At 67.9% G+C, this 57,671-nt stretch carries 46 protein-coding genes (1 of these 46 only partly in view); 16 read left to right on the forward strand and 30 right to left on the reverse strand.

What is annotated here, in order from left to right:
• The 3 genes from ASE28_RS32790 to ASE28_RS03695 all read right to left on the reverse strand — a co-directional run.
• On the reverse strand, positions 1-2,004 hold a 2,004-nt coding region (locus ASE28_RS32790), incomplete at its 3' end, for a PAS domain-containing protein (RefSeq protein WP_235516038.1).
• Positions 2,005-2,183: 179 nt separating this feature from the next.
• Positions 2,184-5,084: an aconitate hydratase gene (locus ASE28_RS03690; protein ID WP_057264771.1), complete on the reverse strand. Its 2,901-nt coding sequence runs from the start codon at positions 5,082-5,084 to the stop codon at positions 2,184-2,186.
• Positions 5,085-5,255: 171 nt separating this feature from the next.
• On the reverse strand, positions 5,256-5,660 hold the full coding sequence (locus ASE28_RS03695; RefSeq protein WP_057264772.1) for a hypothetical protein: 405 nt from the start codon (positions 5,658-5,660) through the stop codon (positions 5,256-5,258).
• A 119-nt stretch (positions 5,661-5,779) separates the two neighbouring features.
• On the opposite strand from ASE28_RS03695, the gene ASE28_RS03700 reads away from it, so the two are divergent.
• Entirely contained in the window at positions 5,780-6,652 is an 873-nt protein-coding gene (locus tag ASE28_RS03700) for a helix-turn-helix domain-containing protein (protein ID WP_057264991.1), read from the forward strand.
• Between the two features lie 137 nt (positions 6,653-6,789).
• Here the strand turns inward: ASE28_RS03700 and ASE28_RS03705 are convergent, their stop codons facing one another.
• Positions 6,790-7,080 (reverse strand): H-NS family nucleoid-associated regulatory protein, encoded by a 291-nt coding sequence (locus ASE28_RS03705; RefSeq protein WP_057201395.1) that lies wholly within the window; start codon positions 7,078-7,080, stop codon positions 6,790-6,792.
• Positions 7,081-7,217: 137 nt separating this feature from the next.
• On the reverse strand, positions 7,218-8,522 hold the full coding sequence (locus ASE28_RS03710; RefSeq protein ID WP_057201396.1) for a hemolysin family protein: 1,305 nt from the start codon (positions 8,520-8,522) through the stop codon (positions 7,218-7,220).
• A gap of 21 nt (positions 8,523-8,543) precedes the next feature.
• Between ASE28_RS03710 and ASE28_RS03715 the strand changes: the two genes are divergently transcribed.
• Positions 8,544-9,386 (forward strand): symmetrical bis(5'-nucleosyl)-tetraphosphatase, encoded by an 843-nt coding sequence (locus ASE28_RS03715; RefSeq protein WP_057264774.1) that lies wholly within the window; start codon positions 8,544-8,546, stop codon positions 9,384-9,386.
• A gap of 20 nt (positions 9,387-9,406) precedes the next feature.
• Here the strand turns inward: ASE28_RS03715 and ASE28_RS03720 are convergent, their stop codons facing one another.
• From ASE28_RS03720 to ASE28_RS03730, 3 genes are all read right to left on the reverse strand, one after another.
• The gene (locus tag ASE28_RS03720; protein WP_057201398.1) at positions 9,407-10,927 is read right to left on the reverse strand and encodes a DEAD/DEAH box helicase; all 1,521 of its coding nucleotides are present in this window, start codon (positions 10,925-10,927) and stop codon (positions 9,407-9,409) included.
• A 160-nt stretch (positions 10,928-11,087) separates the two neighbouring features.
• Positions 11,088-13,262, reverse strand: coding sequence for a SulP family inorganic anion transporter (locus tag ASE28_RS03725; protein WP_057264776.1), 2,175 nt, complete (start codon positions 13,260-13,262; stop codon positions 11,088-11,090).
• A 75-nt stretch (positions 13,263-13,337) separates the two neighbouring features.
• Positions 13,338-14,228 carry a neutral zinc metallopeptidase gene (locus ASE28_RS03730; protein ID WP_057264778.1) on the reverse strand — a complete coding sequence of 297 codons (891 nt, stop codon included), beginning with the start codon at positions 14,226-14,228 and terminating at the stop codon, positions 13,338-13,340.
• Between the two features lie 138 nt (positions 14,229-14,366).
• Here ASE28_RS03730 and pcp point away from each other — a divergent pair, with 138 nt between their 5' ends.
• The 3 genes from pcp to ASE28_RS03745 are packed head-to-tail and all read left to right on the forward strand — an operon-like array spanning position 14,367 to position 17,810.
• Positions 14,367-15,038: a pyroglutamyl-peptidase I gene (gene pcp, locus ASE28_RS03735; protein WP_057264780.1), complete on the forward strand. Its 672-nt coding sequence runs from the start codon at positions 14,367-14,369 to the stop codon at positions 15,036-15,038.
• A 52-nt stretch (positions 15,039-15,090) separates the two neighbouring features.
• Entirely contained in the window at positions 15,091-16,095 is a 1,005-nt protein-coding gene (locus ASE28_RS03740; RefSeq protein ID WP_057264782.1) for a delta(1)-pyrroline-2-carboxylate reductase family protein, read from the forward strand.
• A complete protein-coding gene (locus ASE28_RS03745) occupies positions 16,092-17,810 on the forward strand; it encodes a diguanylate cyclase (protein WP_057264784.1) in 1,719 nt (572 codons plus the stop codon). The genes ASE28_RS03740 and ASE28_RS03745 overlap by 4 nt, the downstream gene beginning before the upstream one ends.
• Here the strand turns inward: ASE28_RS03745 and ASE28_RS03750 are convergent.
• The 16 genes from ASE28_RS03750 to ASE28_RS03825 form a co-directional block, all read right to left on the reverse strand.
• Positions 17,741-18,094 carry a hypothetical protein gene (locus ASE28_RS03750; RefSeq protein WP_057264786.1) on the reverse strand — a complete coding sequence of 118 codons (354 nt, stop codon included), beginning with the start codon at positions 18,092-18,094 and terminating at the stop codon, positions 17,741-17,743. The two genes, ASE28_RS03745 and ASE28_RS03750, sit on opposite strands and share 70 nt — an antisense overlap.
• Positions 18,095-18,236: 142 nt before the next feature.
• Positions 18,237-18,809, reverse strand: coding sequence for a dCTP deaminase (gene dcd, locus ASE28_RS03755; RefSeq protein ID WP_057201405.1), 573 nt, complete (start codon positions 18,807-18,809; stop codon positions 18,237-18,239).
• Positions 18,810-18,938: 129 nt separating this feature from the next.
• Positions 18,939-19,241, reverse strand: coding sequence for a hypothetical protein (locus tag ASE28_RS03760; protein ID WP_057264787.1), 303 nt, complete (start codon positions 19,239-19,241; stop codon positions 18,939-18,941).
• A 23-nt stretch (positions 19,242-19,264) separates the two neighbouring features.
• Positions 19,265-20,572: a guanine deaminase gene (guaD, locus tag ASE28_RS03765; RefSeq protein ID WP_057264789.1), complete on the reverse strand. Its 1,308-nt coding sequence runs from the start codon at positions 20,570-20,572 to the stop codon at positions 19,265-19,267.
• A gap of 80 nt (positions 20,573-20,652) precedes the next feature.
• Positions 20,653-21,786, reverse strand: a complete 1,134-nt coding sequence (locus ASE28_RS03770) for a BMP family ABC transporter substrate-binding protein (RefSeq protein WP_057264791.1) — start codon at positions 21,784-21,786, stop codon at positions 20,653-20,655.
• 115 nt (positions 21,787-21,901) lie between these two features.
• Positions 21,902-23,476, reverse strand: a complete 1,575-nt coding sequence (locus tag ASE28_RS03775; RefSeq protein WP_057201409.1) for a methyl-accepting chemotaxis protein — start codon at positions 23,474-23,476, stop codon at positions 21,902-21,904.
• Positions 23,477-23,729: 253 nt separating this feature from the next.
• Entirely contained in the window at positions 23,730-24,782 is a 1,053-nt protein-coding gene (locus ASE28_RS03780) for an adenosine deaminase (protein WP_057264793.1), read from the reverse strand.
• Positions 24,782-25,759: an aromatic ring-hydroxylating dioxygenase subunit alpha gene (locus ASE28_RS03785; RefSeq protein ID WP_057264795.1), complete on the reverse strand. Its 978-nt coding sequence runs from the start codon at positions 25,757-25,759 to the stop codon at positions 24,782-24,784. The genes ASE28_RS03780 and ASE28_RS03785 overlap by 1 nt, the downstream gene beginning before the upstream one ends.
• Before the next feature lie 134 nt (positions 25,760-25,893).
• Positions 25,894-27,063 (reverse strand): BMP family ABC transporter substrate-binding protein, encoded by a 1,170-nt coding sequence (locus tag ASE28_RS03790; RefSeq protein ID WP_057201412.1) that lies wholly within the window; start codon positions 27,061-27,063, stop codon positions 25,894-25,896.
• Between the two features lie 183 nt (positions 27,064-27,246).
• Positions 27,247-28,167 carry an ABC transporter permease gene (locus ASE28_RS03795; protein WP_057201413.1) on the reverse strand — a complete coding sequence of 307 codons (921 nt, stop codon included), beginning with the start codon at positions 28,165-28,167 and terminating at the stop codon, positions 27,247-27,249.
• Positions 28,168-28,218: 51 nt separating this feature from the next.
• Entirely contained in the window at positions 28,219-29,292 is a 1,074-nt protein-coding gene (locus ASE28_RS03800; RefSeq protein WP_057264993.1) for an ABC transporter permease, read from the reverse strand.
• Positions 29,285-30,874 carry an ABC transporter ATP-binding protein gene (locus tag ASE28_RS03805; RefSeq protein WP_057264797.1) on the reverse strand — a complete coding sequence of 530 codons (1,590 nt, stop codon included), beginning with the start codon at positions 30,872-30,874 and terminating at the stop codon, positions 29,285-29,287. Before ASE28_RS03805 ends, ASE28_RS03800 begins: the two co-directional genes overlap by 8 nt.
• Positions 30,875-30,954: 80 nt before the next feature.
• Positions 30,955-31,887, reverse strand: a complete 933-nt coding sequence (locus ASE28_RS03810; protein WP_082604104.1) for a LysR family transcriptional regulator — start codon at positions 31,885-31,887, stop codon at positions 30,955-30,957.
• A gap of 183 nt (positions 31,888-32,070) precedes the next feature.
• Positions 32,071-32,541: a nucleoside deaminase gene (locus tag ASE28_RS03815; RefSeq protein ID WP_057264799.1), complete on the reverse strand. Its 471-nt coding sequence runs from the start codon at positions 32,539-32,541 to the stop codon at positions 32,071-32,073.
• A 5-nt stretch (positions 32,542-32,546) separates the two neighbouring features.
• Positions 32,547-33,182: a flavin reductase family protein gene (locus ASE28_RS03820; protein ID WP_057264801.1), complete on the reverse strand. Its 636-nt coding sequence runs from the start codon at positions 33,180-33,182 to the stop codon at positions 32,547-32,549.
• Between the two features lie 91 nt (positions 33,183-33,273).
• Positions 33,274-33,945, reverse strand: coding sequence for a GntR family transcriptional regulator (locus ASE28_RS03825; RefSeq protein WP_057264804.1), 672 nt, complete (start codon positions 33,943-33,945; stop codon positions 33,274-33,276).
• 216 nt (positions 33,946-34,161) lie between these two features.
• Here ASE28_RS03825 and xdhA point away from each other — a divergent pair, with 216 nt between their 5' ends.
• Positions 34,162-35,661 (forward strand): xanthine dehydrogenase small subunit, encoded by a 1,500-nt coding sequence (xdhA, locus tag ASE28_RS03830; protein WP_057264995.1) that lies wholly within the window; start codon positions 34,162-34,164, stop codon positions 35,659-35,661.
• Entirely contained in the window at positions 35,658-38,084 is a 2,427-nt protein-coding gene (gene xdhB, locus ASE28_RS03835) for a xanthine dehydrogenase molybdopterin binding subunit (protein ID WP_057264806.1), read from the forward strand. Before xdhA ends, xdhB begins: the two co-directional genes overlap by 4 nt.
• 6 nt (positions 38,085-38,090) lie before the next feature.
• Here xdhB and ASE28_RS03840 read toward each other — a convergent pair whose 3' ends face one another.
• Positions 38,091-40,193 (reverse strand): diguanylate cyclase domain-containing protein, encoded by a 2,103-nt coding sequence (locus tag ASE28_RS03840; protein WP_057264808.1) that lies wholly within the window; start codon positions 40,191-40,193, stop codon positions 38,091-38,093.
• 324 nt (positions 40,194-40,517) lie between these two features.
• Positions 40,518-41,141 (reverse strand): Crp/Fnr family transcriptional regulator, encoded by a 624-nt coding sequence (locus ASE28_RS03845; RefSeq protein ID WP_057264997.1) that lies wholly within the window; start codon positions 41,139-41,141, stop codon positions 40,518-40,520.
• 246 nt (positions 41,142-41,387) lie between these two features.
• Here ASE28_RS03845 and ASE28_RS03850 point away from each other — a divergent pair, with 246 nt between their 5' ends.
• Entirely contained in the window at positions 41,388-42,425 is a 1,038-nt protein-coding gene (locus ASE28_RS03850; protein ID WP_057264810.1) for a porin, read from the forward strand.
• A 32-nt stretch (positions 42,426-42,457) separates the two neighbouring features.
• Here the strand turns inward: ASE28_RS03850 and ASE28_RS03855 are convergent, their stop codons facing one another.
• A complete protein-coding gene (locus ASE28_RS03855) occupies positions 42,458-43,801 on the reverse strand; it encodes a glycerate kinase (RefSeq protein ID WP_057264999.1) in 1,344 nt (447 codons plus the stop codon).
• 112 nt (positions 43,802-43,913) lie between these two features.
• On the opposite strand from ASE28_RS03855, the gene ASE28_RS03860 reads away from it, so the two are divergent.
• Positions 43,914-45,785 carry a phosphodiesterase gene (locus ASE28_RS03860; protein ID WP_057264812.1) on the forward strand — a complete coding sequence of 624 codons (1,872 nt, stop codon included), beginning with the start codon at positions 43,914-43,916 and terminating at the stop codon, positions 45,783-45,785.
• A gap of 13 nt (positions 45,786-45,798) precedes the next feature.
• On the opposite strand, the gene ASE28_RS03865 is transcribed toward ASE28_RS03860, so the two are convergent.
• Positions 45,799-47,094, reverse strand: coding sequence for a urate hydroxylase PuuD (locus ASE28_RS03865; protein ID WP_057201425.1), 1,296 nt, complete (start codon positions 47,092-47,094; stop codon positions 45,799-45,801).
• 218 nt (positions 47,095-47,312) lie between these two features.
• Positions 47,313-48,203 (reverse strand): xanthine dehydrogenase accessory protein XdhC, encoded by an 891-nt coding sequence (gene xdhC / locus ASE28_RS03870; protein WP_057264814.1) that lies wholly within the window; start codon positions 48,201-48,203, stop codon positions 47,313-47,315.
• On the opposite strand from xdhC, the gene ASE28_RS03875 reads away from it, so the two are divergent.
• On the forward strand, positions 48,202-48,753 hold the full coding sequence (locus tag ASE28_RS03875; protein WP_082604105.1) for an energy transducer TonB: 552 nt from the start codon (positions 48,202-48,204) through the stop codon (positions 48,751-48,753). The genes xdhC and ASE28_RS03875 overlap by 2 nt on opposite strands.
• On the opposite strand, the gene uraH is transcribed toward ASE28_RS03875, so the two are convergent.
• Positions 48,750-49,100 (reverse strand): hydroxyisourate hydrolase, encoded by a 351-nt coding sequence (gene uraH / locus ASE28_RS03880; protein ID WP_057201427.1) that lies wholly within the window; start codon positions 49,098-49,100, stop codon positions 48,750-48,752. The genes ASE28_RS03875 and uraH overlap by 4 nt on opposite strands.
• A gap of 90 nt (positions 49,101-49,190) precedes the next feature.
• Between uraH and ASE28_RS03885 the strand changes: the two genes are divergently transcribed.
• The 6 genes from ASE28_RS03885 to ASE28_RS03910 form a co-directional block, all read left to right on the forward strand.
• Entirely contained in the window at positions 49,191-49,880 is a 690-nt protein-coding gene (locus tag ASE28_RS03885; RefSeq protein ID WP_057201428.1) for a GntR family transcriptional regulator, read from the forward strand.
• A gap of 4 nt (positions 49,881-49,884) precedes the next feature.
• Positions 49,885-50,853: an allantoinase PuuE gene (gene puuE / locus ASE28_RS03890; protein ID WP_057264816.1), complete on the forward strand. Its 969-nt coding sequence runs from the start codon at positions 49,885-49,887 to the stop codon at positions 50,851-50,853.
• Between the two features lie 5 nt (positions 50,854-50,858).
• Positions 50,859-52,643, forward strand: a complete 1,785-nt coding sequence (gene uraD / locus ASE28_RS03895; RefSeq protein ID WP_057264818.1) for a 2-oxo-4-hydroxy-4-carboxy-5-ureidoimidazoline decarboxylase — start codon at positions 50,859-50,861, stop codon at positions 52,641-52,643.
• Positions 52,640-53,896 (forward strand): ArgE/DapE family deacylase, encoded by a 1,257-nt coding sequence (locus tag ASE28_RS03900; RefSeq protein WP_057264820.1) that lies wholly within the window; start codon positions 52,640-52,642, stop codon positions 53,894-53,896. The genes uraD and ASE28_RS03900 overlap by 4 nt, the downstream gene beginning before the upstream one ends.
• Before the next feature lie 173 nt (positions 53,897-54,069).
• Positions 54,070-55,863: a gamma-glutamyltransferase gene (gene ggt / locus ASE28_RS03905; protein WP_057201432.1), complete on the forward strand. Its 1,794-nt coding sequence runs from the start codon at positions 54,070-54,072 to the stop codon at positions 55,861-55,863.
• Between the two features lie 351 nt (positions 55,864-56,214).
• Positions 56,215-57,671: the 5' portion of a sensor domain-containing diguanylate cyclase gene (locus tag ASE28_RS03910; protein WP_057264822.1), read on the forward strand. It continues 226 nt past the right edge of the window; the window shows 1,457 of its 1,683 coding nt (coding positions 1-1,457); it begins with the start codon at positions 56,215-56,217; its stop codon lies beyond the right edge, outside the window.

Here is a 57,671-nt window from a genome sequence, read left to right on the forward strand (position 1 = left end):
GGTGAGGGCGTCGTAGAACGCCAGGCGCTCGATCTCCTGCTCTGCGCGCTTGCGGTCGGTGATGTCACGGCACACGCCCAGGATGCCCGTCACGCGGCCATGCAGGTCGCGGATGGGCGTCTTGATGGTCTCGAAATACCCCTGGTAACCGTCTTCCGCAAAGGTCAGCTGCTCTTCGTAGACCAGGGGCTGCCAGGCCTGCATGGCACGCCGGTCATACGCGCGGAACTCCTCGGCCGCCGATGCAGGGGACAGATCGTAGTCGGTGCAGCCGATGATCTCGCGCTCGGGCTTGCCCGCAAAGCGCTCGAACACCGGGTTGCAGGACAGGTAGACACCCTGCGCGTCCTTGAGGAAGACCATGTCGGGCATGGCGTTCACCACCCGGGCCAGGTGGGCCTTCTGCTGGGCCAGCTCGGTCTCGATGCGCTTGAGCTCGGTCAGGTCGTAGGCAAAGACCACCACGGCCACCACCCCCTGCTCCGTGATGGATTCGGGCACCAGGGTGGTGTGGCGGTACTGCGGGCCGTCCAGTGCGTCGATGCGGTTTTCAAAGACGGCCGTCTCTCCGGCAAATGCCTTGTGCAACTGGGGCTGCATGCGCGCCATGACCGCTGCGGGGATCACGTCCGGGAGCAGTTGCCCCTGCAACTGCTCGGGTGTGCGGTGCAGCCACCGGGCCTGTTGCTCGTTCACATAGAGCACGCGGTACTCGCGGTCCAGCCGTGCCACGCCGCCGGGCACCTGGCGCAGCATGTTGGCCATCTGCACCTCGTGCGCGTGGGCCGCCTGCTCGGCCTCGCGCTCGGCGGTGATGTCGCTTTGCACGCCATCCCAGATCACGCGCCCGCCATCCAGGGGTCGGGGCGAGGAACTCAGGTGTATCCAGCGCACCGCCCCCGAAGACACACGCATGCGAAAGGTGGCCTCCATGGGCCCCATGCTGCGCAGCGACTGGTCCCTGGCCTCCTCGAGCGCGGGGAGGTCTTCTGGGAGGATCTGCTGGTACAGCACGCCGGGATCACGCAGCACATCCTCAGGGCGCAGGCCGTTCAGGCGCTCGATGGCATCGCCGATGTGCACGAAGTGCATGCGGCCATCGGCCTCGCGCACCACCTGGTAGAGCACACTCAGCGGCAGGTTGCGGCCCAGCAGCTGCAGGCGCGTTTCGCTTTCACGCAACTGGGCTTCGGCCTCGTACAGCCGATCGAAGGGCTGGCGCATGCCCGCCACGAACACGGCTTGGTACAGCAGGGCATAGCCCACCACACGCACGCCAATGGCCAGCAGGCTGGCCCAGCCGACCTGCGCCACGCCGGAGAGCCCCACCATGAGTTCCGCGACCGCGAAAGTGGCAGCAGCCCATGCCAGCAGGCGTCCCCGCGTGCGGTTGTCGCCCTTCGCATCGCCGTGCAGCCGCACGGCAGCCCCTACCAGGCCTGCGCACAGCAATCCGGCCATCAACGCCGGCAACATGCCGCCCGAGGCCGCAGAAAACCACTGCGGCAGCGGCCCCGCAGCCGCCCACACCAGCACCAGCGAAAACGCACCCGCAGCCACGGCCCACACCTTGGCAGGCCCGGGCAGGGAGACGCGCAGTGCCGTGAGCACCAGCGCGGCGCACTCGGCCACGCGCACCCAGGAGCCAAGCCACAGCGCCATGTCCGCCGCCAGGGTCGAAGCTGGTTGCGGCGTGGCATGGGCCAGCACGCCATGCAGGAAATTGCAGACCGCTGCCACCCCGAAACCGGCGACCAGCACATTCGCATGGCCCTGGCCATGCGCGTCGAGCGTGTGCAGGGACACCGACACCACCAGCAACGCCAGCAGGATGGCCACCAGCTCCATGAAGGGCTCCAGCCCATGCTGCAGACCCACACCCTCTCCCAGGATGCCGCTCAGTGACACCATCACCAGCGCCAGCACCGCCACGGCCAGCACCACCGTGACGGCGGGAGCCTCCGAGACGAGCGTCCGCGGGGAACGGTGGACTGGGGAGTTCATAGGAGCTGTGGGGGGTAGGGCGTCCGCTGCACCTCACCAGTGTATCGGCCTGTAAGCGCCAGCGACGATTTCTGCCGCAACGCGCGGTATGCGCGCCACAACCGTGACCTGGCACCGGTCACACCCACCTGCTCCATGCCCGGGCGATGCGAACACCACCGCCCAGATGCCATCAGCCCTCAGCCTTCGAGCAGTTGGCGCAGCACGAACGGCAGAATGCCGCCCGCCTGGTAGTAGTCCACCTCGATGGGGGTGTCGATGCGCAGCGTGACCACCACCTCCTGGCTGCTGCCGTCAGCCCGGCGAATCACCAGGGTGGCGTCGCTCTGGGGCGTGAGCGCGGGGTCGGGCAGCACGTTGATGGTTTCGTTGCCGGTCAGGCCCAGCGACTCCCACGAATCCGTGCCCTTGAACTGCAGGGGCAGCACGCCCATGCCCACCAGGTTGGAGCGGTGGATGCGCTCGAAGCTGCGCGCCACCACGGCCTTGATGCCCAAGAGCTGCGTGCCCTTGGCGGCCCAGTCGCGGCTCGATCCGGTGCCGTATTCCTCGCCCGCGAAGATCACCGTGGGTGTCTTTTGCGCCATGTACTGCATGGCTGCGTCGAAGATGAACATCTTCTCGCCCTGCAGCGGCCCTTCGCTCTGGAACACGGTCACCCCGCCTTCCTCGCGCGAGCCATCGGCCGTGGGCGGGAGCATGAGGTTCTTGATGCGCACGTTGGCGAAGGTGCCGCGCATCATCACGTCGTGGTTGCCGCGGCGTGCGCCGTAGCTGTTGAAGTCGGCCTTCTGCACACCGTTGAGCTGCAGCCACTGGCCGGCGGGCGAGGTGGCCTTGATGGAGCCCGCAGGAGAGATGTGGTCGGTGGTGATGGAGTCGCCGAACAACGCCATGATGCGCGCGCCGTGCACAGCGGAGGCCGTCGCGGCACCCTGCTCGAGCGTGAATTGGGCGAAGAACGGCGGCTCGGCGATGTAGGTGCTGGCCGGCCAGGTGTACGAGTTTCCGCTCACGCCCTTGATCTTTTCCCAGAGCTTGCCGGGGTCTGTGGCAACCTTGGCGTAGTTCTCGCGGAAGGCCTTGCCGTTCATCGCGAACTTCATGAGCTTGTGCACTTCCTCGCTCGTCGGCCAGATGTCGCCCAGGTAGATGTCGCGGCCACCCTTGCCCTTGCCCACGGGCTCGGTCATCAGGTCCTTGAGCACCGTGCCGGCGATGGCATAGGCCACCACCAGCGGCGGGCTGGCCAGGAAGTTGGCCTTGAGGTTGGGGTGGATGCGCGCCTCGAAATTGCGGTTGCCCGAGAGCACGGCCGCACAGATGAGGTCGTTGCTGGTAATGGCTTCGTTGAGCTCGGGCGTGAGGTCGCCCGCATTGCCGATGCAGGTGGTGCAACCATAGCCCGCCAGCGCAAAGCCCAGCTTCTCCAGGTAGGGCAGCAGGCCGGTCTCGGTGAGGTAGTCGGTGACGATGCGCGAGCCGGGGGCCAGCGAGGTCTTGATGTGCGGCTGGACCTTGAGCCCCGCCTCCACCGCCTTCTTGGCCAGCAGGCCGGCGGCCAGCAGCACGCTGGGGTTGGAGGTGTTGGTGCAGCTGGTGATGGCGGCGATCAGCACGTCCCCATTGCCCACCGTGGGGTCGGCGCCCTTGGTGGGCATGGTGGCCGCTGCGTCGGCATGGGCCGTGGCCAGCGCGGGCTTGTTGCCCTCCATCTCGGCCAGGGAGCGCGGCGCGCCTGCGGGAGCAGGTTTGTCCTTGGGCGCCAGCTCTTGAACCATATCCTGCCCACGGTGGATGTGGTGGCGGGTGAGCAGCAGTTCGGCCGGGCGGTTGAAGCCGTTCTCGGCATTGGACTTGCTGAACAGGTCGGCGAACTGGCTGCTGACCTTGCCCAGCTCGATCCGGTCCTGCGGCCGCTTGGGGCCGGCCAGGCTGGGGGTCACGCTGCCCAGGTCGAGCTTGACGACCTGCGAGTAGTCGATCTCGCCGGCCAGCGGCACGCCGAACAGGCCCTGGGCCTTGAAGTAGGCCTCGAAGGCCTCGATCTCGGCCTTGGTGCGGCCCGTGCCCTGGAAGTAGTCGATGGTCTTCTCATCCACCGGGAAGAAGCCCATGGTGGCACCGTACTCGGGTGCCATGTTGCCGATGGTGGCCCGGTCGGGCAGCGCCAGGGTGCGCGTGCCCTCGCCGAAGAACTCGACGAACTTGCCCACCACCTTGTGCTGGCGCAGCAGCTCGGTCACGGTGAGCACCAGGTCGGTGGCGGTCACGCCCTCGCGCAGCTGGCCGGTCATCTCGAAGCCCACCACGTCGGGCGTGAGGAAGTACACGGGCTGGCCCAGCATGGCGGCCTCGGCCTCGATGCCGCCCACGCCCCAGCCGACCACGCCGATGCCGTTGATCATGGTGGTGTGGCTGTCGGTTCCCACCAGGGTGTCGGGGTAGTGGACGCCTGCCTTGGTCTTGTGCACGCCGCGCGCCAGGTACTCCAGGTTCACCTGGTGCACGATGCCGAAGCCCGGCGGCACCACGCCGAAGGTGCTGAAGGCCTGCATGCCCCACTTCATGAACTCGTAGCGCTCACGGTTGCGCTGGAACTCGAGCTTCATGTTGAGGTCGAGCGAATTCTTCTTGCCGTAATAGTCGACCATGATGGAGTGGTCCACCACCAGATCGACTGGCACCAGGGGTTCGATCTTCTTGGGGTTCTTGCCCAGCCTGGCAGCCACGCTGCGCATGGCGGCCAGGTCGGCCAGCAGCGGCACGCCGGTGAAGTCCTGCAGCACCACGCGCGATACGACGAAGGGGATCTCGTCCTTGCGCTCGGCCTTGGGCGCCCAGTGCGCGAGCTGGTGCACATGCTCGGCCGTGACCTTGCGGCCGTCGCAGTTGCGCAGCACCGATTCGAGCACGATGCGGATGGACACCGGCAGGCGGTTGATTTGCGGAAACTGTTTGGCCAGGGCTGGCAGGGAATAGAGCTGTCCGGTCTTGCCCGACGCGGTCTTGAAACTCTTGAGCGTGTTGGCAAACGCGTGGCGGGCGGGCTGGGGCGACGACTTGGTCGATGTGGCCATGGCTGACTCCTGTGTAAGCGACAAGGCCTATTCTGTCAGTCCCACGCGGCGGAGCCAACGTTGGGGGTATGCAGGGAGGCGGCAACTGCCGCCCATCGCCATGGAAAAGGGCCTCACAGGGCCCCTCCGGTACACGCGCAAGAGCGCCAAGTGCTATTTAATACAGAGCATTCAAGCCATTGCAGGCAACGGCAAACGGCGCATGCCAAACCATTGCAGCTCGGCCAGCAGGCCTACCGAAACCACATGCACGACCAGATAGGCCTGGCCCCACACGCTGGGCGCGATGGCCGATGACAGCAGCAGTGCCAGGCTGGCGAGGGCCCAGGCGGCATTGCCCACGATCAACAGCCACAGCAGGCTGCGGGGGGTGTTGCGCTGGCTTGCAATCGCCATGGCCAGAACCGCATAGGCAAGGAGCGCCAGGCCACTGGCCGAGACCAGCCCCACCGGCAGCCCGAGCCACTCGGCGAGCGTCTCGGTCAGCGCCAGGTGCAGGGCGCCGAGCAGCACGCCCGTGGCGGCATCGAACCAGACCACGGCACGCAGGAACGAGGGAGAGGACAGAACGGACATGGTGGACTCCTTGGGATCTTTTCGGGTTGAAGGAGCCTCCATGGTCGCGGCCGGGCTGCACCGCGTCGATGACATGCCAGGTAATGGCCGGCATGCCAACTGGCCCTAGGATGGAGGGCATGACCAGCACCCACCGCCCCCCACGCCCCACCCTGCCCCACCGGCCTGCGGCCGGGGGCCACCGCAGCCTTCCGGGGCCTGCCTCGTTCGGCGACCATCTGCGCACCTGGCGCCAGCAGCGCCACCTGAGTCAGCTGGAGCTGGCCGACGAGGCGGACATCTCCACCCGCCACGTGAGCTTCATGGAGACAGGCCGCACCAACCCCAGCCGCGAGATGGTGCTGCGGCTGTGCGAGCGCCTGGCCATCCCGCTGCGCGAGCGCAATGCCCTGCTGGTGGCGGCCGGCTATGCGCCCATGTACCGCGAGCGCGCGCTGGACGACCCGGCCCTGGCTGCCGCGCGCAAAGCGGTGGAACTGGTGCTCAAGGGCCACGAACCCTGCCCCGCGATTGCACTGGATCGCTGCTGGAACATCGTGGCCACCAACCGCGCTGCCCAGGCGCTGCTGGCCAACCACGTGAGCCCTGAACTGCTGAAGGGGCCGGTGAATGTGTTCCGCCTCAGCCTGCACCCCAAGGGCCTGGCACCGCACATCGCCAACCTGGCCCAGTGGCGGGCCCACCTGTTCGAGCGCCTGCGCCAGCAAATACAGGCCACGGCGGACCCCGTGCTCATCGCACTGCAGGCCGAGTTGCTGGAATACCCCGCGCCCGAGGAATCGAGCTCCCTGGTGCTCGACGGGGAATTGCTGGGTGTGGTAATGCCCTTCTGCTTTCAAAGCGCCCGGGGAACACTTTCGTTTATGAGCACCACCACCATATTTGGAACCCCGGTGGATGTGACCCTGCAGGAACTGGCCGTGGAATCATTCTTTCCGGCCGACGAATTCACGGCCCAGGTATTGCGCGAGATCGCTGCCGCCCCCATCTGATCAGGCGCCAGCCGCGGGCGCGCCCCCACACAGCCAGCCGGATCGCACGTTTATGGTGCGTACCACGCAAAAAGCCCGCAGATGCGGGCTTTTTTATGCAACGCGGCAACAGGCCGCTGTCCAATGGATTCAATCGATCAAATGGCGAACTTTTCGCGGTTCTCGTTTTGAATCCACTTGGGTGCCTTGCCACGGCCCGTCCAGGTCTGGCCTGTGGATGGATCGCGGTATTTAGGAGCCACCTTGGTGCCAGCGCTTGCGCTGCGTGCACGGCCACTGGGGAACACGTCCTGTGCGGTCAGGCCGAACTCCGCCACCAGCGCACGCACCTGCGATACGGCGTCCGACAACTCGCGCTTGCGGGCTTCACCGATTTGCTGTTCCAGGGCGTCGCGTTGCTTGAGGAGTTCTTTGTAGCTGGTTGTCATGGTATGTGTGGCTGCTAGGTGGACAAGGAAGGCCCCATTATAGGAATAATGGGCAAAATTTTCAGGGTTTGCGAAAAAATTCGTGACAAACCGTTGAAACCCCTCACCAGTGAAAATCATTTCACAGCCCCAGGTAATCAGCCGGACCGATCGGCCAGGTCCATTTGCGCCAATACACGGTCGATTCTCTTGCCCTCCAGGCCAAGCACCTCGAATATCCACCCGGCACAGGCAATGCGTTCGCCCACTGCCGGCAAATGGCCTGATTCAGCCATCAACAATCCCGCCAGTGTGTTGTAACGGCCGCGCTCCTCTCCCGGTAAATCGCGAATATCGAGCCGCGCCTTGAGTTCGCTGACGGGCATCAGGCCGTCGAGCAGCCACATGCCGTCCTCTTGCTGGGTGGCCCAGGCATCCGTCGCAGCCCCGGGCTGCAGTTCTCCGGTAATCGCCTCCAGCAGATCGCGTGGTGTCATGATGCCCTGCACCACGCCATATTCGTCCACCACGAAGACCATGCGGCCCGAGCGTGCGCGGAACTGCTCCAGCAGTTCCATGCCGCTCAGGGTTTCGGGCAGAAAGGCGGCCGGCAGGGCGTACTGCTCGATGGCGCCTGGGGCCTCCACGCCCAGCTCCAGCAGGCGCGCTACGCTGATCAGGCCCACCACCTCATCGAGCGAGCCCCTGCAGACGGGGTACCAGGAATGGGCACCATGGTCACCACCGGTGCCGGCCATGCGCAGGCCTTCGGCCACGGTGAGCCGGGCATCGAGCCACTGCATGTCCGTGCGGGGCACCATCAGCGAGGTCAGCGGCCGGTCGTCGAGGCGGAACACATTGCGCACCATCTGGTGCTCGTGGTGCTCGATCACCCCGGCATCGCGCCCTTCTTCCAGGCTGGCCACGATCTCTTCCTCCGTCACGGCGCGGCCCGCGTTGTTGTCGATGCGCAGCAGCCCCAGCACGCCCTGGGTGGACAGCGACAGCAGCCGCACGAAGGGCTTGGCCACCAGGGCCACCCAGGTCATGGGCCGAGCCACCAGGCGGGCCACGGTTTCGGGGTAGAGCTGGCCGATGCGCTTGGGCACCAGCTCACCGAAGACGATGGTGATGAAGGTGATCACCGTGACCACCAGCGCCGTGGCCGTGATGCCGGAGGCGCGCTCGGGCATGCCCAGCGCCAGCAGCCAGCGCGCCAGGTCATCGCTGAACGCGGCTTCGCCGATGATGCCGTTGAGCATGCCGATAGAGGTGATGCCCACCTGCACGGAGGACAGGAACTGGGTGGGGTTCTCCAGCAGCGTGAGCGAGGCCTGCGCCCCCTTGTCGCCGCCCTCGGCCATGGCGGCCAGGCGCGACTTGCGGCTCGATGCCAGCGCCAGCTCGGACATGGCAAATACGCCATTGAGCAGCGTGAGCAGCGCAATCAGCAGAAAATCCATGATTCAAGGCATAGGAACACGATGGCACTTTACTGTATTGGCGATATCCAGGGTTGCGACAGCGCGCTCGGGCGCCTTCTGGACGAGATCGGCTTTTCCGCGAGCCGCGACACGGTCTACCTGCTGGGCGACCTGGTGAACCGGGGCCCGGAGTCGGCTGCCGTGCTGCGCCGCTGCATGCAGCAGGGCGATGCGCTGCGCCCGCTGCTGGGCAACCACGATCTGCACCTGCTGGCCGCCGCCCATGGGGCACGCAAGCCCTCGCGCAAGGACACGCTGGAGCAGGTGCTCAAAGCCGATGACCGTGACGCCATGCTGGACTGGCTGCGCCGGCAGCCGCTGATGCGCACGCACCTGCATGCCGGCGAGCGGTTGGCGATGGTGCACGCCGGCCTGCTGCCCGCCTGGACGGTGGACGAGGCCCTGGCCCTGGCGAGCGAAGTGCAGCAGGTGCTGCGCGGCCCGGGGCTGTCGGACTTTCTGCATCAGATGTACGGCAACGGCCCGGACCGCTGGGACCCGGCGCTCACGGGCATGGACCGCCTGCGCACCATCGTCAACGCCATGACGCGGCTGCGCTTTTGCTCGGCCGATGGGGTGATGGATTTCGACAGCACCGAGAGTGCGCAAAAGCCCCCCGAAGGCCTGATGCCCTGGTTCGACGTGCCGGGCAGGCGGGCGGCAAGTACGCTGCTGGCCTTCGGGCACTGGTCCACGCTGGGTTTGCTGGACCGCCCGGACACCCTGGCGATGGACACGGGCTGCGTATGGGGCGGCTACCTGAGCGCCATGCGCTTTGGCGCCACGCTGGCCGACCGCGAACTGCTGCAGGTGCACTGCGAGCAGTCGCAGCAGCCGGGCTGATGGCGTGACCGGCCTTTGCTTCAGTCGGTGGTGACGGCCTGTGCCTGATCTTCAGTGGCAGGAGCTACCGCCTTGAACAGCGCCGCCACCTTGCGCTTGGGCTTGATATTGGCCGACACACTGCTGCGTGGCGCCGACTTGGCGGACTCCCAGGCGGGCGCGGCATCGGCCGCCGCGCTGGATTCGTAGGGCTTTTCGAAGAACGGGTCGCGCGATGCCACCGCAGGACGGAAGCCCCGGTGCTGTTCGCGCGGCTCGCGGGTTTCACGGCCCGGACGGTGCTCGCGCTCCCGTTCGCGGCGCGGAGCGGCGGAGGCAATGGCATCGCGCCCGTCACCGGTCTCGCCCGCTTCGCGCCAAGCACGGCGGCCGTCGTTGATGCGGCCGCGCGGCTGGTCTTCGTCGTACTCGACGGCTTCAAGCTCGATCTTTTTCTTGATGAGCTTTTCGATGTCGGCCACCAGGCGGGCATCGCTGCCCGACACCAGCGTGACCGCCAGACCCGACGCGCCAGCACGGCCCGTGCGGCCGATGCGGTGCACGTAGTCTTCGGCGTTGAAGGGCACGTCGAAGTTGAACACCGCCGGCACGTCCTTGATGTCGAGGCCGCGGGCGGCCACGTCGGTACACACCAGCAGGTCGACTTCGCCCTTCTTGAAGGCCTCCAGGGCTTTCAGGCGCTCGTCCTGGCTCTTGTCGCCGTGCAGCGCGGTGGTCTTGAGGCCTTCGCGCTCCAGGCTGCGCGCCAGGCGGGCGCAACCGAGCTTGCTGTTGACGAAGATGAAGGCCTGCTTGATGCCCCGGGTCTTGAGCACCTGGTGGATGGCACGGCGCTTGTCATCGTCGTTGGCGCTGTAGAAGCGCTGCTCCACCGTGGAGGCCGTCTCGTTCGGGCGGGCCACTTCGATGGTGATGGGGTTTTGCAGGTAGCTGCTGGCCAGGCGCTTGATCTCGGGCGAGAACGTGGCCGAGAACAGCAGCGTGGTGCGCTGCTTGGGCAGGTAGGACAGGATGCGCTGCAGGTCGGGCAGGAAACCGATGTCCAGCATGCGGTCGGCCTCGTCGAGCACCACGTACTCGACCTGGTTGAGCACCGCGTTCTTGGCTTCGATGTGGTCCAGCAGGCGGCCGGGGGTGGCCACCAGCACCTCGACACCCTTCTTGAGCTCAAGGGTCTGGGGCTTCATGTCCATGCCGCCGAAGACCACGGTGCTGCGCAGCTTGGTGTACTTGGCGTACAGCGCGATCTGCTGGGCGACCTGGTCGGCCAGTTCGCGCGTGGGCAGCAGCACCAGCGCACGCACGGGGTGGCGGGCCGGGGAGGTGGAGCTGCTCTCGTGCTTGAGCAGGCGCTGCAGCAGTGGCAGCGAGAACGCCGCCGTCTTGCCGGTGCCGGTCTGGGCTGCGCCCATCACGTCCTGGCCGGTTAGCACGACCGGAATGGCCTGCTCCTGGATAGGCGTCATGGACTCGTAGCCCATTTCGGCCACGGCGCGCGAGAGCGGCTCGGCCAGCGATAGATTGGAAAAAGAACTTGTCATTTAGCCCTCTATTGTCGCACCGGTGGCCCAAACACACCATGGGGGTGGTAAGCAAGGGTGTATTCACCGAGCCATGCCGCCAGAGGACTGGCTTTGATGCTTTTAATTCGATAGCACCAAAACAATAACCATCAATTCACAGATGGCAATTTTCAGGAATTCACTCCAGCACCGCGCGCAGCTGGCGCGTGGTCACCGCCAGGCGGCGGGCACCGATTTGGGCGATGTTGTTCATCACCGTGAGCGCCGCTTCGGGGTAGCGGTGCGCCCAGGCGTCGAAGTGCGCGCGCGACAGCCGCGCCAGTTGCGCAGGCCCCAATTCGGCCCCGGCGCTGGCCGTGCGGGCGGCGCCGTTGAGAAAAGCCATCTCCCCGAAGGCCATGCCCGGCCCCACGGTGGCCAGGCGCAGGCCGCGCTCGGGCGGCCACTGGGTCACGAGCGTGATGTGGCCCGACTGCACCACCAGCAGGTCGCGGTCGGTGTCCCCGGCGTTGAACACCACCCCATGGGCCGCCATGGGCAGTGGCTCCAGCAGGGCCTCCAGCGCCAGCCGGGCCTCGGCGTCCATGCCTTCACCGATCTCGCCGAGCACATCCTGCTCGGGATAAACAGGCCGCTCGTGCTCGGGCCGCTCGGCCAGGATGGCGGCTTCCGCCCATTCCAGGGCCCGGTCGCCATCGGCGAAGGTGCGAACGCCGGTGCCCGCGTGCTCGGCCGCCACGCGGTCGAGCGCCGCCACGGCGCAGGCCACGCCTTGCTGCGAGAGGTCGCGCACCAGCGCACGCAGCTGGGCCAGGGCCGTGCTGTCCCAGGCCGGCACGCGGCTGGCATCCAGCACCACCCAGCGGTGGCGCGGCTGCAGCATCAGGCGCACCTGCTCGGCCAGGTGCGCGGCGACGCCGAAGGACATGACGCCCTGCAGCTCGAACACCGCCACCTGGTTCATGCGCGGCGCCAGCCAGGTGTCGGAGCCCGCGCGGCGCAGGCGGCGCGAGCGCAACTGCCCATCGAGCCGCACATGGCGCAGCACCTTGGACGCCGAGTCGCGCAGCAGCACGAAGGTGGCCACCACCAGCCCCGCCACGAGGGCACCCACGCCGCCCAGCACGGCGAACACCAGCGCCACCAGCCAGCTTTGCGCCCAGGTCACGCTGGAGCGGCGCGCGTAGCCAGGCGACCACAGCAGCCCGGGCACCTGCATCAGCCCCGCCAGCACCAGTCCGCCGGCCAGGCAGGCCATGGGCACCCAGTGCAGCCACCAGGCACCCGTGAAGGCCACCACCAGCATGATGCCGGCATGCCAGCGCGGGGCGCTGGCCGAGGCACCGGCCTGCGCCAGCACGATGCGCGAGCGCGAGGCACTGGTGGACGCGGGGATCATGCCCACCAGGCCACACAGCACGCCCAGCAGGCTCTCGCGCCGCAGCGCCTGGTTGGGGTTGCCGCGCAGGCCGTGGTCGAGCTCCAGCTCCTGGTTGAAGACCAGGATCTCCAGGCTGTTGACCAGCGCCATCAGCAGGGCCAGCACCACCAGCGCAGAGCCGTGCCGGTGCGCCAGTTCCAGCCAGGGAATGCCCGTCCAGTCGGGCCACAGCGGCCCGGCAAAGGCACTCTGGCTGACGGCCGGTGCGAACACGTTGCCCATGCCTACACCCCACAGGCCCGCCACGGCCACGGCCAGTGCCACCAGCACCACGGCCGTGAGCAGGCCCGGCATGCGCGGCCAGCGCCGGCGCAGCAGCACCGCCAGGCCCACTACCGCGAGGGCGGCCACGGCGTGCCAAAAGGTACGCAGGTCCCAACCCCACCCGGCGCCCGCACCCAGGCCATTGCGCAGTTGCCCCACCACCATGGACAGGCCCACGCCCGCCGCAAAGCCATGGGTCACCGAAATCGGCAGGAAGCGCGCCACCGAGGCCAGGCGCAGCACCCCCAGCAGCCACTGAAAGCCAAACGCCAGCGCCACGGTGGCACCGCTGACGGCAAGCACCTGGCGCGCCGTCAGGCCCAGGGTGCCGGCTGCGCCGTAGGCGGTGGCCACCACGGCGGCGAACAGCAGGGCCACCACGGTGGTCGGCGCATAGACGACCCCCGGGCGTGGCGCCAGCACGGTGAGCAGCAATCCGGGCAAGGCGGCCGACCACAGGGCCAGGGCCGCCAGCGAGTAGCCGCCTGCCAGCGGCGCGAAGGCCAACAAGCCCAGGCCCACCGCATGGGGCACCGTGACAGCCGCAGCAGACCATGCCGCCACCGCGCCCGAGGGCGGGTGGCTGGCAGCGCCCGGTGAGGGCCCCTGCCCGGCTACAGGCGGATGGGACAGCGACTCGGGTGGCATGGCGTGCGCAAAAAGGAGGGAGGGACCGCGTTCAGCCCCCGCGAACCTCACCGCAGACCTGTGCAGCGATGTCCATCACAGATTGCGGGCGGCAAAGGTGTCGCAACCCTTGACGCTGCCGTTCTGCAGTCCGGCGTTGAACCAGCGCTGGCGCTGCGCGCTGCTGCCGTGGGTGAAGCTCTCAGGCACCACCCGGCCACCGCCGGCACCTTGCAGGGCGTCGTCGCCGATCTTGGCGGCCGCGTTCATGGCCTCTTCCACATCGCCCTGCTCCAGGATCTTGCGGGCAGCCTGCGCGTGGTGCGCCCACACGCCGGCAAAGCAGTCGGCCTGCAGCTCCAGCCGCACGGACATGGCGTTGTACTCGGTCTTGCTCACGCGGCCGCGCATCTGGTCCATCTTGCCGCTGATGCCCAGCAGGTTCTGCACGTGGTGGCCGACCTCGTGCGCGATCACGTAGGCCTGCGCGAAATCGCCGGGCGCGCCCAGGCGGTTCTTGAGGGTCTCGTAAAAACCCAGATCGATGTACACCTTCTGGTCGGCCGGACAGTAGAACGGCCCCATCGCCGCCTGGCCCGCGCCGCAGGCTGTGGGCGTGGAGCCGCGGAACAGCACCAGCCGGGGCTCCTGGTAGGTGCCGCCGCCCTGGCGGAACACGCCCTGCCAAACGTCCTCGGTATCGGCCAGCACGGTGGAGACGAAGCGCGCCATGGTGTCGTCGGCCGGGGGGCGGTGCGCCGGGCCCTGCTGTTGCTGCTGCACCTGCGCGGGCGGACCACCGCCGCTGAGCAGGCCCAGGATGGTCAGCGGGTTGATGCCCAGCACCCAACCGCCCACCAGGGCGATGACGATGGTCCCGATGCCGATGCTGCGCCCGCCAAAGATGGGCGAGCCGCCCCCACCGCCACCGCCCTCGTCCCGGCGGTCCTCTACGTTGTCGGACTCGCGATTGCCTTCCCATTTCATCGTTGTTCTCCAGCGCCCCCACCGGACGGGGGCATGGACAGCATGTTACGCGCGGCGCGCCCTCCTCGGGGGCCAGCACAAGTAGGAGAGCAGCGCGCTACCATGCAGTCTGTTTCTCGTACGTGAGCGCCCCACCCCATGCTGCACCACCCCCACAACCCCCACGGCGCAAGCAACCCCGTCATCATGCTGACGGGATTCGATCCCTTCGGTGGGGATGCCATCAACCCCAGCTGGCTGCTGGCCCAGGCACTGCAGGGCCAGCGCATCGGCGGGCACACCGTGGTGGCCGCGCAACTGCCCACCGTGTTCGGGCTGGCGCTGCAGCGGCTGACGGCACTGCACCGGCAGCTGCAGCCGGCGCTCACCGTATGCCTGGGGCAGGCGGGCGGACGGGCGGCCCTGTCGATCGAGCGCATCGGCATCAATGTGGACGATGCGCGCATCCCCGACAACCAGGGCGCGCAGCCCATCGACGCGGCCGTGGCCCCCGGTGGCCCGGCCGCCTACTTTGCCAGCCTGCCCGTCAAGGCCATGCTGCGCGCGGTGCAGCAGACCGGCGTGCCCTGCGAGGTATCACAGACGGCTGGCACCTTCGTCTGCAACCATGTGCTCTACGGGCTGATGCACCACCTGGCGCGCGAAGGCGTGGCCGGCATGCGCGGTGGCTTCGTGCACGTGCCCTGGCTACCGGGACAGGGCACGCCCCATCTGGCGCTGCGCGACATGGTGCGCGGCCTGCATGCCGCGCTGTGGGCGGCCGTCCTCGCCCGGCAAGACATCGTCCTCGGCGCGGGCGCCACCCACTGACCGCCGGGTACGCCCTGTGCCACCGGCCCCGCATGCTGTGTACAGTCCCGGTATGCGCCCCGCCCCGCTTTCTGAACCCTCTTCCACCCTGGGGCCCCAGGCCACCGCCGACCTGCTGGACTGGACAGCGCTGGCCGATGAAATAGCCGCCCTGCTGGTGGACGACGGCATCCAGGTGCCGCCCCGCAGCGTGCTGGCGCTGGCAGGCGGCGCCAGCCTGTTCGTGATGCCGGCCAGCGACCGCACGGTCGCCATGGCCAAGCTGATCACCCTCACCCCCGGCAATGCGGCGCGCGGCCAGCCCACCATCCAGGGCGATGTGGTGGTGTTCGACGTAGCCACCGGCCAGCGCCGCGTGGTGCTGGACGGCCCCACCGTCACGGCGCGCCGCACGGCCGCCGTCTCGCTGCTGGCGGCGCAGCGCCTGGCGCCGGTGCCGCAGGGCCCGCTGCTGGTGGTGGGTGCCGGCGTGCAAGGCCTGGCCCATGTGCAGGCCTTTGTGGAAGTGCTGGGTGTGCGCGAGGTCTGGGTGGCATCGCGCAGCGCGGCCAGTGCCGAGGCCCTGGCGCAGGCGGCCCGCGCCCTGGGCGCTCAGGCCCGGGTCGTGCAGGACGCCGACGCGGCCATGGCCCACTGCCCTCTGGTGGCCGCATGCACCCCGGGCACGGCCGTGGTCCTGAGCGCCCAGCCCCGGCCCGATGCCTTCATCGCGGCGGTCGGCGCCTACACCCCCACCATGGCAGAACTGTCGCCCGGGCTGTGCCGATGGATGGCGCAGCATGGCACGGTGGTGGTGGACACGGCCGATGCCGGGCACGAGGCCGGCGACCTGCTGCAGGCCGGGCTGGACGTGGCGCGCCTGCCTACGCTGCAGGACATGGTGCGGCAAGGCGCGCGCCCCCGCACCGGGCCCGTGCTGTTCAAGAGCTGCGGCTGGGCCGGCTGGGACCTGGCGGCTGCCCGCCTGGTGCTGCGCGCCACCCGCACCGCGCGTTCGGACATCGGCGCAAACACGGGATCAGGAGCACATTCCCAGCCGGGGAGCGGCAGCCCATGAGCCCCCCCACCCGTTTTCGCGGCCAGAGCCTGCGCACGCAGATCTCATTGGTGTTTGCGCTGCTGGTGATCGGGCTGGCCGTGCTGCTGTCCCTGGGTTTCGGCGAACTGCTCAAGCGACGCGTGCAAAGCGATGCCGGCCATGCCTTGCGCACCGTGGCCGATAACGCCAGCCGCCAGCTTGCCAACGGGTTACTGGAGCGCAGCCGGGCCGTGCAGGTACTGGCCGATGCACCCGGCATATGGCAAAAGGGGCTCGATTCGCCCGAAGTGCACCAACTGCTGGCGCGCACCCAGGCCATCGACCCTTACAGCCTGTGGATCGGCGTGGCAGATGCCCAGGGCGTGGTAAGGGCCGCCACGAAGGGACTTCTGGAGGGCCAGAGCGTGCGCGAGCGCCCCTGGTTCATCGCCGGCCTGCAGGAGCTGCACGTGGGCGACGTGCACCCGGCCAAGCTGCTGGAGCAGTTGCTGCCGCCCAACGCCTCGGGCGAGCCCTACCGCTTCGTGGACTTCGCTGCCCCCATCCACGCGGGGCGGGCCACCGTGGGCGTGCTGGGCATGCACGGCAGCTGGGAGTGGACGCGCGAGGTGCTGGAAAGCCTGGCCCCCATCGGTATCCAGGGTGCCTCGGTGGACCTGTTCGTCTTTGACCGCGCCGGCAAACTCATTTTCTCGCCCCAGGAATACCGCAGCCAGCTCGAAGCCGGCGGCCAGCATCTGCCCGTGCCACTGACCGTGGCCACGCGGGAATCAGGCGCCCTGTCTGCGACCGTGGTGCCCTGGGCCGATGGCAAGAACTACCTTACCGCCAGCGTGCGCATGGAAGCGCGCAACGCGGCAAGCGACCTGGGCTGGCACATCGTGGCCCGGGAACCGGTGGAAATCGCCTTTGCCGACGCGGACCGCGCGGTGCGCATGGCCCTGGCAATCGGCCTGCTGGCGGCGGTGCTGGCCGCAGCCATCGCCTGGATCGCGGCCCGCCGCCTGAGCGAAGACCTCTACGCGCTGGCCGATGCCGCCAGCCTCGTGGAATCGGGCAAGCCCGGCGCCACCATTCCCCTGGTCACCCACAACCGTGACGTGCACCAGCTGTCCGCCGCGCTCAGCAGCATGACGCAGCGCCTCATGGCGGCTCACGAAGCCATGGAGGACCAGGTGCGCCTGCGCACCCTGGAGCTGGAAGCCGCCAACCGCGCGCTGGACCTGCAGGCACGCACCGACGCACTTACCGGCCTGCTCAACCGGCGGGGCTTCGACAGCAAGATGGAGTTTGCGCTGGCGCTGGCGCGCCGCAGCGGCCGGCCCCTGAGCTTGGTCAGCGTCGATGTGGACCATTTCAAGCGCGTGAACGACAGCTTCGGGCACGACGCAGGCGACGAGGTGCTGCGCCGGCTGGCACAGACGCTGCAGCAGCGCCTGCGCGCGTCGGACGTGATTGCGCGGCTCGGTGGCGAGGAGTTTGCCGTGGTACTGCCCGACACCGCCGTGGAAGGCGCACGCGCGATCGCCCAGTCGATCGTGGACGGCATGGCGGCGCAGGAAGATCCTCTGGTGGGGCGGATCACGGTGAGCGCTGGCATATCCAGCCTGCGCGAGGGGCCCGACAATGCCCACGAGATGCTGCGCCGCAGCGACGCGGCGCTTTACGAAGCCAAGGGCCAGGGACGCAACAGGGTGTGCGTGGAGCCTGAGGCCGGGCAGGCGCTGAAATAGCCCCCCAGGCGGTCGGCAAGCCCATCGAGTTCGCCGTCATGGTGCTGGCGTGCGATGGCCAACTGCTCCTGCGCATAGGGCGGGTGGCCCAGCATCATGGCCGTGTTCACGCAGTGGCCACGCTTGGCCATGTGCAGGATGAACGCATCCAGCACTTCGCAAGGCCAGTAATGGATATCGGCCTCGCCCAGGTCTGCATGGCGGGCTTGTGCAAGATGGGGCAGGCTGGGCCGGTCGGCACCCGCCGTGGCGCGGGGTGCGGACGGTTCAACAAAATCGATCATGTTGGACTCCTTCACACGGACCCTGCGAACATCCGCAGGCATGCATCCATGCTATGGAACTTACCAACGCTTGCACTTCAGCCGAAGTGCCCTGCCCCTGTAGGACGGGACCACCGGGCGGTACGCCCGCCCTTGCAGGCGATCAGGCCTTGGGCAAGGTCACGCCCACTTGGCCCTGGTACTTGCCGCCCCGGTCCTTGTACGAGACTTCGCATACGTCGTCTGGATCGCTCTCGAAGAACAGCACCTGCGCACAGCCTTCGCCCGCGTAGATGCGCGCGGGCAGCGGCGTGGTGTTGGAGAACTCCAGCGTCACATAGCCTTCCCACTCGGGCTCGAACGGCGTGACATTGACAATGATGCCGCAGCGCGCATAGGTGCTCTTGCCCAGGCAGATGGTGAGCACGTTGCGCGGGATGCGAAAGTACTCCATGGTGCGCGCCAGCGCAAAGCTGTTGGGCGGGATGATGCAGCTGTCGCCGTGGAAATCGACAAAGCTCTTCTCGTCGAAGTTCTTCGGGTCCACCACCGTGCTGTGGATGTTGGTGAACACCTTGAATTCGGGCGCGCAGCGGATGTCGTAGCCATAGCTGCTGGTGCCATAGCTGATGATCTTGCGGCCCTCGGCCTCGCGCACCTGACCGGGCGCGAAAGGTTCGATCATGCCGTGCTCGGCCGCCATGCGGCGGATCCATTTGTCGCTTTTGATGCTCATTGGGTTAACTCCTGCGCCGTATTCTAGGCAGGACGCCCTTGCGGGCCCTGCACGTCACCCTGTGGACACGGCTTTTTTGCATGCTTCCTGCCAGGAAGCACACCCCCACTGCCCGGCGCGCCGGGCACTTCACCCCAGCTTTTTCTCGCGGATGTGGCGCGCCAGGCCGCAGTAGCCTTCCTTGAAGAGGATTTCGCTCTCCAGCCTGGCGGGCAGCAGCTTCTCCTTGAGGTCCGCTGCCGCCTGGTTGCCCTGCGAGCGGCGAATGAAACCGATGGCCTCCTCGAACTTCGACACCTCGGAGCGGCAGGCTTCCTGCGCCCGCTGTGCAGCGGTGCTGTCGCTCGCCAACTGGGCCCAGGCAGCTCCGCTGCCCAGCAGGCCCGCCGCCAGTACAAGAAAGGAAGCGGTGCAGGACAGGTTATGCAACATGGTCCCAGACGCCGGGCCGCCGATCAGGTACCTGCAGCCTGCACATCCGGCAACGACTGGCTGATCACCGTGCGCTCGACCAGCCGGTCATCGCCCAGCACGATCATCGCGAACAGCAGTTCGTCCAGATTGTTCGCCTGGGCCGTCTTGCGCGCCAGCAGCGGGGTGGCGGCGGGGTTGATGACCACGAAGTCGCCCTCGCAGCCCGGCTGCAGGTTGCCCACCACGCCAGCCAGGCCCAGCGCTGCCGCAGCGCCTGCGGTGTGCTGCCACCACAGCTGCTGGGGCGACAGGCTCAGGCCGGGCTTGGTCTGCCCTTCGCGGCCCACGTAGTAGGCGGCCAGCATGGTGCGAAACGGGCTGAAGCTGGTGCCCCCGCCCACATCGCTGGCCAGGCCGTAGCCAAAGCCGACGCGGTCGGCGCCTGCATAGTCGAAGAAGCCGCTGCCCAGGAACAGGTTGCTGGTGGGGCTGACGGCGGCCACCGTGCCGGTGTCGCGCATCAGCGCCCGGTCGTCGTCGTCGAAATGGATGCAGTGGGCATACACGGCGCGCTCGCGCATCAGCCCGTAGTCGCCGTACACCGCAAGGTAGCTGCGCGAGGCCGGGAACAGCTCGCGCGCCCAGCGCACCTCATCGAGGTTCTCGGCCACGTGCGACTGAATCCACACGTCGGGGTAGCGCGCCGCCAGCTCGCCCGCGCCCTGGAGCTGCTCGTGCGTACTGGTGGGCGCAAAGCGCGGCGTGATGGCATAGCCCAGCCGGTCCACACCATGCCAGCGCCGGATCAGCGCCTCGGTGTCGATCAGGCTTTGCTCCGTCAGGTCGCGCACGCCGTCGGGCGAGTGGCGGTCCTGCAGCACCTTGCCGGTGATCAGGCGCAGTTGCTGGCGCTGCGCCTCGGTGAACAGTGCGTCCACGCTGGCGGGGTGCGAGGTGGCGAAGGTCAGGGCGGTGGTCACGCCGTTGCGCAGCAGCTCTTCGACGAAGAAGCCTGCGACCTGCGCGCCATAGGCCGGGTCGATGAAGCGCGACTCGTGCGGAAAGGTGTAGTTCTCCAGCCAGGGCAGCAGCCCATCGGCCGGGGCGCCGATCACGTCGGTCTGGGGGAAGTGGATGTGCATGTCCACGAAGCCCGGCGCGATAATGCGGCCCGGCAGGTGCTCGACCGCGCCTTGCCCGTAGGTGGGCGCCAGCGCTGTCCAGGCACCCGCAGCCACGACGCGCTGGCGGCCTGCGCCGTCGGGGGCGATGGCCAGCAGGCCGTCCTCGTCATACAGGGCCGAGCCATCGTCGGCAAAACGCAAAAGGGCAGAACGGTAGACACGCATGGGCGCAAGCTTAGCGGCAGAGGGGGGCCGTTGCATATGCTGCCGCCTATAGTGGATATGCGCCCTCGGGCAAGGCGGGTTCAGTGGGCCAGCTTGCCCTGCACGCCTTCGACCAGCCAGTTCATCTTGAGGATCTGCGCATCGCCGAGCACCTGGCCGGCGGCGATCACCTCGTGGCCCTCGTTGTCGCGCACCGGCGCCTTGCCGGCACGGAAAGGGTGCAGCGTCCCCGCGCCCACGGCCTTCTGCGCGGCCAGCACCTCCTGCTGCACGGCGGCAGGCACCTTGGGGCCGAAGTCGCCCACGCGGATCATGCCCTCGCGCACGCCACCCCACACGGTGCCGCTCTTCCAGGTGCCGGCCTGCACGGCGCGCACGCGCTCGGTGTAGTACCGGCCCCACTGGTGGGTGACGGCGATGATCTGCGCGTCGGGCCCCGCGCCGCGCATGTCGGAATGGTAGGCCACGGCCATCTTGCCGCGCTCCTGCGCGGCGGCCATCACGGCGGTGGAGCCGGTGTGGAAGGCGATCACGTCCACATCCTGGTTGAACAGCACCATGGCTGCGTCGCGCTCCTTGGGCGGGTCGAACCAGACGTTGAGCCAGACCACCTTGACCGTGGCCTTGGGGTTCACCGAGCGCATGCCGAGCGTGAAGGCATTGATGCCCTGTAGCACCTCGGGAATGGGAAAGCCCGCCACATAGCCGGCCACGCCGGTCTTGCTCATGCGGCCCGCCGCGATGCCGGCCAGGTAGCGGCCCTCGTAGTAGCGCGCATTGGCCACCGCCACGTTGGCAGCGGTCTTGTAGCCGGTGATGGACTCGAACTTCACGTTCGGATAGTCCTGCGCGACCTTGAGCGTGGGCTCCATGTAGCCGAAGCTGGGCGTGAAGATGATCTGGTGGCCCGTGGCCGCCAGGTCGCGGATCACGCGCTCAGCGTCGGCCCCCTCGGCCACGTTCTCGACGAAAGTGGTCTTGACCTGGTTGCCCAGCGCGGCCTCCACCGCCTTGCGGCCATCGTCGTGCTGCTTCGTCCAGCCTGCTGCGGTGATGGGCGAGACATAGACGAAGCCGGCCTTGATCGGCTCGGTTTTGGGCGCTGCGGCCGCTGGCTGGCCAGGGGATTGAGAAAAGGCGGGGGAGATGGAAACGGCGCTGAAAAGCGCACTCACACAGACCGCACGCAATGCGGTGGCGAGGTTTTTGTACATGGTAGTCCTCTACATGGTCCCGATGACAGAAAAAGCAAAAGGCTGCCGGGACAGCAGCCTTTGCAAGGGCGGTATTGTAGCCAGCGGGCCGCGCCGGCGCTGGCGCGGCGCTTTCTCAGCGCAGTCGCAGCGCGCCCGATGGCGCACCCAGGCGGAAGGCGCCCACCACCTCGGCCAGGCGCGCGGCCTGGTCCTTGAGGCTCTCGGCGGCGGCGGTGGATTCCTCCACCAGCGCCGCGTTCTGCTGCGTCATCTGGTCGAGCTGGCTGACGGCCACGTTCACCTGGCTGATGCCCTGGCTCTGCTCCGATGCGGCGGCGCTGATCTCGCCGATGATGTCGGTCACGCGGCGCACGGAGCTCACGATCTCGCCCATGGTGCTGCCGGCGTTCTGCACCAGCGCAGCGCCCGACTCCACCTTCTCGACCGACTGGCCGATCAGGGTCTTGATCTCCTTGGCCGCTTCGGCACTGCGCTGGGCGAGGCTGCGCACTTCGCTGGCCACCACGGCAAAGCCACGGCCCTGCTCGCCGGCCCGGGCGGCTTCCACGGCGGCGTTGAGCGCCAGGATGTTGGTCTGGAAGGCGATGCCGTCGATGGTGCCGATGATGTCGGCGATCTTCTTGCTGCTGGCGTTGATCGCGTCCATGGTGCTCACCACCTGGGCCACGACCTCGCCGCCGCGCTGCGCCACCTGGGCAGCCGAGGCGGCCATCTGGTTGGCCTGCACGGCCGAGTCGGCGCTCTGGCGCACGGTGCTGGTGAGCTCTTCCATGGAGCTGGCCGTCTCCTCCAGGTTGGCGGCCGTCTGCTCGGTGCGCGCGCTCAGGTCCTGGTTGCCAATGGCGATCTGTGAGCTGGCGGTGGAGATGCTGTCCACCACGCCACGCACCTGCTGCAGCGAGCCGTTCAGCGCACTGCGCATGGCGTCCAGCGCGCGCAGCAGGTGGCCGGTCTCGTCATTGGCGTAGCCGGCCTGGGGTGCACCGGTCAGGTCCATGCCGGCGATGGATTCGGCTATGGCTTCGGCCTGGCGCAAGGGGCGAGTGATGCTGATGGCCAGCAGCCAGGCCAGCAAGGCGCCGAGCAGCAGCGAGATGGCGGTGCACACCTGCAGCAGCAGGGTGGTCTGCGCGCGCAGTCCCTCGGCGCGCTTGCCTGCGGCATCCAGTTGGGCGCGTTGCGCGTCCACCATCTGCTGCACGCCGGCCAGGTAGTCGCGTGAGGTGGGCTCGAAGCGCTCGGTGAACACCTTGTTGGCGTTCTCCGCATCGCCGGCCTGCTTGAACTTGCTCACCTCTTCACGCGCGGCCAGGTAGCTCTTGCGCAGCTCGCCCACTTTGGTGAAGAGCTGCTTTTCCTCGGCCGTGTCCATCTGCGCCTCGATGATCTTCTGAAGCTCGTTGGTCTCACGGATGGAGGTGGCCGTGGCCGGCGCGAAGTAGGGGATCAGCGCAGCATCGCTGCTCTTGGCGATGGCGGCGGCACGCTGCACACCCGAGGTGGTGTGGCGCAGCCAGTCGGCCCCGGCACGCTCGGTCTTGATGTTGTCGTTGACCATGGTGTCGATCTCGGTGCCAAGCTGGCCCAGACGGACGACGGCCACGATGGAGCTGAGCAGGAACAGCGCGAGGATCGCCCCAAGCACCAGCGCGAGGCGCTTGCCGATGGACAACTGATTGAGAAACATGGAGAGACTCCGTTATGGAAAGGCGCAGGGGGTAGGCACAAAAGAGATGCGGTCTCCCAAAGGCCGCATTCTGGGCAGTTGCCGACCCCGGAGGGGACCAACAAATGCTTACAAAAACCTGTAATTCTAGGGTTTACCCGAAATCCATGTGCAACTGATGCGCCAGACCCAACAGCAGCGTTGTTGTTCTGCACACAAACAGTGCACAGAAAATGCGCCCTGCGCTGCCTTGGATACCCCTGCCATTCCTGGATCAGTAGTCGTGTTCCATGAAGCGTTCGAAGCGCTCCTTGAGCTTGTGCTCCCACACGCGCTTGTCGGCGTTGCCCGCAAAACTGGCTTCGAAGCTGTTGAACGCCAACTGGTAGGCGTGGCGCACCGTCATGCCGGTGGCAGCGAACACCTGGGTGAAGTTGTCGTTGATGTAGCCGCCGAAGTAGGCCGGGTCGTCCGAGTTGACCGTGGCGGCCAGGCCAGCATCGAGCAGCTTCGCCAGGTTGTGGTCGGCCAGGTTGGGGAAGACGCACAGCTTCTGGTTGGACAGCGGGCACACGGTGAGCGCGATGCGGTCCTGGGCCAGGCGCTGCATCAGCGCGGCGTCGTGGACGGCCTGCACGCCGTGGTCGATGCGCTCGACCTTGAGCACGTCGAGCGCACTCCAGATGTAGGCCGGTGGCCCCTCCTCGCCGGCGTGGGCCACCAGGTGCAGGCCCAGCTCGCGGCAGCGGGCAAACACACGCGCGAATTTCTCGGGCGGGTTGCCCACCTCGCTGCTGTCCAGGCCCACGCCGACGATCTTGTCCAGAAACGGCTGGGCCTGCTCCAGCGTCTCGAAGGCCGATTCCTCGCTCAGGTGGCGCAGGAAGCACAGGATCAGCGTGGCGCTGATGCCCAGGTCCTTGCGCGCATCCACGCAGGCGCGGTGCAGGCCGTTGATCACCGTTTCCATCGCCACGCCGCGCTCGGTGTGCGTCTGCGGGTCGAAAAACAGCTCGGTGTGCAGCACGTTGTCGGCCGCGGCACGCACCAGGTAGGCGCGCGCCATGTCGTAAAAATCCTGCTCGTGCAGCAGCACGCTGGCGCCCGCGTAGTAGATGTCCAGAAAGCTCTGCAGGTTGGTGAAGGCATAGGCGCTGCGCAGTGCCTCCACATCGGCGTAGGGGAGCGACAGGCCATTGCGCTGCGCCAGCGCGAAGATCAGCTCGGGCTCCAGCGAGCCCTCGATGTGGATGTGCAGCTCGGCCTTGGGCATGGCGCGCAGCAGCTCGGGGATGCGCGCGGCGGGGATGGGGGGAACCTTGAACATCAGCAAACTCCAAAGGTGATGCCGCTCGCGCGCAGGTAGCGGCGGTAGGCGGATGATGCCTTGTCGGCGGCGGTATGCAACTCGGCACGCAGGTCCAGCGGCAGGCATTGCGGTGTCTGGGACTCCAGCACCGGCTGGTCCTGGGTGAAGATGGTGTGCTGGAAGGCCTGCAGCTTCTCGTCGGGCGATTCGAAATCGGCCACGGCCAGGCGGAACCACACGCGGCTGGTCTCGGGCGTGAGCGGGCACACGAACAGCGCGATGGACTCGCGCCAGCCGGCCACTGCGGTGGTACCGGCCTCGGGCACCTTGGTCAGCACTGCGGTGTAGGGGCCCGTGACCTCGTAGGTGTACTCCACCTGGGCTGGCGCCGTCGAGTGCAGGTTGGACTGCGGCTGCCAGGCCTTGCAGCCCGTGGCGCGCAGGCCCGTGGGCGTGGGCTCGACGCGGTAGTCGTCGATGGCCGTGGCCTCGCGCGTACCCAGCCAGCCGTCGTGCACGAAGCCAAAGTGCGCCATATCCAGGAAGTTCTCGACGATGCGCGGGGCGCTGGTGGCCACGTCGTAGGTGCCGCAGTTGAGCTTGCGCAGGCGGGCATCGCCCTCGGCCTCGAAGGCGGGCGGCACGGCATCGCCCGCTTCGAGCTGCACCCACACCAGGCCGTTGGCTTCGACCACGCCATGGCGCCGGGCGCAGTGCGTGGCGGGCGGGGTGAACTGCGGCAGCGCCGGCACGTGCACGCACTGCCCGCCAGCCGCGAACTGCCAGCCGTGGTAGGGGCACTCCAGGCGGCCACCCTGTACCCGGCCCAGGGACAGGCGCGCACCCCGGTGAGGACAGCGGTCCGTGAAGGCCTGAACCTGGCCCTGTCCATCGCGCCAGAGCACGAGGGCGTGCTGAAGCAACTGCACTGCCAGCGGAGCCTGCTCCACCGCGTGCGACAGGGCCACCGGGTGCCAGAGGGTGGTTTCGATCATGGGAATGGTTCTTGTTGTTCGAGGGCCCGCGTACAGCCCTTTTGGACATTCTGTACGGCCCCAACGAAAAAGGGAACGTGCCGCGCACGTTCCCTTTCCTGGACCAGGCCGCCAGGGCCTGGTGACGGGGCTGCTTACTTCTTGTCGCCGCCGGGGATCTTGCCTTCCACGCCCTTGACGTAGAAGTTCACGCCGCTCAGGAACTTGTCGTCGGCGACGGCGTCCTTGGCGACCACTTCCTTGCCATCCTGGCCCACGATGGGGCCCTTCCAGATCTGGAAGCTGCCGTCGGCCAGGCCCTTCTTGACCGCTTCGACCTTGGCCTTGGTGTCGGCAGGCACGTCTTCGGCGATGGAGACGATGTCGATCGCGCCTTCCTTCACGCCCCACCAGCTCTGGCCCGTGGCCCACTTGCCTTCCAGCGCGTCCTTGGTGGCCTTGATGTAGTACGGGCCCCAGTTGATCACGGCCGATGCCAGGTGGGCCTTGGGGCCGTAGGCGGTCATGTCGCTGTCCCAGCCGAAGGCGCGCTTGCCCTTTTCCTGGGCGGTCTTGAGCACGGCAGGCGAGTCGGTGTTCTGGAACAGCACGTCGGCGCCGCCATTGATCAGCGAGGTGGCGGCTTCGGTTTCCTTGGGTGGGCTGAACCATTCGTTCACCCACACCACCTTGGTCTTGACCTTGGGGTTGACCGACTGCGCACCCAGCGTGAAGCTGTTGATGTTGCGGATCACTTCGGGGATTGGCACCGAGCCCACCACACCCAGCGTGTTGGTCTTGGTCATGGCGCCGGCGATCACGCCGGCCATGTAGGCGCCTTCGTAGGTGCGGCTGTCGTAGGTGCGCACGTTGTCGGCGGTCTTGTAGCCGGTGGCGTGCTCGAACTTCACGTCCTTGAAGTCGGGGGCGATCTTCTGGATCGACTCCATGTAGCCGAAGGTGGTGCCGAAGATCAGCTTGTTGCCCTGGCCGGCCAGATCGCGCAGCACGCGCTCGGCATCGGCCGATTCGGGCACGCTCTCGACGAAGCTCGTGACCACCTTGTCGCCGAATTCCTTCTCGATGGCCTTGCGGCCGTTGTCATGGGCAAACGACCAGCCGCCGTCACCGACGGGGCCGACATAGGCGAACGCGATCTTCAGCGGCTCGGGCTTGGGCGCGGGCGCAGAGGCCACGGGCGCCGGGGCGGGCGCAGGCGCCGCAGCGGCCGGCTCTTCCTTCTTGCCACAGCCCACCAGTGCGGCAGCGGCTACAGCGGAGAGTGCAGCCACCTTGAGCAGGGAGCGTTTCTGCAGATCAGTCATGTCGGTTCCTTATAAGAAAGAAGGAGGGTTGCAAGGTTGGGGACGAAAACGGTGATTATGGGGTGATCTACCGAGCGGTAACCAAAGGTTTTTGGGGGAGACGCGGCCCGCAAGGCTCCAGCACCCGGCAGGATGCAAGATCCAAGCCGAGGCCGTGCGCCACGAGAAGGCATCCGCCCATCTTCACGAGCCAGGGTAGAAAGGTTTGCCCAGCGAGGCCGGCATGTTGATGCGGATCCACGCCGGGTTGCGCGAGATCAGGGCCAGCACCACGATGGTGGCCACGTAGGGCAGCATGCTCAGCAACTGGCTGGCCACCTGCACGCCCGTGGCCTGCAGGTGGAACTGCAGCATGGTCACGCCGCCGAACAGGTAGGCCCCGAGCAGCACGCGCGCCGGCCGCCAGGTGGCGAAGGTGGTGAGCGCCAGCGCGATCCAGCCGCGGCCCGCCACCATGCCCTCCACCCACAGGGGGGTGTAGACCGTGGAGATGTAGGCCCCCGACAGGCCGCACAGCGCGCCGCCGGCCACCACGGCCGCCAGGCGGATGCGGCGCACCGGGTAGCCCAGCGCATGGGCCGACTCGGGCGACTCGCCCACAGAGCGCAGCACCAGGCCGGCGCGCGAGCGGTACAGGAACCAGATGAGGGCTGCCACCAGCAGCATGGTGAGATAGACCACCGGGTGCTGCTGGAACAGCGCGGGCCCGAGCAACGGCACCTCGGACAGGCCGGGGATGGCGTACTTGGGCATCTCGGGCAGCTTGGCCTGTACGTAGCTGATGCCCAGGAAGGCCGAGAAGCCCACGCCGAACAGGCTCAGTGCCAGCCCCGTGGCGTACTGGTTGGTATTGAGCCAGATCACCAGCACGCCGAAGATGGCGGCCAGCACGGCACCGGCGGCCATGCCGGCCGCGAAGCCCAGCCAGCTGTTGCCGGTGTGCACCACGGTGGCGAAGCCGGCAATGGCGGCGCACAGCATCATGCCCTCGGCGCCGAGGTTGACGATGCCGGCCTTCTCGTTGATCAACAGGCCCAGCGCCGCGATGGCCAGGACGGTGCCCGCACTCAGCGTGGCGCCTATGAGCAGTGCATAGGATTCCATATCAAGCTTCCTTCCTGGCCGAGAGATTCACGCAGAGGCTGTGGTGGTGGTTCATGCCTTCACCCCTTTCGTACCGACCCAGCGCACGCGGTAGGCGATCAGCGTGTCGCAGGCCAGCAGCGTGAACAGCAGCAGGCCCTGGAACACGCCCGTGAGCGACTTGGGCAGGCCCAGGCGCGACTGCGCCAGCTCGCCGCCGATGTAGAACATGCTCATCAAAATCGCCGACAGGATCATGCCCACCGGGTGCAGCCGCCCGACGAAGGCGACGATGATGGCCGCGAAGCCGTAGCCCGCCGGTACATAGGGCGTGAGCTGGCCAATGGGGCCGGCCACCTCCAGCGCGCCGGCCAGGCCGGCAGCGCCACCCGAGATGAGGAGCGCCACCCACAGCGCACGGCGCGACGAGAAGCCCGCGTAGCGCGCCGCCGCCGGCGCCAGCCCGCCCACCTGCTGGGCAAAACCGGCGCGGGTGCGGAACAGGAACACCCACAGCGCGGCCGCACCGGCCAGGGCCAGCAGCAGGCCGATGGACATGCGCGAGCCCTGCATCAGGCGCGGTATCTGCGTCACGCGCTCGAAGGTCTTGGTCTGCGGGAAGTTGTAGCCCATGGGGTCCTTCCAGGGGCCGTAGACCAGGTAGCCCAGCACCAGCGTGGCCACGTAGACCAGCATCAGGCTGACCAGGATCTCGCTGGCGTTGAACTTGTCGCGCAGCAGTGCCGTGAGCCCGGCCCAGGCCATGCCGCCCAGCACACCGGCCAGCAAAATGGCCGGCACGATCCAGGGGCCGGTGGTCTTGTCGGCCAGCAGCGCCACGCCGCCGGCCGCCACGGCGCCGATGACGAACTGGCCCTCGGCGCCGATGTTCCAGACGTTGGAGCGAAAGCACACGGCCAGGCCGAGCGCGATGAGCAGCAGCGGCGTGGCCTTGACCATGAGTTCGCCGATGGCGTAGGGCGTCTTGATCGGCTCCCAGAAGAAGATCTGCAGCGCACGCACGGGGTCCTTGCCCAGTGCAGCGAAGAGGATGATGCCGATCAGCACGGTGAAGGCCAGCGCCAGCAGCGGCGAGCCGAAGGTCCACAGCCGCGAGGCCTGGGGGCGTGGTTCGAGCTTAAGCATGGTGGTGCTCCCCGCCAGCGGCCACTGCGGCCTGCGCCAGGTGGGACTGCACGTCGGCATGCCACAGCCCGCTCATCCATTCGCCGATGCGCTCCACGGTGGCTTCGGCGCGTGGCACCGAGGGCGATAGGTGGCCCTTGGCCACGACATGCAGGCGGTCGCAGATTTCAAACAATTCGTCCAGCTCCTCACTGACCACCAGCACGGCGCAACCGGCATCGCGCAGTGCCAGGATTTCGCCGCGGATCTGTGCGGCGGCGCCCACGTCCACGCCCCAGGTGGGTTGCGAGACGATGAGCAGCCGGGGCTTGGCGTCGATCTCGCGGCCCACGATGAATTTCTGCAGGTTGCCGCCCGACAGCGACTTGGCCGCCGCATGCGGGCCACCCGCCTTGACGTGGAAGCGCTCGATGATGGCGCGCGCATGCGATTCGAGTGCACCCACCTTGATCCAGCCGCTGCCCGCCACCGAATTGGTGCGCGTGAGCAGCAGGTTGTGCGCCAGGCCCATGGTGGGCACGGCACCGCGGCCCAGGCGCTCCTCGGGCACGAAGTGCAGGCCCAGCGCGCGGCGGCGGCTCGGGCCCATGCGGCCGGCGTTCTGGCCGGACACCTGGATGCTCGCCGGCTCGGCGCGCTGGTCTTCACCCGACAGCGCGTAGAGCAATTCCTTCTGGCCATTGCCGGAGACCCCGGCAATGCCGACCACCTCGCCGGCCTTCACCTCAAAGGCCAGGTCCACCAGGTCCACGCCGAACTGGTCGGCGCGTGGCAGCGACAGGCCCTGCACCTTGAGCACGGTGGCACCGGTCTGCACGGTGCGGTGCTCCAGCGCCGGCGGCTCGGCACCGATCATCAGGCGCGAGAGCGAGGCATTCGATTCCTCGGCCGGGTTGCACACGCCCGTGACCTTGCCGCCGCGCAACACGGTGCAGGCCGTGCACAGGGCACGGATCTCGTGCAGCTTGTGGCTGATGTAGAGGATGCTGCAGCCCTCGGCCGCGAGCTTGCGCAGCACCACGAAGAGCTTTTCCACCGCCTGGGGCGTGAGCACCGAGGTGGGCTCATCGAGGATCAGCACCTTGGGGTTGGTGAGCAGCGCGCGGATGATCTCCACACGCTGCATCTCGCCCACGCTCAGCGTGTGCACGGGGCGCAGGGGGTCGATGTCGAGGCCGTACTCGGCCGCCTTGGCGGTGATGCGCTGCGTGACCTCGGCCAGGTCCTGGCTCTTGTCCAGGCCCAGCCAGACGTTCTCGGCCACGGTCAGTGTATCGAACAGGCTGAAGTGCTGGAACACCATGGCGATGCCCAGGGCCCGCGCCTCCTGCGGGTTGCGCACCTGCACGGCCTGGCCGTTGAAATGCACGCTGCCCTCGTCGGGCTTGACCGAGCCGTAGATGATCTTCATCAGCGTGGACTTGCCCGCGCCGTTTTCGCCCAGCACCGCGTGGATCTCGCCCGGCTGCACCGTGAGGGAGACACCGCTGTTGGCCACCACGGCGGGATAGCGCTTGGTGATGCCCGTGAGCTGCAGCCGGGGCGCCAAGCCCGGGGCATTGGGAAGAGGTGGTGAACTCATGCGGTGGATTGTCTCTCAGTTTGGTGGGTCGTTATGGGGTTGAAACTGCCTGCCATCGCTTGTTCAGCATGACCTTAAAGCTATTCTTTTCGTAGCGATGCAGCCACCGCTTTCACGCAGTCGCGCAGCCACACGGCGGCTGCGGAATGGTGCGTGCGGGCATGCCATAGCTGGTAGTACATGAGGCGTGGAAACTCCACGGGGGCCGGCAAAATGGCCAGCGGCAGGTGGTCCACATAGCGCTCGCAGTACTGGCGCCCGGTGGTCAGCACAAGCAAGCTCGATGCCACGATGGGCGGTATGGCGCTGAAGTGCGCGCAGCGCGCCGTGATGTTGCGCGCCAGGCCCAGGCCATCGAGGTGCACGTCGATCACGCCGCGTGCGCCGGGGTGGGTGGGCGTGGGGGCGATGTGTTCGGCGGCCAGCCAGCTCTCGGCGTCCCAGCCGCGGCGCACCGCAGGGTGGTCGCGGCTGACCAGGCACACCACCTCGTCGCCGAACAGGCGGCCCATGTGCAGGTCGTCCGGGGGCTGGGGCCAGTTGCCGATGACCACGTCCACGTCGCCCTGCGCCAGGTGGGCGTGGTAGTGCGTGTCGCCCGAGAGCGGCAGGATCTCGATGGGGCACATCGGCGCCTCGACCTTGATGCGCGCCACGAGCTGGGGCAGGAACAGCGGGTCCAGGTAGTCGCTGGCGGCAACGCGGAAGGTGCGGGTGGCGGTGCGCGGATCGAAGCCGCGGGCATCGGAGAACAGCGCCTCGGCCGAGCGCAGGATGGCGCCCGCAGGCTCCACCATGCGCAGCGCCGCGTCGGTAGGCATCATGCTGGCGCCCGACCGCACCAGCAGCGGATCGCCCGCCAGGTCGCGCAGCCGCTTGAGCGCGGCCGACACCGCCGGCTGGTGCATGCCCAGGCGGACGGCGGCCCTCGATACGCTGCGTTCAGTCAACACGGTGTGCAAGACCCTTATGAGATGGAGGTCTATCTTGTCGAAAAGGGCGTGGTCTCGCATACAGGGGCCTGCATTCTTGTCATACGCCATCACGTATGCCGCTGCGCGCGTTGGATGCGCTGCGCTGCGCGGTGTGGGGAGTGGAGGCGTTGTGGGGTGGGCAAAAAGTGTCGGCGCACTGTACACCGCACAGCCCCTGCACCGTGCCCCTGGAAATCCCTGTGCGGCCGCGAGAGGCCCGGGTCAGGCCCCGCGCAATGCGGCCGCAGCTTCTTCGCGCAGCAGGCCGTGCTCCACCACGACTGGAGGACGCGCCTGTGCCAGCAATTGAGCACAAGGCGTTGCCAGTTGCGGCCCACCCAAGGCCTGGGCGATGTCGTCCTGGCTGGCCGCATAGACCACGCGCGCAATACCGGCCCAGAACATGGCACCGGCGCACATCGCACAGGGCTCGCCGCTCGCGAACACGGTCGCACCGCGCAGGACATCGGGGCCGAGCGCCGCAGAGGCCTCGCGCACCAGCACCATTTCGGCATGGCCGGTGCAGTCGCGCGTGGTGTTCTGGTTGTTGCGGGCAGTGAACAGCACCGCGCCCTCGGCCGACGCCAGCGTGGCGCCGAAGGGGTTGTCGCCCGCCGCAAGCGCAGCGCGCGAAGCCTCGATGGCCAGCCGCATGGCGGCGTGGTCCTGCGCGCTGAAGGCGGATGCATCCATGGCGCTCAGATCTCGTCGATGGCGGTGCTGCGCGCCTGCGCTGGCGTGTCCGCGCCGATGGCGAAGCGCTCGCCGGTCTTCACGTAGAAGCTCGCGCCAAAGCGCCCCACGGGATGGAAGTCCTGCAGGCGCACGCGCCAGCGTTCGGTGTCCACCAGGCCTTCGCGCACGCCCAGCCACAGCACGCGGCCGATGAAGACGTAGCGGCTGGCGGTCTCCAGGGTTTCGTGCAGCACGCACTCGAAGGCCACCGGCGCCTCGGCGATGCGCGGCGGCGCCACGCTGCGCGAGGGCACCGGCGTGAGGCCGGCGTGCGCCAGTTCGCTTTCATCCGGGGGCAGGCTGTCGCCGCAGGCATGCATCTGCGCGGCCATGGCTTCGTCGGTGATGTGCACCACGAACTCGCCGGTGCGCAGAATATTGGCCGCCGTGTCCTTGAGCAGGCCGTCCTTCAAGCGGTTGATGCTGACCATGACCACCGGAGGGTCCTCGCCCAGCATGTTGAACATGCTGAACGGCGCGGCATTCACCGTGCCGTCCTCGCCCAGCGTGGTGATCAGCGCGATGGGGCGCGGCACGATCAGGCTGGCCATGAGCTTGTAGCGCTGGTAGGCGTCTATCTGCGAGAAGTCGATGTCCATGGCGCGGCGCTCTAATAAATCGTATACGAAATTTTAAACCATGCCGTGAATTCACAAAGGCAATGCATAAATCGTATACGATTTTCCGCCATCAGCCCTGCGGCACCTCTTGCGGCAGGGACAGGCGCGCCTCCAGCGCCAGCAGGTGGCGGTCCATGGCGTCGGCTGCGGCGGCGCCATCGCGCAGGGCAAGGTGCTCGACGAGCTGCTCATGCTCCTCGTGCTCGCAGTTGGATTCGCCGGGCGCCTCGTACAGCGCCACGATGAGCGAGCAGCGCGTCATCAGCTCCGACAGGATGCGCTGCAGCTCGGCATTGCCCGACAGCTCCGCCAGCGCCAGGTGGAACCCACCCGCCAGCGCCACCCAGCGCGCATGGTCCTGCTGGTGCAGGGCCTCGTGCTCGGCGCGCATGCGCTGCTTGAGGCGCTGCACCTCGCCGTGCGTGATGCGCGCAGCCACCATGCGCACGATGCCCACCTCCACCACGCGGCGCGCGGCGAAGATGTCACGTGTCTCCTTCGGGCTGGGGCGGGCCACCGTCGCACCCTTGTTGGGCACGATGTCCAGGATGCGCAATTCGGCCAGCCGGTGCAGGGCCTGGCGCACCACCGTGCGGCTCACGCCGAAGCGCTCGCACAGCGCGGGTTCGCCCAGGCGCTCGCCGGGCCGCAGCCGGCCGTGCATGACGGCGTCGAGCACGGCCTCGTAGACCGGCTGGTCCAGGGTGGCGGCAGGTGGGCGAGAAGGCGTTGCGGCGGGCATGGGCAGAAGTGGTGCGGTGTGCGCGCCAGTGTAGCCAGCAACCACGGTGCCACGGGGGTGTGGCGGCAGCGGTCTTTTTTTTGCCCCCGGTGGCCGCGCAGTCATAGCGCGGCAGGCATCCTCGTTATACGCTCTGGCATATGCGGTCTGTTGCAGCCGCGCATACGCTCTGCTTTTGACCGATTGGCCCGTTTCGAGCACCCACGCATGACGATGATGATGACCCACCGACCTCTCCGCTTCATCCGCCGCGGCCAGCCTGCGGCGCTGCACGACGTACCGCCCGACCGCACGCTGCTCGAAGTGCTGCGCGAGGACCTGGGCTGCACCGGCACCAAGGAAGGCTGCGGCGAAGGCGACTGCGGAGCCTGCACGGTGGTGCTGGGTGAAGAGCGCCATGGCAAGCTGCACTACAGCGCCGTGAACAGCTGCATACGCCTGGCCCACTCGGTGGACGGCATGGCGCTGTGGACGGTGGAAGACCTGGCCGAGGACCCGCTGATCCGCCCCGCCGGCCCGGCCCCGTCGGCCGAGAAAGCCATCACCCTGCACCCCGCCCAGGAGGCCATGGTGCAGTGCCACGGCTCGCAGTGCGGCTTTTGCACGCCGGGCTTCGTGATGAGCCTGTTCGGCATGTACCAGAACCATGTGTGCCAGGGCCAGCCGATCACGCGCGAGCTGGTGCAGGAAGAACTCTCGGGCAACCTGTGCCGTTGCACGGGCTACCGCCCCATCCTCGATGCCGCCCAGCAGATGGCCTCCCTGCCCCCTGTGGCCGTGGACGAGGCGCAGTTGCTGCGCCAGTTGGCACTGCTGCAAGCCCCTGAGGCGGACGGCACGGCCTACCTGGCCCCAACCACCCTGCCCGCCCTTCTGGCCGCGCGCGCCGCGCACCCCGGCGCCCAGGTGGTGGCCGGCTGCACTGATGTGGGGCTGTGGGTCACCAAGATGCACAAACAGTACGCGCAGATCCTGGACGTGACGCGCGCGGCCGAGCTGCTGCAGCTCGATGAAGACGCGCAACACATCACCATCGGCGCTGCCGTGTCGCTGACCGACGCCTTTGCCGCACTCACCCGCCAGTGGCCGCAACTGCACAGCTTTGCCACGCGCTTCGCGGGCCTGCCGGTGCGCAACTCGGGCACGCTGGGCGGCAACGTGGCCAACGGCTCGCCCATCGGCGACTCCATGCCGCTGCTGATCGCCTTGCGCGCGCAGATCGTGCTGGCCAGCACGCGCGGCGAGCGCACGCTGGCGCTGGAAGACCTCTACACCGGCTACCGCCAGAACGTGATCGCGCCCGATGAGCTGCTGGTGCGCATCGTGGTGCCGCGGCCGGGTGTGACCGAGGCGCTGCGCGCGTACAAGATATCGAAGCGCTTCGACGATGACATCTCGGCGGTCTGCCTGGTCATCAACCTCGACATCGAGGCCGGCGTGGTGCGACGAGCCAGCATCGGTGCGGGCGGCGTGGCCGCTACCCCGGCGCGCGCGCGGCAGACCGAAGCCGCCTTCACCGGCCAGCCCTGGTCGGCCGAGACGGTGCAGAAAGCCGCCGATGTCCTGCAGGCCGAGTTCAGCCCCATCTCCGACATGCGCGCCAGCGGCGCCTACCGGCGCACTGTGCTGGCCAGCCTGCTGCAGCGCTTCTGGCTCGAAAGCCAGGGCCAGGACGCGGTGAGCGTGGAGAACTTCCGACTGGAGGCCAGCGTATGAACCAGCGTGACCCCTCTCCCGTGAGCCGCGACGCGGTGGACGACCCGGTGGCAGTGCAGGCCGATGCGCACGCCGACCAGCCCGTGGCGGCAACGCTGGCGGCCACGCCCCCCGCAACCCTGCGCGCCATGGGGCATTCGCACATCCATGAAAGCGCACGCGCCCAGGTGGCCGGTGCGGCCCACTACATTGACGACCTGCCCGAGATCAAGGGCACGCTCTACGCCTCGCCCATTCTCTCCACCGTGGCCCACGGGCGCCTGAACGGCGTGGACGCGAGCGCCGCCCTGGCCCTGCCCGGCGTGCGCGGCGTGGTGCTGGCGGGCGACGTGCCGGGCGACAAGATGCTGGCCGCCTTCGCGCACGACGAGCCGGTGTTTGCCATGGACACGGTGCAGCACATTGGCCAGGTCATCGGCCTGGTGGTGGCCGACACGGTGATGCAGGCGCGCCGCGCCGTGCGCGCCGTGAAGCTCGACATCACGCCGCTGCCGGCCGTGCTCACGGTGCAGGACGCGCTCGCGGCAGAAAGCTATGTGCTGCCCCCGGTGTTCGTGCGCCGCGGCGATGCGGCGGCCGGCCTGGCCGGCGCAGAGCACCGCCTCTCGGGCACCTTCGACGTCGGCGGGCAAGAGCATTTCTACCTCGAAGGCCAGATCGCCTACGCCATGCCGCTGGAGCAAAAGCAGTGGTGGGTCTATTCGAGCACCCAGCACCCGGGCGAGGTGCAGCACTGGGTGGCGCACGCCCTGGGCATCGACAACCACGCGGTGCGCGTGGAGTGCCGGCGCATGGGCGGGGGCTTTGGCGGCAAGGAGACGCAGGCCGGACACCTGGCCGTGTGGGCCGCGGTGGCCGCGCACAAACTGGGCCGCCCGATCAAGCTGCGCCTGGACCGGGACGAGGACTTCATGGTCACCGGCAAGCGCCATCCGTTTGCCTACCGCTACGACGTGGGCTTTGACGGCACGGGCCGCATCACGGGGCTGAACCTGCACATGGCGGCCAACTGCGGCTTCTCGGCCGACCTGTCGGGCCCGGTGGCCGACCGCGCCGTGTTCCACAGCGACAACGCCTACTACCTGAGCGATGTGGAGATCGCCTCCTACCGCTGCAAGACCAACACCCAGAGCCACACGGCGTTCCGCGGCTTCGGCGGCCCGCAGGGCGTGATCGTGATCGAGGCCATCCTGGGCGACATCGCGCGCGCCCTGGGTCTGGACGCGCAGGACGTGCGCCTGCGCAACCTCTACGGCCGCGATGCGGCCGAGGGCCGCAACGTGACCCACTACCAGATGACCGTGGAGGACAACATCCTGCACGAGCTCATGCCCCAGCTGGAGCGCGACGCCAACTACCGCCAGCGGCAGGCAGCGATTGCGGCATGGAACGCCACCAACCCGGTGCTCAAGCGCGGGCTGGCGATCACGCCGGTGAAGTTCGGCATCAGCTTCACGGCCACCTTGTTCAACCAGGCCGGCGCGCTGGTGCACGTGTACACCGACGGCAGCGTGCAGGTGAACCACGGCGGCACCGAAATGGGCCAGGGCCTGCACACCAAGGTGGCGCAGATCGTGGCCGACGAGCTGGGCGTGCCCCTGCACCGCGTGCTGGTCACGGCCAGCGACACCAGCAAGGTGCCCAACGCCAGCGCCACCGCCGCATCGAGCGGCACCGACCTGAACGGCCGCGCGGCCCAGTTCGCCGCGCGCCATGTGCGCGACAACCTGGCGGCCTATGTCTGCGGGCTCGATGGCTGCGGCGCGGGCGCCATCCAGTTTGCGGGCGGGCAGGTGATCTCGCCCAAGAAGGTGCGTGCCTTCGACGACGTGGTCAAGGAGGCGTATGCCAACCGCATCCAGCTGTGGAGCGACGGCTTCTACCGCACGCCCAAGATCCACTACGACAAGACCACGCTCACGGGCCGGCCGTTCTACTACTTCTCGTACGGCGCGGCCTGCACCGAGGTGGTGATCGACACGCTGACCGGCGAGAGCCGCGTGATCGCCGTGGACATATTGCACGACGTGGGCCACAGCATCAACCCGGCCATCGACATCGGGCAGATCGAGGGCGGCTTCGTGCAGGGCATGGGCTGGCTCACCACCGAGCAACTGGTGTGGAACGACAAGGGCTACCTGGCCACGCACGCCCCCAGCACCTACAAGATCCCGGCCACGGGCGACATCCCGGCGCATTTTCGCGTGAACCTGTGGCCCGAGGCCAACCGCGAGGACAACGTGGGCGGCAGCAAGGCCGTGGGCGAGCCGCCCTTCATGCTGGCCATCAGCGTCTACGAGGCGCTGCGCAACGCCGTGGCGGCTGCGCGCGGCGCGGGCGATAACGACCGTGCGCCGGTGCAACTGACCGCGCCCGCCACAGCCGAGAACGTGCTGCGGGCGCTGGGCAAGGTCAGCGACTGACGGGCTTCAATACGGCCCCAGCGCCATGCGACCGGAGGAAGTCATGTCGCGCGCATGGCGCGTCTCCACCCGGTTGCGCCCAGCGCGCTTGGCGTCGTAGCAGGCCATGTCGGCTGCATTCAGCACCGAGGCCACGTCGTGCAGGTGGGCGTCGAGCACCACCAGGCCGATGCTCACACCCAGCGTAAAGCTGCGCCCCTGGTAGGACGGCTCCCAGGCCTGCACCGTGGCGCGCAGCTGTTCGGCCACGGCCTGGCCGCGCGCCAGCGGGCAGCCGGGCAGCACCACGGCGAACTCGTCGCCGCCCAGCCGTGCAGACCAGCCCACCTGGCGCACCTGGGTCTCGATGAGCCGGGCCACATGGCGCAGCACGTCGTCGCCCGCATCGTGGCCCGCCACATCATTGACCAGCGTGAAATGGTCAAGGTCCAGGAACAGCATCACCCCGTCGTCAGGCGCATCGGCCACCGGGGCCCCTGGTGCACCGAGGGTTCGCGTGCGTGCCGAGCGCTCGGCCAGCAGCAGGGCCAGTCGGTGGTCGAAGGCCGAGCGGTTGTGCAACTGGGTGAGGGCATCGTGCGTGAGCTCCCAGGCCTGCTGGTACTGGGCTTCGCGCGCGGCGGTGATGTCCTCCAGCATCCACACCGTGCCTCCGCCCAGGGCCTCCGAATTCACCTTGCGGCCCTGCACCCGCGCCCAGACGGGGCTACCGTCCTTGCGCACGAAGCACACGTCCCCATCGAAGGTGCCATGCGCCGCGAAGGCGGACTGCACGCGCTCGCCCAGGCGGGCATAGTCGGCGTCAGAGCCATACAGCGTGCGTGCCGGCCGGCCCTGCAGTTCACCCTCGGCGTAGCCCAGCGTCAGGCAGGCCTGCCGCCCCACCACTTCCAGCACGCCATGGCGCGTGATGACAATGCCCACCGAGGCGTTCTGCAGGATGGCCTGGAACTGCCCGTGCAGCAGGGCGTGCAGGTGGTCCTGCTGCCGCTTTTGCTGCGCCAGCCCGTCGAACACCCGCACCAGCGCACCCACCTCGCCCCGGCCACCGGGCCAATCGATGGCGCCCCGAGCATCGTGGCGCAGCAGCTGCTGCGCGCCCCGGCACAGCTGGGCCAGGGGCTGGGCCATCCAGGCCATGGCCGTGGCCAGCAGCAGCACGCCCAGGGCAATCACTGCGGCGGCCAGCCACCAGGCATCGCGCTGGGCACCCTGCAACGGCGCCAGCAGCGCCTGCGAATTGCTGACCCGGGCCACGAACCACTGCGGCAGCGGCATGCCGGCCACGCTCACGATGTGGTCGGGCTGCACCTCGGTGACCCCGCGCCCGACCACGGGCTGCGCGCGGCGCAGCCATTCGGCGAACACGGGGGCCAGGCCCGGCTCGTCGCTCACCTGGCCCATGATGCGCGCGGGGTCGGTGTGCGAGAGGATGGTGCCGTCGCGGGTGAAGACCACCAGGCGCGAGTCATCGCGCGCCGGCAGCGCCATGGACTGCGGCAGCAGGCCCTGCGACTGCAGCCTGAGCGCCCCCGCGACCACGCCCAACACGGCGCCCTCCTCGCTGTGCAACGGCAGCGTGAACAGGATGCGCGCATTGCTGGTGCGCCCGGCAATCAGCTCCGACACCTGGGGTTTGCCGTCGATCAGCGTGCGGCGCAGGGCATCGCGCTCCGCCGGGTCCAGGTCGGCGGCCTTGACCAGTTGGCCCGCGCGGATGTTGAGTCGGAGCTCGCCATCCTTGCGGGCCACCTGCAGGGCATCAAAGAACCCCACCGCAGGCAGGCCCTGCTGCAGCAGCCAGTCCAGCGACGAGGGCGATTCGAGCATGGCCGGCGTGATGCCCTGTGCCACCGTGCGCAACACCTTCTGGCTCTGCTCGATCTTGCTGGCCAACAGCCGCGCCACCACCTCCACCTCGTCGGTCTGCTGGCCGACCACGCGGCGCATGGCCTCCTGGCCTGCGGCACGCGAGACCAGCCACACCGACGCTGCGCTCGCCAGCACCACCACCAGCGCAGCCACCGCCATCAGCCGCAGCACCAGGGAGCCCGGCAGGCTCAAGGCAGGCTCTTGCGCGGCAGCGACGGGGTTCGCGGGTGGCGTCATGCGCTGTCCCGGTGGGGAGTGCTGCAGGTGCGGACGATGAGGGAGGCGGGCATGGGAACTGTGGGAAACAACAGGGCTTCCAACGAATATACGCAGCACCCGCCCGCAGGGGCTTGGGTGGAACCCTCACATGCCCCCAAGGAAAAACCCTGAGAGAAAACACCCCCTGAGTCGCTTCGCGCCTTCACCCCTCTCTCGACTCGCTGCGCGAGTCGGGAGGGGGACGCTCCCGGTGCGGCGGGGCGGCCCTTGCACGGGAGCACTGGTTTTGCGGCGCGCCAGTTTCATGGACTGCGCCGCCAGCAGGGGGTTAGCGGTCCTGGCTCAGCCGCCTGCAACCGACTGCAGCGCCATCGGCTGGGGCAGCCTGAGCACGTTGCCGGTGCCGGCCACCAGGCCGTGCTCGCGCAGGTGGCGCATCACGCGCGAGAAGGTCTCGGGGGCGATGCCCAGTTGCGCGGCAATGAGCCGCTTGCGCTGGTGCAGGGTGACGCTCATGGCGCCGCCCGTGTCCGGCTCGGCGTTCTGCAGCAGCCACTGCGCGCAGCGCGCCTGGGCGTCCTGCGCGAGGCGGCTCACCGCCAGGCCCGACTGCTGCAGGTAGCCCGTGGCCATGTCGCGCAACAGCGCCTGCGCTGCCGGGGGCAGCGCCTCGCAGTGGCTGCGAAACACGTCCACCGGCAGATGGCGCAGCTGCACCTGGGTCTGCGCCACCATGTCCACCGCGCAGGGCTCCCCCAGCAGCGCCGAGGCGGCGTCAAGCCAGAACGGCGCCTCCACCAAACCCAGTTGGTGGCGCATCTGGCCGCGCTCGCACACCCCGAGCAGTACACGCCCGCGCTCCAGGTGCACTGCGGTGTCCAGCGTCTGGTGGCGGTGCCGCAGCACGTCACCGGCCGCAGCGACCTGGAACTGTGCAGGAAGGGAAAGAAGCGAAGAGGGCAGCATGGCCCGAACTGTGCCGCGCTGGGGCAGCGGGCACATTGAGCAAGATCAAACCGGCGCCATGCATGCCGCATGCCTGGTCCCTGCCCGCCAGGGGACTGTCCGTTTTCTGTAAGCACTTGTTCATCAGGGGCATGGAACTTGCGAAGTCCCCGCCGCTGCTCCCGCCCGTGCACCAAGGTGCACCCCATGGCAGGGCTGCATCCGAAGCACCGCCTACCCGGTGCCCCCTCACCCCAGGAGTACACAATGAAAACAAACCTGATTGCCCTTTCGCTCGGTGGCGCCCTGCTGTGCGCCACTGCTGCCACCCACGCCCAGAGCTCCGTGCAACTCATGGGCCTGACCGATGTGTTCGTCGGCTCCCTGCGCAACGCGGGTGATGCCGGCCGCGCCACGGTGCTCAACAGCGGTGGCATGACCACCTCGTGGTTTGGCGTCAAGGGCACCGAAGACCTCGGCGGCGGCCTCAAGGCCAACTTCGCACTGACCTCGTTCATCAAGGTGGACAGCGGAGTGCAGGGCCGCTTCGTGAACGACACCTTCTTCTCGCGCGATGCCAACGTGGGCCTGTCGGGCGGCTTCGGCACGGTGACCGTGGGCCGGGGCCTGGCGCCCAACTTCCTGCCCTCGATCCTGTCGAACCCGATGGGCGATTCGTTCACCTTCGCGCCGCTGATCCTGCACATGAACGTGCCGCTGTTCAACGGCACCGGCTGGACGGCCACCACGCCGTCGGACACGGGCTGGTCCAACGAAATCATCTACAGCACGCCGAGCATGGGTGGGCTCACCGTGAACGCGCACTACCAGGTGGGTGAGGTCGCCAATGACAACGGCAAGAAGAACATTGGCCTGAACGCGCTGTACTTCAACGGCCCGCTCACGCTGACCGGCTTCTATGAGCGCGACCAGGTCAGCAACCCCGCCGTGCCCAACACCTACCTGGGCACCACCAAGGCCGACTGGATGCTGGGTGGCGCCTACGACTTCACCGTGGTCAAGGCCTTCGCCAGCTACGGCCAGGCCAAAGCCGACAACACCACCAACAAGGCCAAGACCCTGCAGTTGGGCGTGGCCGTACCGGTGTTCAGCACTGGCAAGGTGCTGGCCTCGTGGGCCCAAACCGAAATGACGGCCACCGATGTGTCGCGCAAGACCTTCTCGCTGGGCTACGACCACTTCCTTTCCAAGCGCACCGACCTGTATGCGATGCTGATGAACGACCGCATCACGGCGCGCACCACCGGCAACAGCTTCGGCCTCGGAATCCGCCACAGGTTCTGATGCCAGCGCCGCCCGGGCAGCCTGGCGGTTGACTACAGCACCAGGATGGCCCGGAAGTCGTTGACGTTGGTGTGCGTGGGCCCGGTGACCAGCAGGTCGCCAAGGGCCGCAAAGTAGCCCCAGGCGTCGTTGCGCTGCAGGGCGTCTTCGATGTCGGCGCCCGCCGCGTGGGCGCGGTGCAGGGTGTCGGGGACCACGAAGGCCCCCGCGTTGTTCTCGACGCCGTCGATGCCGTCGGTGTCGGCAGCCAGCGCCCACACCGACGCTTCGCCCTGCAGCGCCTTGGCCAGCCCCAGGCAGAACTCGCCGGCGCGGCCGCCGCGGCCGCGGGGGGCGTCGGGCGCGCGCGGGCGCACCGTGACCGTGGTTTCGCCACCCGAGAGGATGACGCAGGGCTTGGTGAACGGCTGGCCCCGGCGCGCCACCGAGCGCGCCATGGCCGCATGCACCTTGCCCACATCACGCGACTCGCCTTCGATCTCGTCCGAGAGGATGACGGCGTCCACGCCTGCCGCGCGCGCCGCTGCGGCCGCAGCCTCCAGCGCCTGCCAGGGCGTGGCCACCAGGTGCACGGCATGGCCTTCGAACACGGCGTCGCCGGGCTTGGGGGTTTCCAGCGCACCGTCGCGCAGGGCCTGCAGGGTCTGGTGCGGCACCTCGATGCCGTAGCGCACCAGGATGGCCAGCGCATCGGCGCAGGTCGTGGCGTCGGGCACGGTGGGGCCGCTGGCGATGACCGAAGGGTCGTCGCCCGGCACGTCGCTGATGGTCAGCGTGACCACGCGCGCCGGCCCGCAGGCCGCCGCCAGCCGCCCGCCCTTGATGCGCGAGAGGTGCTTGCGCACGCAGTTCATCTCGGCGATGTCGGCGCCGCTCTCCAGCAGCGCGCGGTTGATGCGCTGCTTGTCATCGAGCGTCAGGCCCTCGCCCGGCAGGGTGAGCAGCGAGGAGCCCCCGCCCGAGATCAGGCACAGCACCAGGTCGTCGGCGGTCAGGCCTTCGGTCAACGCCAGCAGGCGCTCTGCGGCGGCTTCGCCGGCGGCGTCGGGCACAGGGTGCGCGGCTTCGACCACCTCGATGCGCTGCACCAGGCCCTCGGGCCGAGGTGGAACGTGCCCGTAGCGGGTGACCACCAGGCCCGACAGCGGCGCGTCGTGCGGCCACAGGGCTTCGAGCGCCTGGGCCATGGCGCCACCGGCCTTGCCGCCCCCCAGCACCAGGGTGCGCCCGCGCGGGGGCGCTGGCAGCCAGGCGCGCATGCCGTGCAGGGGCTGGGCGCTGCGCACGGCAACGTCGAACAGGCCCCGCAGAAAGCCGCGCGGATCGGTGTGAAAATCAGGCAACAGGCCGGGTTGGGGAAGAGAGATGTCGGGCATGGTGCACATTGTGCGTGGCCTCGGGCGGACCGGTGTAAACCCGGGGCCGCTGTAACGCAAATGTCACACCCGCCCGGTATGGTGAACCCCCTAGAAGTGACAAATTGCAACCATGGCGCACCCCAAGCAAGAACGTCTCGACCGCATGCTCGCGCTGCTGTCGCCCGCCGCACGGCTGGGGTCGGGACCGCTGGCGCGGCTGATGCGCGGTGGCGGCCTGCACTGCGTGTTCCAGCCGCTCGGGGACCTGCGCGAAGGCAGCATCTTTGCCCATGAGGCCCTGATCCGCGGCCCCGAGGGCTCAGCCCTGCACACGCCCGACGTGCTGCTGGACCTGGCGCGGCGCGAGGGCCTGCTGCTGGATTTCGAGCTGGTGTGCGTTTTCACGGCGCTGCGCGACTGGGGCGACCATGGTGCGCCCGGACGGCTGTTCGTGAACATCAGCGCCGATGCATTGGTGCATGCCGTGGCCCTTTGTGGCGAGCGCCGCCTGGGCGAGACGGTGCGCGCCTTCGGCGTGAGCGCACGCATGCTGGTGTTCGAGATCACCGAGCACGAGCGCGTGACCGACATGCCCGCGCTGCGCGAGGCCATCCGCGAGGTGCATGCCTGCGGCGCGCGCCTGGCGCTCGACGATTTCGGCGATGGGCGCTCCAGCCTGCGCCTGTGGTCCGAGGTCAAGCCCGACTTCGTGAAGATCGACCGCTATTTCATCCACGACATCAGCGAGCACCCCGAGAACCTGCAGATGCTGCAGGCCATCAAAGGCATTGCCGACGTGTTCGGCACCACGCTGATCGCCGAGGGCATCGAGACGCGCGACGACCTGCGCGCCCTGCGCGACCTGGCCATCCCCTACGGCCAGGGCTGGGTGCTGGGCCGCCCGGCGCGCACCCCGCGCGAGGCCATCGACGGCCCCGCGCTCGACGTGCTGCAGGACCGCCGCGTCGCCGTGCTGCCGCACCTGGGCCAGACGGCACGCCCGGGCATTCTGCGCAGCCTGATGGTGGTGCAGGCACCCACCGTGACACCGGCCACCAGCAACGACGAGGTGGCCGCCCTGCTGCAGGAGCGGGTGGACCTGCATGCGCTGGCCGTGGTGGACGGCACGCGCCCCGTGGCGTTGATCAACCGCCAGCAGTTCATGAACCACTACGCCACGCTGTACTTTCGCGAAGTGCATGGCCGCAAGCCCTGCATCGTCTTTGCCAACAGCACGCCGCGCGTGGTGGAGCTCGACTGCGACGTGGACCAGCTCGTGGGCATCCTCACCTCGCAGGACCAGCGCTACCTGAGCGATGGCTACATCGTCACCGACAACGGCCGCTACGTGGGCCTGGGCACCGGCGACCAACTGGTGCGCGCGGTGACCGAGACACGCATCGAGGCCGCACGCCACGCCAACCCGCTGACCTTTCTGCCCGGCAACATCCCCATCAGCATGCACATGCAGCGCCTGCTGGAGAGCGGCACCGAGTTCGTGGCCTGCTATGCGGACCTGAACAACTTCAAGCCCTTCAACGACCACTACGGCTACTGGCGCGGCGACCAGATGATCCGCCTGGTGGCGCGCCTGGCCACCACGCACTGCGACGCGCGGCGCGACTTCGTGGGCCATGTGGGCGGCGACGATTTCATGCTCATCTTCCAGAGCAGCAACTGGCTGCAGCGCTGCAAGAACATCGTGGACGAGTTCGCGCGCGAGGCGCTGACCCTGTTCGACGACGGCGCGCGTGCCATGGGCGGCATCCACTCCGAAGACCGCCACGGCGTGCGCCGCTTCTTTCCGTGCACCACGCTGGCCATTGGCGCCGTGCGCATACAGCCCGGCACCTACCGCCATGCCGAAGAGGTGGCCAACCTGGCCGCCGTGGCCAAGCACGAGGCCAAGCTCGCATCCACCGGCGTGGTGCTGCACGGCGGCGAGCTGCCCGGGCCGCCGCACAACGCCCTGCGCGCTCTGCAAAGCGTTCTGGCGGCCTGATATCAGCGCAGCATCAGGGCACCTTCGCGCCGTCCTGGAACCAGCGGCCGATCAGCGCGCGCTCGGCGTCGGTCATCTGCGTGGCATTGTTCATGGGCATGAGCTTTTGCACCACGGCCTGCTGGTAGACCGCCTGGGCGTGCTGCTTGACCAGGGCCGGTGAATCCAGGCGCATGTTCTTCATCTGCACCTGGGCGCCATGGCACAAATAGCAGCGTTGTTCGAGCACCGTCTGCACGGCAGCGAAGTCGCTGCCCCCGCCGGCCGCAGCGGGTGCCGCAGGAGCAGGCGCAGCCTGCGAAGCCGTGGAGGCGCTGGAGGCCGCAGGGGCCGCCACCGCCGCCGGCTTGGCGGCAGCCACGGGCGCGGGCGCTGGTACCGGCGCGGGCCGCATCCAGACAATCGCGCCGACCAGGGCCACCACGCCCACCAGCGCATAGGGCAGCGGGTTCGGGTTGCGGCCGAGCTTGTAGCCGTGGCGCATCACGAAGAACTGGCGGATGGCGGCGCCCGCAAACATCATGATGATCAGCACCAGCCAGTTCTGTGGGTGGCTCCAGGTAAAGCTGTAGTGGTTGCTCAGCATCGCAAAGATCACCGGCAGCGTGAAATAGGTGTTGTGCACGCTGCGCTGCTTGCCGCGCTTGCCGTGGATCGGGTCCACGTTCTGCCCGGTGCGGATCTGGCGCACCACGGTGCGCTGGCCAGGGATGATCCAGAAGAACACGTTGGCGCTCATCGAGGTGGCGATCATCGCCCCCACCAGCAAAAAGGCCGCACGCCCGGCGAACAGGTGGCAGGCCAGCCACGAGGCGATGCACACCAGCACCAGCACCAGCCCGCCGACGATGGCGTCGCCGTTCTTCTTTTGCCCGAAGATGCGGCAGATGCCGTCGTACAGCAGCCAGAACACCACCAAAAAGGCCAGCGCCGCGCCAATGGCCGCGGGCGGAGCCCAGTCCATGCGCGACTTGTCGATCAGGTAGGTGCCCGCGCTCCACAGGTAGGACAGGGTAAACAGCGCAAAGCCGCTGAGCCAGGTGCTGTAGCTTTCCCAATAGAACCAGTGCAGGTGCTTGGGCAGCTCGGGCGGGGAGACGGCGAACTTGACCGGGTGGTAGAACCCGCCGCCGTGCACGGCCCAGAGCTCGCCGCTCACGCCCTGCTTCTTGAGGTCCTCGTCTTCGGGCGGCGTGAGGCTGCTGTCCAGAAAGACGAAGTAGAACGACGAGCCAACCCAGGCGATGGCGGTGATGACATGGACCCAGCGCAGCAGCAGGTTGGCCCAGTCGAGAAGGTAGTTTTCCATTTTTTCTCAACCTTGGCGGCGTGGGGGGAACACACCGCTGTACAACCTGCTCACCACTGCGGGCGCTCTGAGCAGAAGATGGGGTCGCGCACCTTGGCAATGTCTGCCGGGGCACCGCTGCGACCCAAAGGCCCCGAACCACGCCAAACGGCCGGTTCAGATCCTGTGTGAAAGTGTATGCAGGAATTGTTCCCGATTCCAGTCCTGTCGCCGGCCTTTCAGGCCTGTGAATACCCTTGCAGCGGATTTGCGACAGCCTGGGCTGCGGCAACCGACTGCAACAGCTGTGCCGCCACGGCCACGGCAATCACCTCGGGCTCCTTGCCGGGGATGCCCGGCACGCCGATGGGGCAGGTCACCTGCGCCAGCTCGCGCGGGCTGAAGCCCCGCGCCGTGAGCCGGCTGGTGAAGGTGGCCCACTTGGTCTTGCTGCCGATGAGCCCGATGAACGGCAGGTCGCCGCGCTCACGCTGGCGCTTGAGGCAGGCGGCCACCACGTCCAGGTCTTCGGCGTGGCTGAAGCTCATGATGAGCACGCGCGAGCCGGGTGCCAGCGCGGGCACGGCCATCTGCACGGGCTCGGAATGTTCGCAGTGCACGTTGGGCGGCAGCGCGGCGGGGAAAATCCCGTCACGGCTGTCGATCCAGGTCAGCGCAAAGGGCAGCGGCGCCAGCGTGCGCGCCAGGGCATGGCCCACATGGCCGCCGCCGAACAGCGCCACCGGGTGCAAATCGGCCGTCAGGCGCCGGGCCAGGACCGGTGCGTCCTGCGCGGCCACACATTCGAATTCGAGGTACACCACGCCACCGCAGCACTGGCCGAGCGCCGGGCCCAGGGCAAAGCGCATCGGTGCCGGGTCGTTCGCGGCGCTGGGGTCCGCCAGGCGGCGGCGCGCCTCGGCGATGGCCTGGTGCTCCAGGTGGCCGCCGCCGATGGTGCCCACCAACCTGCCTGCGAACACGGCCATCCACGCGCCCGATTCACGCGGCACGGAGCCTTGGGTAGACTCCACTGTCACCAGACACGCCGGTTCGGCCGCAAGGCCTTCCAGCAACAAAAGCAAGTTCTCCACTGCCGCCGTCCTTTCGTTACACCACCAGCCCACCATGCCCGATACCCCGCCCAATCAACGCCCCGGCAAAGGCCGCCACTGGCTGCTGGCGGGCATCATGGCCGCTGTTGGCGCCTTGGTCGCTTCCTGCAAGTCTGCGCCCGAATCCACACCCGCACCAGCCACGCCAGAGAGCCGCCCTCCCACCAGTACCGACATCCAGGGCGTGAAGGGCCCGGTGCCGGCCACCGCGGGCTCGGCCCGCCCCTCGGCGGCCGCCACGCCCCGCGCCTACCGGCAGGACGGCGCCACCCACCTCTACGGCCTGAACGCCGAGCGCATCTTCAAGGGCAAGCTGCAACCCCAGCTGTACGCCATCGGCGTGATCGAGGTGGACATCGACCGCACCGGCAAGGTCACGCGGGTGAACTGGCTGCGCGCCCCGCGCCATGCGCCCGAGGTGGTCAAGGAGATCGAGCGCACCATCCGCGCCGCCGCCCCCTTCCCGGTGCCCACCCGCATGGGCAAGGTGACCTACACCGAGACCTGGCTGTGGGACAAGAGCGGCAAGTTCCAACTCGATACCCTCACCGAAGGCCAGCTCTAAGAGCCCCTGTACGTCGAGTAGCTCCACGGGCTCACCAGCAGCGGCACGTGGTAGTGCTGGTCTTCGTGCGCAATGCCGAAGTCCAGGCTCACCTGGTTCAGAAAGTTCGGCTCGGGCAAAGTGACGCCTTTGGCCTTGAAGTACCCCGCCACGTCAAAGCGCAGCCGGTAGGTGCCGGCACGCACGCTGGCGTTGTCGAACAGCGGCGCATCGGTGCGGCCATCGTGGTTGAGCACCAGGCGCTGCAGCAAGGTGGCGGCGTCGCCATGGGTGGAATACAGGGCCACTTCCATGCCAGCGGCGGGGCAGCCGTGCATCGTGTCCAGAACATGTGTGCTCAAGCCCATAGGGATTCTCCTGAAGGATGGAGGCCGTAAAAACGCGACCTGTAGACTAAAAGTGTATACACTTTTAGCCAATCCTCCTATCATGTCGCCATGGAATCTTCATCCACCAGTGCCATCGTCGAAGCGTTGACCCGCGCCATCGTTGAACACCGCCTGCAGCCGGGCACCAAGCTCGCCGAGCAGAAGCTTGCCGACCATTTCGGCGTATCGCGCACGCTGGTGCGCCAGGCGCTGTTCCAGATGGCGCAGAACAAGCTCGTCACGCTGGAGCCCGCGCGCGGCGCCTTCGTCTCCACCCCCTCGGTCGAAGAAGCGCGCCAGGTGTTCGCCGTGCGCCGCATGCTCGAAACCGAGATGACCCGCGCCTTCGTGCGCAGCGTCACCCCCGCCAAGATCAAGGCCCTGCGCGCCCACGTCGCCAGCGAGAAGGCCGCCATGGGCACGGCCGACGCCAGCAGCCGCACCGAACTGCTGGGTGACTTCCACGTGCGCATGGCCGAGCTCATGGGCAACGAGGTGCTGGCCCACCTGCTGGGCGACCTGATCTCGCGCTGCGCGCTGATCACGCTGATGTACCAGTCGGCCAGCGCCGCCGAGCACTCGCACGAAGAGCATGGCGAAATCGTGACGGCCCTGGCCGCGCGCAACGAAGACCATGCCGTGGCCCTCATGCAGTCGCACCTCGAACATGTCGAGGCCAGCCTGACCTTCGACCGCAAACGCCCCGCCAGCGACCTGGCCATGGCGCTCGCCCCCGTCACCGCTTCGCAAGTCCACTGACACCATGACCTACGACTCCACCCTGCCCTACCCCCGCGACCTCGTCGGCTACGGCCGCAACCCGCCCCATGCGCAGTGGCCCGGCCAGGCGCGCATTGCCGTGCAGTTCGTGCTCAACTACGAAGAGGGCGGCGAAAACGCCACCTTGCATGGCGACGCGGGCTCCGAGCAGTTCCTGTCGGAAATGTTCAACCCCGCCAGCTACCCCGAGCGGCACATGAGCATGGAGGGCATCTACGAATACGGCTCGCGTGCCGGCGTGTGGCGCATCCTGCGCGAGTTTGACAAGCGCAACCTGCCGCTCACCGTGTTCGGCGTGTCGAGCGCGCTGCAGCGCCACCCCGAGCTGACCCAGGCCTTCGTGCAGGCCGGCCACGAGATCGCCTGCCACGGCCTCAAGTGGATCCACTACCAGCACATCCCCGAAGAGGTGGAGCGCGCTCACATGGCCGAGGCCATGGCCATCATCGAGCGCATGACCGGCCAGCGCGCCACCGGCTGGTACACCGGGCGCGACAGCCCCAACACCCACCGCCTGGTGGCCGACTTCGGCGGCTTCGAATACGACAGCGACTACTACGGCGACGACCTGCCCTTCTGGATGAAGGTGCAGCGTACCGACGGCAGCGTGGCGCCGCAGCTCATCGTGCCCTACACGCTGGACTGCAACGACATGCGCTTTGCCCTGCCCCAGGGCTTCTCGCACGCCGACCCGTTCTACCAGTACCTCAAGGACACCTTCGACGCCCTGTACGCCGAAGGCGACCCCGCTGGCGACAACGCGCCCAAGATGATGAGCATCGGCATGCACTGCCGCCTGCTGGGCCGCCCCGGCCGCATCACGGCGCTGCAACGCTTTCTGGACCACATCGCCCAGCACGACAAGGTGTGGGTGGCACGCCGCGTGGACATCGCGCGGCACTGGGCCCAGGTGCACCCCTTCAACGACACCACTGTCACCACCAAGGCCTGACCACCATGGCACTCACCCTTGACCAACTCAACGCGGCCACCCCGGCCGACGCCCTGCAATGGCTGGACGGCGTGTACGAGCACTCGCCGTGGATCGCCGAGCAGGCCCTTGCGCAGCGCCCCTTCCGCTCGCTGGCGCACCTGCGCCACGCGCTGGCCCAGGCGGTGCGCACAGCGCCGCAGGCTGCACAGCTGGCGCTGATCCGCGCCCACCCCGAGCTCGCGGGCAAAGCCATGGTGGCCAACAGCCTCACGGCCGAGTCGACCAACGAGCAGAGCAAGGCGGGCCTGGCCCAGTGCACGCCCGAGGAGTTCGCGCGCATCCAGCAGCTCAATGCGGACTACAACACGCGCTTCGGCTTCCCCTTCATCCTGGCGGTGCGCGGGCCGCGCGGCGCGGGCCTGCCACGCCAGGAGATCATCGCCACCTTTGCGCGCCGGCTCGACAACCACACCGACTTCGAGCTGGCCGAGGCGCTGCGCAACATCCACCGCATCGCCGAGATCCGCCTGAACGACAAGTTCGGCGCCGAGCCCGCGCTGGGCAACGACGTGTGGGACTGGCAGGAGACCCTGGCCCAGCACTCGGACCCCGGCTTTGCCGAGAAGGGCCAGCTCACCGTCACCTACCTGACCGACGCGCACCGCGCCTGCGCCCAGCGCATCAGCCACTGGATGCGCGACTGCGGGTTCGACGAGGTCGAGGTCGACGCCGTGGGCAACGTGGTGGGCCGCTACCACCCTGCCCCCGGTGCAGCGCAAGGCAAGTACCTGATGACCGGCTCGCACTACGACACGGTGCGCAACGGCGGCAAGTACGACGGGCGCCTGGGCATCTTCGTGCCCATGGCCTGCGTGCGCGAGCTGCACCGCGCCGGCAAGCGTTTGCCCTTCGGCATCGAGGTCATCGGCTTTGCCGAGGAAGAAGGCCAGCGCTACAAGGCCACCTTCCTCGGCTCGGGCGCGCTCATCGGCCATTTCAACCCCGCCTGGCTGGACCAGAAGGACGCCGACGGCGTGACCATGCGCGCCGCCATGGAGCATGCCGGCCTGTGCATCGCCGATATCCCCAAGCTGCAGCGCGACGCCGCGCAGTACCTCGGCTTCATCGAGGTGCACATCGAACAGGGCCCGGTGCTCAACGAGCTGGACCTGCCGCTGGGCGTGGTCACCTCCATCAACGGCGGCGTGCGCTATGTGGGCGAGATGATCGGCATGGCCAGCCACGCCGGCACCACCCCCATGGACCGCCGCCGCGACGCCGCCGTGGCCGTGGCCGAGCTGGCCCTGTACATCGAGCAGCGCGCCGCCAAGGACGGCGACTCGGTAGGCACCATCGGCCTGCTGAACGTGCCCGGCGGCTCCATCAACGTGGTGCCCGGCCGCTGCCAGTTCAGCCTGGACCTGCGCGCCCCCACCGACCCGCAGCGCGATGCGCTGGTCAAGGACGTGCTCGACCAGCTGGGCCAGATCGCCGCGCGCCGCGGCATGCGCTACACGCTGGAAGAATCGATGCGCGCCGCCGCCGCCCCCAGCGCCGCCGCCTGGCAACACCGCTGGGAGCGCGCCGTGGACGCCCTGGGCGTGCCCGTGTTCCGCATGCCCAGCGGCGCCGGGCATGATGCGATGAAGCTGCACGAAATCATGCCCCAGGCCATGCTCTTTGTGCGCGGGCTCAACGCCGGCATCAGCCACAACCCGCTCGAATCCACCACCAACAACGACATGCAGCTGGCCGTGGACGCCTTCACGCATGTACTGAACCAGATCGCCGAGGAAACCCCCGCATGACCGCCACCACCGCTCCACTGACCTCCACCTACAGCGCCCTGGATGCGTGGATCGACCAGCACTTCGACGAGGAAGTGCACTTCATGCAGGCGCTGGTGCGCGTGCCCACCGACACGCCGCCCGGCAACAACGCGCCCCACGCCGAGCGCACGGCCGAGCTGCTCAAGGACTTTGGCTACGAGGCCGAAAAGCACGCCGTGCCGCCCGGCGAGGTGCTGGCCTACGGCATGGAGTCGATCACCAACCTGATCGTGCGCCGCAAGTTCGGCACTGAGGGCAAGGGCCCGACCATCGCCCTCAACGCCCACGGCGACGTGGTGCCCCCCGGCGAAGGCTGGACGCATGACCCCTACGGCGCAGAGATCGTGGACGGCAAGATGTACGGCCGCGCCACCGCCGTGAGCAAGAGCGACTTCGCCAGCTTCACCTTCGCGCTGCGCGCGCTCGAAGCCGTGGCCAAACCAACGCACGGCGCGGTGGAACTGCACTTCACCTACGACGAAGAGTTTGGTGGCGAACTCGGCCCGGGCTGGCTGCTCAAGAACAACCTGACCAAGCCCGACCTGATGATCGCGGCCGGCTTCTCGTACGAAGTGGTCACCGCCCACAACGGCTGCCTGCAGATGGAGATAACGGTGCACGGCAAGATGGCCCATGCCGCCGTGCCCCACACCGGCGTGGACGCACTGCAGGGCGCCGTGCACATCCTGAACGCGCTGTACGCGCAGAACCAGGAATACCTGAAGGTCACCTCCAACGTCGCAGGCATCAAGCATCCCTACCTGAACGTGGGCCGCATCGAAGGTGGCACCAACACCAACGTGGTGCCCGGCAAGGTTACGTTCAAGCTCGACCGCCGCATGATCCCCGAAGAGAACCCGGTGGAGGTGGAAGCCAACATCCGCAGCGTGATCGAGCAGGCAGCGGCTGAGCGCGCCGGCATCTCGGTGGACATCCGCCGCCTGCTGCTGGCCAACGCCATGACGCCGCTGGCCGGCAACAAGCCCCTGGTCGATGCCATCCAGAAGCACGCGCAAGAGCTGCTGGGCGAGCCAGTGCCCGCCCTGGGCACGCCCCTGTACACCGACGTGCGCCTGTACGTGGAGCGCGGCATCCCCGGCGTGATCTACGGCGCCGGCCCGCGCACCGTGCTCGAATCGCACGCCAAGCGCGCCGACGAGCGCCTGGACCTGGAAGACCTGCGCCGCGCCACCAAGGTGATTGCACGCACGCTGAAAGACTTGCTGGCCTGAGCCACCGATACCTGCCTTGCATGGCGTGAGTATCTGATTGGCATAAGCCAGTACAGGCGCGCCATGCGTGCCAGTCCTACACTTGCTGCGGGCGCATTCCAAAAGGAGTGCGCCCGTTTGTCATTCCAAGACCCGGATAGACATAAAGATCAATAACAGAGGAGCACCTACCAATGAGCATCCGCCACACCTTGCTGGCCAGCAGCGTCGCACTGGCCCTGGCCAGCCTGACCGCCTGCGGCAGCACCACCCCAGCCGTTACGGCTTCGGCCCCGCCAGTGGCCGCCGTGCAGCAGACCGCAGCGGCACAGGCCGCCAGCGCCGCCTATGACTTCGACATGGACGTGTTCCACCCCGTGGTGGCGCGCAACGGCATGGTTGCCACCGAGCAGGAGCTGGCCTCGCAGATCGGCCTGGACATCCTCAAGGCAGGCGGCAACGCGGTGGACGCGGCCGTGGCCGTCGGCTTCGCGCTGGCCGTGGCCCTGCCCAATGCGGGTAACCTGGGCGGCGGCGGTTTCATGATGGTGCACGACGCCAAGACCGGCAAGAGCGTGGCCCTGGACTTCCGCGAAGTGGCGCCCAACAAGGCCACGCGCGACATGTACCTCGACGCCAAGGGCAATGTGGTGGACGGCAAGTCGCTGTTCACCCACTACGCCGTGGGCGTGCCCGGCACCGTGGCCGGCATGGAGCATGCGCTCAAGACCTGGGGCACCCTGCCACTATCGCGCGTGATTGCCCCCGCCATCGAGCTGGCCGACAAGGGCTTCCCGGTAAGCGAGACCCTGGCCAAGATACTGGACCAGGAAAAGAAGAACATGGGCAAGTGGCCCGCCACCCAGGCCATCTTCTGGAAGAACGGCGCGCCCCTGAAGGTGGGCGACGCGCTGGTGCAGAAAGACCTGGCCCAGTCGATGCGCCTCATCGGCCAGCAGGGCGCCAAGGCGTTTTATGAAGGCGAAATCGCCCAGAAGATCGCCGCCGAGATGGCACCGCACGCCGGCGCCCTCACGCTGCAAGACCTGCGCGAATACAAGGTGGCCGAGCGCGTGCCCACCCGCGGCACCTACCGCGGCTATGAGATCGTGACCATGCCGCCACCCTCCTCCGGCGGCCCGCACCTGGTGCAGATCTTGAACATGCTGGAGCCCCTGCCCCTGGCCCAGTGGGGCCCCAACAGCGCCCAGACCATCCACTACATGGCCGAGAGCATGAAGCTGGCGTACGCCGACCGCTCCGAGTACCTGGGCGACCCGGATTTCGTGAAGATCCCGCTCAAGGGCCTGACCTCCAAGCGCTACGCCGAGTCGCTGGCCAAGGGCATTGATGGCAACACCGCACGCAGCGGCAAGAGCATCAAGCCCGGCCAGCCCCAGCCGTACGAAAGCGACCAGACCACCCACTACTCGGTGGTGGACAAGGCCGGCAACGCCGTGGCCGTGACCTACACGCTGAACACCAACTTCGGCAGCGGCATCGTCGCCAAGGGCACGGGCATCATGCTCAACAACGAGATGGACGACTTCTCGGCCAAGCCCGGCGTGGCCAATGCCTACGGCCTGGTCGGCGGCGACGCCAACGCCGTGGCCGCCAAGAAGCGCCCCCTGTCGTCCATGACCCCCACCCTGGTGCTCAAGGACGGCAAGCCCACCCTGGTGACCGGCAGTCCCGGCGGCGCCCGCATCATCACCACGGTGCTGCAGACGGTGGTCAACACCATTGACTTCGGCATGAACCCCGCCGAGGCCGCCGCCGCACCGCGTGTGCACCACCAGTGGACGCCTGACGAACTGCGCGTGGAAAAGGGTTTGTCGCCCGACACCCTGGCACTGCTCAAGCAGCGCGGCCACAACATCGCGGTGAAGCCATCGATGGGGCGTACGCAGACGATTCAGTTGCGTGGCGGGGCGTTGTATGGGTACTCGGATCCGCGCAATCCGGATGGGAAGACGTTGGGGTATTGATGCACGGCCTGACTTGCCCGCTCCGCAGGCCCGTCATGGTTGATCCATAGCTCAGCCAACAAGGCACCAACGAACAAAGGCCGCGCCCTGTGAGGGGCGTGGCCTTTGTCATTGTTGTGCCTGTGCCGGGTCTATCGCCTCAACACACTGGCCCAAAAATCATCGCCGTAGCGGACTGCGCAGAACGCAAACACCAGGCAGAAGCCCATGGTGATGGCCAGCATCGGCAAAAAGCCGGAGAGCTTCAGGTTTATGGCACGAGCCTGCCCAAAACCCCTGCCATACTTGGATCTGGTGTGGTTGATTATCCTATCCGTTGGTTTCACCTGACTCCCTTTGCGACAGCCCCGCATGCCTGCCACTCTCACGCCGTCCGCAAAACTGCTGCAACTGCTACCCGAGGCGGTGGTGCAGACCAATGCGCTGTGGGAGATCACTTACCTGAATCCGGCGTGGACAACGCTCACCGGCCATTCGGTGGAGGCAGCGCTCGGCAGGTCTCTGCTTGAATTTGTGCATCCCGGCGACATTGGCACCATGCGCTCGGGCATGCCTGTGTTCCGGTTGCGATTTGCCGACGCGAACTATCGCTGGGTGCGTCTGAAACTCCACCCGGAGACGGATGCAGCGGAGCGGGTGATCAGCCGCCAGGGTGTCCTGATCGAGATCACCGAGGTCACCGAGCAGGTGCTGGTTGAGATTCGCCAGCGCTTTTTGCGCTTGCTGGAAACCATTGATGGCGTAGTTTGGGAGGCTGAAATCGGCGTGGGCAATACTTTCCTTAGCCCGCAGGTCGAACGCTTGTTCGGTTTCTCCGTGGAGGAGTGGCGGTCTGACCCGGGCTTTTGGCGGGCGCATGTGCATCCCGATGATCTAGCGCAGGCCGTGCTTATCGATGATGCCGCCTACAACGCGACGCACAGCTATGCCTACGAGATGAGCTATCGGCTGATTGCAAAATCCGGCAAGGTGGTGTGGGTGCGCGATCTGTGCCGCGCAGTGGTCGAGCCGGGGCGGCCGAACCGCATGATCGGCCTGATGATCGACGTCACCCAGCAGAAGAACACCGAACTTGAGTTGTTGCGCTCCGAAAACCGCTATTTGCTGGCGACCCTTGGATCCAATGACGGCATCTGGTACTGGGACTTGCGAACTGACGCCCTGCATGTGTCCGGGCGCTTTCACCAGATCGTCGGGCTGGGTAGCGGCGATCTTGTACACGACGGCGGCTGGAGCTTTCTGGGGCAACTCATCGATCCCGAAGATCGCGCGCGCGTGCAGGCGGCCTACCGCAGGCATCTGTTGGGGAACAGCCCGAACTTTTCGGTGGATTTCCGCGCGTTCCACGCGGATGGACGGCTGGTGTGGGTCAATTGGCGCGGGCTCGCCGAGTTTGAAGACGGCGTTGCGGTGCGCATGGCGGGCTCGTTGAGCGATCTGGCTGACCGTGGCAGTTCCTACGATGCGCTGACCAGCCTGCCCGGCCGGCCGTTGTTCCGCGATCGCCTCGCGAATCTCATGGCGCTGCACCAGAACGAGGCTGCGAATGGTGATGGCGTGCCAACACGCGATGGAGCCACCATGTTCGCCGTGCTGCTGCTGGATCTCAACGGGTTCAAAGCCGTCAATGACAACTACGGGCACCATGTGGGCGACCGGCTGTTGCAGCAGGTGGCGCGGCGGCTCGAATCCTGCGTGCGGGCGGTTGATCTGGTCGCCCGCATGGGTGGCGACGAATTCAATGTGCTGTTGGAGTCCATTGATCCCGCCGAAGCCAGCAACCGCGCTCAACAGATCGCCGCCGCCCT

This window comes from Acidovorax sp. Root219 (assembly GCF_001428665.1).
Classification (GTDB): Bacteria; Pseudomonadota; Gammaproteobacteria; order Burkholderiales; family Burkholderiaceae_C; genus Acidovorax.

Coding starts and splice junctions, on each gene's coding strand:
- ASE28_RS03730 (WP_057264778.1), bottom strand. CDS start 14,228: ATGAAATGGGAAGGCAATCGCGAGTCCGACAACGTAGAGGACCGCCGG.
- ASE28_RS03715 (WP_057264774.1), top strand. CDS start 8,544: ATGGCACTTTACTGTATTGGCGATATCCAGGGTTGCGACAGCGCGCTC.
- ASE28_RS03770 (WP_057264791.1), bottom strand. CDS start 21,786: ATGTACAAAAACCTCGCCACCGCATTGCGTGCGGTCTGTGTGAGTGCG.
- ASE28_RS03750 (WP_057264786.1), bottom strand. CDS start 18,094: ATGATCGATTTTGTTGAACCGTCCGCACCCCGCGCCACGGCGGGTGCC.
- ASE28_RS03785 (WP_057264795.1), bottom strand. CDS start 25,759: ATGATCGAAACCACCCTCTGGCACCCGGTGGCCCTGTCGCACGCGGTG.
- ASE28_RS03790 (WP_057201412.1), bottom strand. CDS start 27,063: ATGACTGATCTGCAGAAACGCTCCCTGCTCAAGGTGGCTGCACTCTCC.
- uraD (WP_057264818.1), top strand. CDS start 50,859: ATGGCACTCACCCTTGACCAACTCAACGCGGCCACCCCGGCCGACGCC.
- ASE28_RS03885 (WP_057201428.1), top strand. CDS start 49,191: ATGGAATCTTCATCCACCAGTGCCATCGTCGAAGCGTTGACCCGCGCC.
- ASE28_RS03725 (WP_057264776.1), bottom strand. CDS start 13,262: ATGCCACCCGAGTCGCTGTCCCATCCGCCTGTAGCCGGGCAGGGGCCC.
- ASE28_RS03720 (WP_057201398.1), bottom strand. CDS start 10,927: ATGACAAGTTCTTTTTCCAATCTATCGCTGGCCGAGCCGCTCTCGCGC.
- ASE28_RS03875 (WP_082604105.1), top strand. CDS start 48,202: ATGCCCGATACCCCGCCCAATCAACGCCCCGGCAAAGGCCGCCACTGG.
- puuE (WP_057264816.1), top strand. CDS start 49,885: ATGACCTACGACTCCACCCTGCCCTACCCCCGCGACCTCGTCGGCTAC.
- ASE28_RS03815 (WP_057264799.1), bottom strand. CDS start 32,541: ATGGATGCATCCGCCTTCAGCGCGCAGGACCACGCCGCCATGCGGCTG.
- ASE28_RS03865 (WP_057201425.1), bottom strand. CDS start 47,094: ATGGAAAACTACCTTCTCGACTGGGCCAACCTGCTGCTGCGCTGGGTC.
- ASE28_RS03825 (WP_057264804.1), bottom strand. CDS start 33,945: ATGCCCGCCGCAACGCCTTCTCGCCCACCTGCCGCCACCCTGGACCAG.
- ASE28_RS03795 (WP_057201413.1), bottom strand. CDS start 28,167: ATGGAATCCTATGCACTGCTCATAGGCGCCACGCTGAGTGCGGGCACC.
- ASE28_RS03690 (WP_057264771.1), bottom strand. CDS start 5,084: ATGGCCACATCGACCAAGTCGTCGCCCCAGCCCGCCCGCCACGCGTTT.
- ASE28_RS03855 (WP_057264999.1), bottom strand. CDS start 43,801: ATGCCCGACATCTCTCTTCCCCAACCCGGCCTGTTGCCTGATTTTCAC.
- ASE28_RS03745 (WP_057264784.1), top strand. CDS start 16,092: ATGAGCCCCCCCACCCGTTTTCGCGGCCAGAGCCTGCGCACGCAGATC.
- ASE28_RS03840 (WP_057264808.1), bottom strand. CDS start 40,193: ATGACGCCACCCGCGAACCCCGTCGCTGCCGCGCAAGAGCCTGCCTTG.
- xdhA (WP_057264995.1), top strand. CDS start 34,162: ATGATGACCCACCGACCTCTCCGCTTCATCCGCCGCGGCCAGCCTGCG.
- xdhC (WP_057264814.1), bottom strand. CDS start 48,203: ATGGTGGGCTGGTGGTGTAACGAAAGGACGGCGGCAGTGGAGAACTTG.
- ASE28_RS03850 (WP_057264810.1), top strand. CDS start 41,388: ATGAAAACAAACCTGATTGCCCTTTCGCTCGGTGGCGCCCTGCTGTGC.
- pcp (WP_057264780.1), top strand. CDS start 14,367: ATGCTGCACCACCCCCACAACCCCCACGGCGCAAGCAACCCCGTCATC.
- ASE28_RS03800 (WP_057264993.1), bottom strand. CDS start 29,292: ATGCTTAAGCTCGAACCACGCCCCCAGGCCTCGCGGCTGTGGACCTTC.
- dcd (WP_057201405.1), bottom strand. CDS start 18,809: ATGAGCATCAAAAGCGACAAATGGATCCGCCGCATGGCGGCCGAGCAC.
- ASE28_RS03700 (WP_057264991.1), top strand. CDS start 5,780: ATGACCAGCACCCACCGCCCCCCACGCCCCACCCTGCCCCACCGGCCT.
- ASE28_RS03760 (WP_057264787.1), bottom strand. CDS start 19,241: ATGTTGCATAACCTGTCCTGCACCGCTTCCTTTCTTGTACTGGCGGCG.
- xdhB (WP_057264806.1), top strand. CDS start 35,658: ATGAACCAGCGTGACCCCTCTCCCGTGAGCCGCGACGCGGTGGACGAC.
- ASE28_RS03860 (WP_057264812.1), top strand. CDS start 43,914: ATGGCGCACCCCAAGCAAGAACGTCTCGACCGCATGCTCGCGCTGCTG.
- guaD (WP_057264789.1), bottom strand. CDS start 20,572: ATGCGTGTCTACCGTTCTGCCCTTTTGCGTTTTGCCGACGATGGCTCG.
- ASE28_RS03805 (WP_057264797.1), bottom strand. CDS start 30,874: ATGAGTTCACCACCTCTTCCCAATGCCCCGGGCTTGGCGCCCCGGCTG.
- ggt (WP_057201432.1), top strand. CDS start 54,070: ATGAGCATCCGCCACACCTTGCTGGCCAGCAGCGTCGCACTGGCCCTG.
- ASE28_RS03845 (WP_057264997.1), bottom strand. CDS start 41,141: ATGCTGCCCTCTTCGCTTCTTTCCCTTCCTGCACAGTTCCAGGTCGCT.
- ASE28_RS03710 (WP_057201396.1), bottom strand. CDS start 8,522: ATGGATTTTCTGCTGATTGCGCTGCTCACGCTGCTCAATGGCGTATTT.
- ASE28_RS03695 (WP_057264772.1), bottom strand. CDS start 5,660: ATGTCCGTTCTGTCCTCTCCCTCGTTCCTGCGTGCCGTGGTCTGGTTC.
- uraH (WP_057201427.1), bottom strand. CDS start 49,100: ATGGGCTTGAGCACACATGTTCTGGACACGATGCACGGCTGCCCCGCC.
- ASE28_RS03900 (WP_057264820.1), top strand. CDS start 52,640: ATGACCGCCACCACCGCTCCACTGACCTCCACCTACAGCGCCCTGGAT.
- ASE28_RS03775 (WP_057201409.1), bottom strand. CDS start 23,476: ATGTTTCTCAATCAGTTGTCCATCGGCAAGCGCCTCGCGCTGGTGCTT.
- ASE28_RS03810 (WP_082604104.1), bottom strand. CDS start 31,887: ATGCGAGACCACGCCCTTTTCGACAAGATAGACCTCCATCTCATAAGG.
- ASE28_RS03740 (WP_057264782.1), top strand. CDS start 15,091: ATGCGCCCCGCCCCGCTTTCTGAACCCTCTTCCACCCTGGGGCCCCAG.
- ASE28_RS03705 (WP_057201395.1), bottom strand. CDS start 7,080: ATGACAACCAGCTACAAAGAACTCCTCAAGCAACGCGACGCCCTGGAA.
- ASE28_RS03780 (WP_057264793.1), bottom strand. CDS start 24,782: ATGTTCAAGGTTCCCCCCATCCCCGCCGCGCGCATCCCCGAGCTGCTG.
- ASE28_RS03820 (WP_057264801.1), bottom strand. CDS start 33,182: ATGGACATCGACTTCTCGCAGATAGACGCCTACCAGCGCTACAAGCTC.